The 57,671-nt window shown below is 66.0% G+C and carries 54 protein-coding genes (2 of these 54 cut by a window edge); 45 read left to right on the top strand and 9 right to left on the bottom strand.

Features of this window, described 5'->3' with window-relative positions:
* The 9 genes from argS to GD628_RS00480 all read left to right on the top strand — a co-directional run.
* Positions 1-1,152: the 3' portion of an arginine--tRNA ligase gene (gene argS / locus GD628_RS00520; protein ID WP_152273526.1), read on the top strand. It extends 498 nt beyond the left edge of the window; only the last 1,152 of its 1,650 coding nucleotides appear in the window; its start codon lies beyond the left edge, outside the window; the stop codon is at positions 1,150-1,152.
* Between the two features lie 6 nt (positions 1,153-1,158).
* On the top strand, positions 1,159-2,580 hold the full coding sequence (gene lysA, locus GD628_RS00515; RefSeq protein ID WP_152273525.1) for a diaminopimelate decarboxylase: 1,422 nt from the start codon (positions 1,159-1,161) through the stop codon (positions 2,578-2,580).
* Positions 2,581-2,603: 23 nt separating this feature from the next.
* Positions 2,604-3,902: a homoserine dehydrogenase gene (locus GD628_RS00510; RefSeq protein ID WP_152273524.1), complete on the top strand. Its 1,299-nt coding sequence runs from the start codon at positions 2,604-2,606 to the stop codon at positions 3,900-3,902.
* A gap of 4 nt (positions 3,903-3,906) precedes the next feature.
* Positions 3,907-5,031: a threonine synthase gene (gene thrC / locus GD628_RS00505; RefSeq protein WP_091603418.1), complete on the top strand. Its 1,125-nt coding sequence runs from the start codon at positions 3,907-3,909 to the stop codon at positions 5,029-5,031.
* Between the two features lie 12 nt (positions 5,032-5,043).
* A complete protein-coding gene (thrB, locus tag GD628_RS00500; RefSeq protein ID WP_226802279.1) occupies positions 5,044-6,015 on the top strand; it encodes a homoserine kinase in 972 nt (323 codons plus the stop codon).
* 439 nt (positions 6,016-6,454) lie between these two features.
* Complete coding sequence (rho, locus tag GD628_RS00495; RefSeq protein ID WP_091603424.1) at positions 6,455-8,545, top strand: transcription termination factor Rho; 2,091 nt, start codon at positions 6,455-6,457, stop codon at positions 8,543-8,545.
* A gap of 195 nt (positions 8,546-8,740) precedes the next feature.
* Positions 8,741-9,820 (top strand): peptide chain release factor 1, encoded by a 1,080-nt coding sequence (gene prfA, locus GD628_RS00490; protein WP_091603428.1) that lies wholly within the window; start codon positions 8,741-8,743, stop codon positions 9,818-9,820.
* 8 nt (positions 9,821-9,828) lie between these two features.
* Complete coding sequence (prmC, locus tag GD628_RS00485) at positions 9,829-10,704, top strand: peptide chain release factor N(5)-glutamine methyltransferase (protein WP_152273523.1); 876 nt, start codon at positions 9,829-9,831, stop codon at positions 10,702-10,704.
* 4 nt (positions 10,705-10,708) lie between these two features.
* Positions 10,709-11,446, top strand: coding sequence for an L-threonylcarbamoyladenylate synthase (locus tag GD628_RS00480; protein WP_152273522.1), 738 nt, complete (start codon positions 10,709-10,711; stop codon positions 11,444-11,446).
* 82 nt (positions 11,447-11,528) lie between these two features.
* On the opposite strand, the gene GD628_RS00475 is transcribed toward GD628_RS00480, so the two are convergent.
* The 3 genes from GD628_RS00475 to GD628_RS00465 are packed head-to-tail and all read right to left on the bottom strand — an operon-like array spanning position 11,529 to position 14,399.
* Entirely contained in the window at positions 11,529-12,494 is a 966-nt protein-coding gene (locus GD628_RS00475; protein ID WP_226802278.1) for an NAD-dependent epimerase/dehydratase family protein, read from the bottom strand.
* Positions 12,491-13,498: a glycosyltransferase gene (locus GD628_RS00470; protein WP_193313160.1), complete on the bottom strand. Its 1,008-nt coding sequence runs from the start codon at positions 13,496-13,498 to the stop codon at positions 12,491-12,493. Before GD628_RS00470 ends, GD628_RS00475 begins: the two co-directional genes overlap by 4 nt.
* Before the next feature lies 1 nt (position 13,499).
* Complete coding sequence (locus GD628_RS00465) at positions 13,500-14,399, bottom strand: glycosyltransferase (protein ID WP_091603440.1); 900 nt, start codon at positions 14,397-14,399, stop codon at positions 13,500-13,502.
* Positions 14,400-14,578: 179 nt separating this feature from the next.
* Between GD628_RS00465 and GD628_RS00460 the strand changes: the two genes are divergently transcribed.
* The 14 genes from GD628_RS00460 to murA all read left to right on the top strand — a co-directional run bounded on the left by GD628_RS00460 (position 14,579) and on the right by murA (position 27,389).
* Positions 14,579-16,498 carry a polysaccharide biosynthesis protein gene (locus tag GD628_RS00460; protein ID WP_152273519.1) on the top strand — a complete coding sequence of 640 codons (1,920 nt, stop codon included), beginning with the start codon at positions 14,579-14,581 and terminating at the stop codon, positions 16,496-16,498.
* Entirely contained in the window at positions 16,498-17,502 is a 1,005-nt protein-coding gene (locus GD628_RS00455; RefSeq protein ID WP_152273518.1) for an MraY family glycosyltransferase, read from the top strand. The genes GD628_RS00460 and GD628_RS00455 overlap by 1 nt, the downstream gene beginning before the upstream one ends.
* Positions 17,503-17,660: 158 nt before the next feature.
* The gene (locus GD628_RS00450) at positions 17,661-18,143 is read left to right on the top strand and encodes a hypothetical protein (RefSeq protein ID WP_152273517.1); all 483 of its coding nucleotides are present in this window, start codon (positions 17,661-17,663) and stop codon (positions 18,141-18,143) included.
* 1 nt (position 18,144) lies between these two features.
* Positions 18,145-18,423 carry an AtpZ/AtpI family protein gene (locus GD628_RS00445; RefSeq protein ID WP_091603453.1) on the top strand — a complete coding sequence of 93 codons (279 nt, stop codon included), beginning with the start codon at positions 18,145-18,147 and terminating at the stop codon, positions 18,421-18,423.
* Between the two features lie 94 nt (positions 18,424-18,517).
* Positions 18,518-19,324, top strand: a complete 807-nt coding sequence (gene atpB, locus GD628_RS00440) for a F0F1 ATP synthase subunit A (protein WP_152273516.1) — start codon at positions 18,518-18,520, stop codon at positions 19,322-19,324.
* A 69-nt stretch (positions 19,325-19,393) separates the two neighbouring features.
* Complete coding sequence (atpE, locus tag GD628_RS00435) at positions 19,394-19,609, top strand: ATP synthase F0 subunit C (protein WP_026555392.1); 216 nt, start codon at positions 19,394-19,396, stop codon at positions 19,607-19,609.
* Positions 19,610-19,654: 45 nt separating this feature from the next.
* On the top strand, positions 19,655-20,206 hold the full coding sequence (locus tag GD628_RS00430; protein ID WP_091603459.1) for a F0F1 ATP synthase subunit B: 552 nt from the start codon (positions 19,655-19,657) through the stop codon (positions 20,204-20,206).
* A complete protein-coding gene (locus GD628_RS00425; RefSeq protein ID WP_091603462.1) occupies positions 20,206-21,021 on the top strand; it encodes a F0F1 ATP synthase subunit delta in 816 nt (271 codons plus the stop codon). The genes GD628_RS00430 and GD628_RS00425 overlap by 1 nt, the downstream gene beginning before the upstream one ends.
* A gap of 101 nt (positions 21,022-21,122) precedes the next feature.
* Positions 21,123-22,760, top strand: a complete 1,638-nt coding sequence (gene atpA / locus GD628_RS00420; protein WP_091603469.1) for a F0F1 ATP synthase subunit alpha — start codon at positions 21,123-21,125, stop codon at positions 22,758-22,760.
* A gap of 93 nt (positions 22,761-22,853) precedes the next feature.
* Complete coding sequence (locus GD628_RS00415; RefSeq protein ID WP_091603472.1) at positions 22,854-23,747, top strand: F0F1 ATP synthase subunit gamma; 894 nt, start codon at positions 22,854-22,856, stop codon at positions 23,745-23,747.
* Between the two features lie 70 nt (positions 23,748-23,817).
* Positions 23,818-25,281 (top strand): F0F1 ATP synthase subunit beta, encoded by a 1,464-nt coding sequence (gene atpD, locus GD628_RS00410; protein ID WP_091603475.1) that lies wholly within the window; start codon positions 23,818-23,820, stop codon positions 25,279-25,281.
* Positions 25,282-25,286: 5 nt separating this feature from the next.
* Positions 25,287-25,580, top strand: a complete 294-nt coding sequence (locus GD628_RS00405; RefSeq protein ID WP_055239633.1) for a F0F1 ATP synthase subunit epsilon — start codon at positions 25,287-25,289, stop codon at positions 25,578-25,580.
* A gap of 9 nt (positions 25,581-25,589) precedes the next feature.
* On the top strand, positions 25,590-26,018 hold the full coding sequence (locus GD628_RS00400; protein WP_091603478.1) for a DUF2550 domain-containing protein: 429 nt from the start codon (positions 25,590-25,592) through the stop codon (positions 26,016-26,018).
* A 105-nt stretch (positions 26,019-26,123) separates the two neighbouring features.
* On the top strand, positions 26,124-27,389 hold the full coding sequence (murA, locus tag GD628_RS00395) for a UDP-N-acetylglucosamine 1-carboxyvinyltransferase (protein WP_091603481.1): 1,266 nt from the start codon (positions 26,124-26,126) through the stop codon (positions 27,387-27,389).
* Positions 27,390-27,542: 153 nt separating this feature from the next.
* Here the strand turns inward: murA and GD628_RS00390 are convergent, their stop codons facing one another.
* The gene (locus GD628_RS00390; RefSeq protein WP_055239636.1) at positions 27,543-27,746 is read right to left on the bottom strand and encodes a cold-shock protein; all 204 of its coding nucleotides are present in this window, start codon (positions 27,744-27,746) and stop codon (positions 27,543-27,545) included.
* 287 nt (positions 27,747-28,033) lie between these two features.
* A complete protein-coding gene (gene nucS / locus GD628_RS00385) occupies positions 28,034-28,729 on the bottom strand; it encodes an endonuclease NucS (protein ID WP_091603484.1) in 696 nt (231 codons plus the stop codon).
* A 39-nt stretch (positions 28,730-28,768) separates the two neighbouring features.
* Here nucS and GD628_RS00380 point away from each other — a divergent pair, with 39 nt between their 5' ends.
* Positions 28,769-29,128, top strand: coding sequence for a hypothetical protein (locus tag GD628_RS00380; protein WP_152273515.1), 360 nt, complete (start codon positions 28,769-28,771; stop codon positions 29,126-29,128).
* A gap of 15 nt (positions 29,129-29,143) precedes the next feature.
* Here the strand turns inward: GD628_RS00380 and GD628_RS00375 are convergent, their stop codons facing one another.
* Positions 29,144-30,451, bottom strand: coding sequence for an AI-2E family transporter (locus GD628_RS00375; RefSeq protein WP_091603490.1), 1,308 nt, complete (start codon positions 30,449-30,451; stop codon positions 29,144-29,146).
* Between the two features lie 259 nt (positions 30,452-30,710).
* On the opposite strand from GD628_RS00375, the gene GD628_RS00370 reads away from it, so the two are divergent.
* From GD628_RS00370 to GD628_RS00340, 7 genes are all read left to right on the top strand, one after another.
* The gene (locus tag GD628_RS00370) at positions 30,711-32,411 is read left to right on the top strand and encodes a DUF8094 domain-containing protein (RefSeq protein ID WP_152273514.1); all 1,701 of its coding nucleotides are present in this window, start codon (positions 30,711-30,713) and stop codon (positions 32,409-32,411) included.
* 111 nt (positions 32,412-32,522) lie between these two features.
* Positions 32,523-33,464 carry a tetratricopeptide repeat protein gene (locus GD628_RS00365; RefSeq protein WP_152273513.1) on the top strand — a complete coding sequence of 314 codons (942 nt, stop codon included), beginning with the start codon at positions 32,523-32,525 and terminating at the stop codon, positions 33,462-33,464.
* Between the two features lie 100 nt (positions 33,465-33,564).
* The gene (locus tag GD628_RS00360; protein ID WP_152273512.1) at positions 33,565-34,401 is read left to right on the top strand and encodes an ABC transporter ATP-binding protein; all 837 of its coding nucleotides are present in this window, start codon (positions 33,565-33,567) and stop codon (positions 34,399-34,401) included.
* A complete protein-coding gene (locus GD628_RS00355) occupies positions 34,383-35,954 on the top strand; it encodes a transporter (protein ID WP_152273511.1) in 1,572 nt (523 codons plus the stop codon). The genes GD628_RS00360 and GD628_RS00355 overlap by 19 nt, the downstream gene beginning before the upstream one ends.
* A 40-nt stretch (positions 35,955-35,994) precedes the next feature.
* Entirely contained in the window at positions 35,995-36,300 is a 306-nt protein-coding gene (locus GD628_RS00350) for a DUF3039 domain-containing protein (RefSeq protein ID WP_091603505.1), read from the top strand.
* A 67-nt stretch (positions 36,301-36,367) separates the two neighbouring features.
* Positions 36,368-37,786 carry an MFS transporter gene (locus GD628_RS00345; RefSeq protein WP_152273510.1) on the top strand — a complete coding sequence of 473 codons (1,419 nt, stop codon included), beginning with the start codon at positions 36,368-36,370 and terminating at the stop codon, positions 37,784-37,786.
* Positions 37,783-39,573, top strand: a complete 1,791-nt coding sequence (locus GD628_RS00340) for a DEAD/DEAH box helicase (RefSeq protein ID WP_152273509.1) — start codon at positions 37,783-37,785, stop codon at positions 39,571-39,573. The genes GD628_RS00345 and GD628_RS00340 overlap by 4 nt, the downstream gene beginning before the upstream one ends.
* 77 nt (positions 39,574-39,650) lie before the next feature.
* On the opposite strand, the gene GD628_RS00335 is transcribed toward GD628_RS00340, so the two are convergent.
* Complete coding sequence (locus GD628_RS00335; protein ID WP_091603514.1) at positions 39,651-40,268, bottom strand: nicotinamidase; 618 nt, start codon at positions 40,266-40,268, stop codon at positions 39,651-39,653.
* On the bottom strand, positions 40,265-41,599 hold the full coding sequence (locus tag GD628_RS00330) for a nicotinate phosphoribosyltransferase (protein ID WP_226802277.1): 1,335 nt from the start codon (positions 41,597-41,599) through the stop codon (positions 40,265-40,267). The genes GD628_RS00335 and GD628_RS00330 overlap by 4 nt, the downstream gene beginning before the upstream one ends.
* A gap of 96 nt (positions 41,600-41,695) precedes the next feature.
* On the opposite strand from GD628_RS00330, the gene clpS reads away from it, so the two are divergent.
* The 8 genes from clpS to GD628_RS00290 all read left to right on the top strand — a co-directional run bounded on the left by clpS (position 41,696) and on the right by GD628_RS00290 (position 47,751).
* Positions 41,696-42,004 carry an ATP-dependent Clp protease adapter ClpS gene (gene clpS, locus GD628_RS16585; RefSeq protein WP_218054929.1) on the top strand — a complete coding sequence of 103 codons (309 nt, stop codon included), beginning with the start codon at positions 41,696-41,698 and terminating at the stop codon, positions 42,002-42,004.
* A gap of 31 nt (positions 42,005-42,035) precedes the next feature.
* Positions 42,036-42,599, top strand: a complete 564-nt coding sequence (locus GD628_RS00320) for a DUF2017 domain-containing protein (RefSeq protein WP_226802276.1) — start codon at positions 42,036-42,038, stop codon at positions 42,597-42,599.
* Positions 42,600-42,687: 88 nt separating this feature from the next.
* Positions 42,688-43,662, top strand: coding sequence for a glutamate racemase (murI, locus tag GD628_RS00315; RefSeq protein ID WP_091603527.1), 975 nt, complete (start codon positions 42,688-42,690; stop codon positions 43,660-43,662).
* Positions 43,659-44,540 (top strand): MBL fold metallo-hydrolase, encoded by an 882-nt coding sequence (locus GD628_RS00310; protein ID WP_091603530.1) that lies wholly within the window; start codon positions 43,659-43,661, stop codon positions 44,538-44,540. The genes murI and GD628_RS00310 overlap by 4 nt, the downstream gene beginning before the upstream one ends.
* A 9-nt stretch (positions 44,541-44,549) precedes the next feature.
* A complete protein-coding gene (gene rph, locus GD628_RS00305; protein WP_091603533.1) occupies positions 44,550-45,305 on the top strand; it encodes a ribonuclease PH in 756 nt (251 codons plus the stop codon).
* Positions 45,302-45,949: an RdgB/HAM1 family non-canonical purine NTP pyrophosphatase gene (rdgB, locus tag GD628_RS00300; RefSeq protein ID WP_152273506.1), complete on the top strand. Its 648-nt coding sequence runs from the start codon at positions 45,302-45,304 to the stop codon at positions 45,947-45,949. Before rph ends, rdgB begins: the two co-directional genes overlap by 4 nt.
* A 100-nt stretch (positions 45,950-46,049) precedes the next feature.
* On the top strand, positions 46,050-46,736 hold the full coding sequence (locus GD628_RS00295) for a DedA family protein (protein ID WP_152273505.1): 687 nt from the start codon (positions 46,050-46,052) through the stop codon (positions 46,734-46,736).
* 1 nt (position 46,737) lies between these two features.
* The gene (locus GD628_RS00290) at positions 46,738-47,751 is read left to right on the top strand and encodes a 3'-5' exonuclease (RefSeq protein ID WP_152273504.1); all 1,014 of its coding nucleotides are present in this window, start codon (positions 46,738-46,740) and stop codon (positions 47,749-47,751) included.
* Between the two features lie 29 nt (positions 47,752-47,780).
* Here GD628_RS00290 and GD628_RS00285 read toward each other — a convergent pair whose 3' ends face one another.
* The gene (locus GD628_RS00285; RefSeq protein WP_226802275.1) at positions 47,781-48,869 is read right to left on the bottom strand and encodes an ADP-ribosylglycohydrolase family protein; all 1,089 of its coding nucleotides are present in this window, start codon (positions 48,867-48,869) and stop codon (positions 47,781-47,783) included.
* Between the two features lie 185 nt (positions 48,870-49,054).
* Between GD628_RS00285 and GD628_RS00280 the strand changes: the two genes are divergently transcribed.
* The 6 genes from GD628_RS00280 to GD628_RS00255 all read left to right on the top strand — a co-directional run.
* On the top strand, positions 49,055-50,077 hold the full coding sequence (locus GD628_RS00280; protein WP_152273503.1) for an MIP/aquaporin family protein: 1,023 nt from the start codon (positions 49,055-49,057) through the stop codon (positions 50,075-50,077).
* A gap of 110 nt (positions 50,078-50,187) precedes the next feature.
* Entirely contained in the window at positions 50,188-51,354 is a 1,167-nt protein-coding gene (locus tag GD628_RS00275) for an exonuclease SbcCD subunit D (protein ID WP_152273502.1), read from the top strand.
* The gene (locus tag GD628_RS00270; protein WP_152273501.1) at positions 51,351-54,476 is read left to right on the top strand and encodes an AAA family ATPase; all 3,126 of its coding nucleotides are present in this window, start codon (positions 51,351-51,353) and stop codon (positions 54,474-54,476) included. The genes GD628_RS00275 and GD628_RS00270 overlap by 4 nt, the downstream gene beginning before the upstream one ends.
* 185 nt (positions 54,477-54,661) lie before the next feature.
* Positions 54,662-55,972 carry an MFS transporter gene (locus GD628_RS00265; protein WP_226802274.1) on the top strand — a complete coding sequence of 437 codons (1,311 nt, stop codon included), beginning with the start codon at positions 54,662-54,664 and terminating at the stop codon, positions 55,970-55,972.
* A gap of 250 nt (positions 55,973-56,222) precedes the next feature.
* Positions 56,223-57,209: an ABC transporter substrate-binding protein gene (locus GD628_RS00260; protein WP_091603554.1), complete on the top strand. Its 987-nt coding sequence runs from the start codon at positions 56,223-56,225 to the stop codon at positions 57,207-57,209.
* 41 nt (positions 57,210-57,250) lie between these two features.
* Positions 57,251-57,671 carry the 5' portion of an ABC transporter permease gene (locus tag GD628_RS00255; RefSeq protein ID WP_091603557.1) on the top strand. It continues 368 nt past the right edge of the window, so 421 of the gene's 789 nt are visible here — the first part of the coding sequence; it begins with the start codon at positions 57,251-57,253; its stop codon lies beyond the right edge, outside the window.

Below are 57,671 nucleotides of genomic sequence, written 5' to 3'. Positions count from 1 at the left end.
AATGACCACGGTGCGCAGATCGACCGCTTCGCCCGCTCCCTGCTGGCCTCCGCCAAGGGCGAGCCGGCTCCCGAAGACGGCTACGCCGGTGCCTACATCGAGGACATCGCTTCGCGCGTGCTTGCCGTTGAACCGGACATCCTGGAACTCCCGGAAGCGGAGGCACAGGAACGCTTCCGTGCCGTTGGCGTGGACCTGATGTTCGGTGACATCAAGGAATCCCTGCACAACTTCGGCGTGGACTTCGATGTGTACTTCCACGAGGACTCCCTGCACGGAAACGGGCAGGTCGAAATGCTGCTCGAGAAGCTCAAGGGCTCCGGGAACCTGTACGAGAAGGACGGCGCCTGGTGGCTGAACTCCACCGAATTCGGTGATGACAAGGACCGCGTGGTGATCAAGTCGGACGGCAACGCCGCCTACATCGCCGGAGACATCGCCTACATCCAGAACAAGCGCGAGCGCGGTTTCGACCTCAACATCTACATGCTCGGGGCGGACCACCACGGTTACGTTGCCCGGCTGAAGGCCGCCGCGGCCGCCCTGGGCCACGATCCGGAGTGCGTCGAGGTGCTGATCGGCCAGATGGTGAACCTGGTCAAGGACGGCAAGCCGGTCCGTATGTCCAAGCGCGCCGGAACCGTGGTCACGCTCGAAGACCTGGTTGACGCCGTCGGTGTGGACGCCGCGCGCTACACCCTGGCCCGCTTCTCAGCGGACTCGAACATTGACATCGACCTGGACCTGCTGACCAAGCGCAGCAACGAGAACCCGGTGTTCTACGTCCAGTACGCCCACGCCCGGACCTACGCCTTGGCACGCAACGCCGAAGCCGCGGGCGTGGATGATTCCGCGTTCGACGCCGCGCTGCTCTCCCACCCGACCGAGAGCGCCCTGCTTGCTGCCCTGGGCCAGTACCCCGGCGTGGTGGCCCAGGCCAGCGCCTTCCGCGAACCGCACCGCGTGGCCCGGCACCTCGAAGTCATTGCCGGTACCTACCACCGCTGGTACGACGCCTGCCGCATCGCCCCGCAGAACGGCGAAGAGGTCACCGACGTCAACCGCACGCGGCTGTGGCTGAACACTGCCGCACGGCAGGTCCTGGCCAACGGACTGGACCTGCTGGGCGTCTCTGCACCGGAACGGATGTAGGTCTCCATGAGTATCTCCCCGCTGGCGCCGCAGTGGCTCAGCTTCCCCGAGGATTCAAACGCGCTCCGCCCCGGCATGTGGGCGCAGGACGTATTGCGCGGCGGGAACGGTGAGCTGGAGATTTCCGGCATCCCCGTCTCCGCCCTCGCCGCTGAATTCGGGACCCCGCTGTTCGTTGTATCCGAAGCCGACTTCCGTGCCCGGGCCCGCGACTTCAAGGACTCCTTCGACGCGGCGTTCGCGGACGCCTGCGGGGGAGTGGACGTCTACTACGCAGGCAAGGCCTTCCTCTGTACCGAAATCGCCCGCTGGGTGGCCTCTGAGGGGCTGCGCCTGGACACGTGTTCCGGCGGTGAGCTGGCCGTTGCCGCCCGTGCCGGAATTCCCGGAGCGAACCTGGGCCTGCACGGCAACAACAAGTCCGACGCCGAGCTGAACCGGGCGCTGGACATGGAGCTGGGCCGGATTGTGGTGGATTCCCTTCCGGAGCTCCACCGCCTCGGTGCCCTGGCACAGGAACGCGGGGTGCAGGCAAACGTGATGCTGCGCCTGACCCCCGGTGTCCATGCACATACCCACGAATTTATTGCCACGGCGCACGAGGACCAGAAGTTCGGCCTGTCCATGGCAGCGGACCGTGAATCCGGGATGTCCCCGGCCTCGGAAGCCGTGGCCGCGGCCCTGCAGAACCCGGGTATCCGGCTGCTGGGCCTGCACAGCCACATTGGCTCGCAGATCTTCGACCCGGCAGGATTCGAGGAAGCGGCCCGCCGCCTGCTCGGCTTCCTGGCCGAGGTCAAGCAGCTCCACGGCGTCGAGCTGCCCGAACTGGACCTGGGCGGCGGCTACGGAATCGCCTACACCGAGGCCGACACCCCGCGCCCGGCCGCGGAGATCGCCAAGGCCATGGCCGCCGTCGTCTCCGGCACCTGCGCCGCGCTTGGGCTCGCCGTGCCGCGAATCTCCATCGAACCGGGCCGCGCGATCGTGGGCCCGACCACCTTCACGCTGTACCGTGCAGGGACCGTCAAGACTGTCCGCGTGGATACGGCCGACGGCGGGTCCGCGGAACGCCGCTACGTTTCAGTCGACGGCGGCATGAGCGACAACGCCCGGCCCGTCCTGTATGACGCGGACTACTCCGCGGTACTGGCTTCCCGCGCCTCGGAACATGACGCGGTTATTTCGCGCGTGGTTGGCAAACACTGCGAAAGCGGGGACATAGTGGTGAGGGATGTTTATCTGCCCTCGGACGTTGACCACGGAGACCTGGTGGCCGTTCCCGGCACCGGCGCGTACTGCTGGGCGCTGGCGAGCAACTACAACTACATTGCCCGTCCGCCCGTCGTGGCTGTCCGGGACGGCGCAGCGCGGCTGATTATCCGCGGCGAAACCGAAGAAGACCTGCTGGCGCGGGACGTTTCATGACCGGTATTGGAGAACGCAAAGCAATGAAGACACTCAAGGTGGCCCTGCTGGGCTGCGGCAACGTGGGATCCCAGGTAGCCCGGATCCTCCTGAACGATGCCGCTGACCTCACGGCACGCACGGGTGCGCAGCTGGAGCTGGTTGGAATCGCCGTCCGCAACCTGGATGCTCCCCGCGACGTCGAGCTGCCCCGCGAACTGTTCACCACCGACGCCGACTCGCTGGTCGAGTCCGCGGACATTGTCATTGAGCTGATGGGCGGCCTTGAGCCTGCCCGCAGCCTGATCCTTCATACCATTGGCCACGGTGCCTCCGTAGTCACCGGCAACAAGGCGCTGCTGGCTGCCGACGGCGCCGCGCTGTATGAGAAGGCCGACGCCGCCGGTGTCCGCCTGGCCTATGAAGCGGCGGTTGCCGGAGCCATTCCCATCCTCGGCCCGATCCGTGACAGCCTCTCCGGTGACCGGATCACCCGGGTGCTGGGCATCGTCAACGGCACCACGAACTACATCCTGGATGCCATGGACTCAACCGGCGCTCAGTTCGCCGATGCGCTGGCCGAAGCACAGCGGCTGGGTTACGCCGAAGCGGACCCCACCGCCGACGTCGAAGGGCACGACGCCGCTGCCAAGGGCGCGATCCTGGCGTCCCTTGCCTTCCACACCACCTTCGAAATGGCCAACGTGTCCTGCGAAGGCATCACTGCCGTCACCGCGGCGGACATTGCCGCCGCCAAGGACGCCGGCTTTGTCATCAAGCTGCTGGCCATCGCGGAGAAGCTGGAGTCCGACGGCGCCGAGGGCGTCAGCGTCCGCGTGCACCCCACGCTCCTGCCGCGCACCCATCCGCTGGCCGCGGTGCACGGCGCGTTCAACGCCGTCTTCGTCGAGGCGGAGAACGCCGGTGAACTGATGTTCTACGGCCAGGGCGCCGGCGGTACCCCAACTGCCTCCGCGGTGATGGGTGATGTGGTCACCGTTGCGCGCCGGTTGGTGCTGGGCGGCCACATGGGCGTCGAAGCAGCCTCCGGACATGTTCCGGCCCTGCCGCTGGAGAAGGTCACCACCAGCTACAGCATCGGACTCGACGTTGCCGACGCACCGGGAGTCCTCTCCGCCGTCGCCCGCGTCTTTGCCGAAAACGGCGTCTCCATTGAGACCATGCGCCAAAAGAGCCACACCGACGCAGCCGGCGCCAGCGCCGAACTGCGCTTTGTCACCCACCGGGCGCCCGAGGCCGCACTGGCGGCCACCGTCGAGGCCATCAAGGGCCTGGACGTCATCAATTCAGTTACATCCGTCCTGCGGGTAGAAGGGGTCTAGAACCTTGGCTCATCAATGGCGCGGCGTTATCCGCGAATATGCCGACCGTCTCCCGGTTACCGAAAAGACCGAGGTCATCACCCTCGGTGAAGGCGGCACCCCGCTGGTCCACGCGAAGGCACTCTCCGAGCTGACCGGCAACGAGGTCTACCTCAAGGTCGAAGGAATGAACCCCACCGGTTCGTTCAAGGACCGCGGTATGACCATGGCCATGACCGCCGCAGTGGAAGCCGGCGCAAAGGCCGTGGTCTGTGCCTCCACCGGCAATACGAGTGCTTCCGCCGCCGCCTACGCCACCCAGGCCGGGCTTACCTGTGCCGTGCTGGTGCCGGACGGCAAGATTTCCATGGGTAAGCTGAGCCAGGCCATCGCGCACGGCGCGCAGCTGCTGCAGGTCAACGGCAACTTCGACAACTGCCTCGAAGTTGCCCGCAAGCTGGCCGAGGCCTACCCGGTGTTCCTGGTCAACTCCGTGAACCCGGCCCGCATCGAAGGCCAGAAGACCGCCTCCTTCGAGGTTGTGGACTACCTGGGCGACGCCCCGGACTACCACCTGCTGCCGGTGGGCAACGCAGGCAACATCACTGCCTATTGGCGCGGTTACCGGGAGTACGCCCAGCCGTGGACCAACCAGGCCGGTACCGAGCTGGCACCGGTTGCCACCAAGACCCCGGTTATGTGGGGCTTCCAGGCTGAAGGCGCTTCTCCGCTGGTCAAGGGCCACCCGGTCACGGACCCGGACACCATCGCTACCGCCATCCGCATTGGCAACCCGGCTTCCTGGGACCAGGCGATCGCTGCCCGCGACGAGTCCGGCGGGCTTATTGAAGCCGTCTCGGACACCGAGATCCTCGAAGCGCACCGCTGGCTCTCCTCCCGCGAGGGCGTCTTCGTGGAACCGGCCTCCGCAGCCGGCGTGGCAGGCCTGCTGAAGAAGCATGCCGCCGGCGAGGCCCCCACGGGCAAGAAGATCGTCATCACCGTCACCGGCCACGGCCTGAAGGACCCGCAGTGGGCCCTCCGCACCGCAGACGGGTCCGATGTTGAACCCACGAAGGTGGACTTCGACGTCGTCAGCGTTGCCGCTGCCCTGGGGCTCGAAGAGTCCGCCCCGGCTGAAGCCCGCTAGCCGGGCATGCAGGTGGAATTCCAGCACGCGGATACCCCTTCGGCTTCGCGGGTTGCCGCGGGACAGGACCTCAGCGTCCGGGTCCCGGCAACCAGCGCAAACCTGGGGCCGGGCTTCGACTCCCTGGGCCTCGCCGTCACCCTGTACGACACCGTGCGCGTGCGCACCACGGACTCGGACGGGATCCGGGTGCGCGTGAGCGGCGAGGGCGAAGCAGTGCTGCCCACGGATGGTACGCACCTTGTTGCCCGGACCATAGTGGACACGATCCGGAGCGCGGGATACGCCGCGGGCGGGTTCGAGCTCGAATGCGAGAACGTCATTCCGCACGGCCGTGGCCTCGGCTCTTCGGCGTCGGCGATCGTCTCCGGCGTCCTCGCCGGCAACGCACTGCTTCCGGCTTCCGCACGCCTGGACGCTGCCGGACTGCTGCATGCCTGTTCGGCGCTGGAAGGACACCCGGACAACGTGGCTCCCGCCCTCGCCGGTGCGCTGGCGGTCTCCTGGGAAGAGGACGGTGTCTTCCGGTCCGTCCGCGCGGACGTGCATCCGGACATCATCCCGGTAGCCGCCGTACCCGCCACGGAGCTGTCGACTGAGAGCGCGCGCGGGCTGCTGCCCGCCATGGTGCCGCACCGTGACGCGGCAGCGAACTCCGGACGGGCGGCGCTGCTGATGCAGGCCCTTACCGCGGACCCGTCGCTGCTGCGCGAAGGAACCGAGGACTTCCTGCACCAGGGGTACCGTGCGCCGGCCATGGCGCCCAGCGCCGAACTGATTGCGTCCCTCCGCACCGCCGGCTTTGCCGCCGTGGTATCCGGGGCGGGGCCCACCGTGATGGTCCTGGCTTCCGGAACGGAACAGGCGGATGCCGCCGAAGCGTTCCTTGCTGCCCGCCTGGGCGGGGAAAGCAGCGGGAATTGGCGTGTGCTTCGGCTTGGCGTGGACCGAGATGGTGCTAGAGTGGTACTGCACCAGCGGTAAATACCCGAAAATCGGTATGCAACCGTATTTGTGCTTCCACCGGCAGGTCGTCCCGTTCTGTGGACCACCGTGGCTTGCTCCTCATGACCGGATGAAATGACTGATCTGCAGTTTCCAGCCCACGTGCTGGCAGCTAAGCAGCCTTCATAACAATTCGGACGGCAGGGTAAAGTCCACCCGCGGAAATGCAAGCATCGGTGTAGCCTTCCGGAGACTGCCAAGAAACGGTCAGTCGAACGATTATCTGATCCACGCGTTTTCCGGCAGCCTGGCTGCCGTATCCCGTGGACTCTCCAAACAAGGCACCAGCAGATTTCACCGTTGCCGGGATTCCCCGCAGCAGGTGAACCCTGGACCGCATGTCAGATCATCGGTTCCAGGGCCATTCAACGCGGCCGGCATCCATGCCGGACCGCCCGACGAGGGGGAAGGATCCTTCGTGACAGATACCACCGACCTGACTGCAGGTGTGGACTCATCAGCATCCGCCGGTTCCAACGGTGAATCGAATTCCAAGAGCTCCGGCCTTGCCGGCCTGAAGCTTGCACAGCTGCAGGCACTGGCCGGACAGCTGGGAATCACCGGCGGATCCCGCATGCGCAAGGGCGACCTGGTTACCGCCATCTCGAACCACCAGCGCGGCGGAGCCGTAGCAGACCGTCCGGTCCGCGGTTCGAAGGCAGAGGCACCGCAGGCGGACAAGGCCGTGGCGGAGCGCCCGGCCCAGGAAGCCGCCGCCGCAGCCCCGGCTGAAGCCGAGGGCGAGAAGGCCGCTGAGCGTCCGTCCCGCACCCGCAACCGCAACCGCCGTGCAGCGAGCGACGGCGTCGTCTCTCCGGCCGGCAGCGAAACCGCTGAAGCAGCACCCGCCGAAGCCCCTGCAGCCGCTCCGGCACAGGAAAACGGCCGGGAAGAAGGCCAGCGCGAGCGCGGCCGGAACCGCCGCAACCGCCGCAGCGACAGCGAGAACACCGCCGAGGAAGGCTCGGCCGAGGCCGCTCCTTCCCAGGACAAGGCAGAGAAGGGCGAAGCCGGACGGGACTCCCGCGAATCCCGCGAGGATGACCGGAACGAGCGTTCGGGCCGCAGCCGCAACCGCGGCGACCGCGGCGAGAAGAACGACCGCGACGGTAACCGGAACGACCGCGAGAACAACCGGGACAACTCCCGCAACGACCGCGAGAGCAACCGGAACGACCGCAGCGACCGCGATGCCGACGGCGATGACAACAGCCGCAGCGGACGCAACCGCCGCAATCGCAACCGGAACGACCGCAATGACCGCGGTGACCGCAATGACAGGTTCCGCGACCGCAACGAGCGGCGCCGCAACCGCGACCGCAGCCCCGAGGTTGACGACGTCGAGGTCACCGAGGACGACGTCCTGCTGCCCGTCGCAGGCATCCTGGATGTCCTGGAGAACTACGCGTTCGTCCGCACCTCCGGTTACCTGCCCGGCCCGAATGACGTCTACGTTTCGCTCGCCCAGGTCAAGAAGTACAACCTGCGCAAGGGCGATGCGGTGGTTGGCGCCATCCGCGCCCCGCGCGAAGGCGAGAACCAGGGCAACTCGGCACGCCAGAAGTTCAACGCACTGGTCCGCCTGACCTCCGTCAACGGCAAGCCCGCCGAGGACAACAAGGACCGGGTCGAGTTCAACAAACTGGTTCCGCTCTACCCGTCCGAGCGCCTGCGCCTGGAGACCTCGCCCAAGGTCATCGGCCCCCGTGTCATTGACCTGGTGGCCCCGATCGGCAAGGGCCAGCGCGGTCTGATCGTCTCCCCGCCGAAGGCCGGCAAGACGCTCATCCTGCAGGCGATCGCCAACGCAATCTCCATCAATAACCCCGAAGTGCACCTGATGATGGTCCTCGTGGACGAACGTCCCGAAGAAGTCACCGACATGCAGCGCACGGTCAAGGGCGAGGTCATTGCCTCCACCTTCGACCGTCCGGCCGATGACCACACCACGGTTGCCGAACTCGCCATTGAGCGGGCCAAGCGCCTCGTGGAGATGGGCAACGACGTCGTGGTCCTGCTGGACTCGATGACCCGCCTGGGCCGTGCCTACAACCTGGCGGCTCCGGCGTCGGGGCGTATCCTCTCCGGCGGCGTGGATTCCTCCGCGCTGTACCCGCCGAAGCGTTTCTTTGGTGCTGCCCGGAACATCGAAAACGGCGGCTCACTGACCATCCTGGCCACCGCGCTCGTCGAGACCGGGTCCAAGATGGACGAGGTCATCTTCGAAGAGTTCAAGGGCACCGGCAACATGGAACTGCGCCTTTCCCGCAACCTCGCGGACAAGCGCATCTTCCCGGCCGTGGACGTCAACGCCTCGGGAACCCGGCGCGAAGAGAACCTGCTTTCGGCTGAAGAGGTCAAGATCATGTGGCGCCTGCGCCGCGTGCTTTCGGGCCTGGACACGCAGCAGGCACTTGAACTGCTCACCGGCAAGATCAAGGAAACCCAGTCCAACGTTGAGTTCCTGATGCAGGTGCAGAAGACCACCCTGGGCACTAAGAACGATTAGCTGCCCCACCGAGCCGCTCATGCCCCCGGCCCTCTCCAGGAGGACCCGGGGGCCTGGGCGGCTTGGCAGTTAACCGCAGCGAAGCGGCAGCCGATTATTTCCAGCTGCCGCCCGGGGCGAGAATGGTTCTAAGACAGCAGCGGGATCCGCGAACACAGGCGCGCATCCCACGGCGCGAAGAAGGAATGGAAAACAATGTTTGAGTCCATACAGGGACTGCTGGATGAGCACGCCGAACTCCAGATGCGGCTCTCCGACCCCGCCGTGCACGCGGACCAGGGGCTGGCACGCCGGCTGGGACGCCGCTACGCCGAGCTGAGCCGTATTGTCGATGCCTATAACTCCTGGCACGGACTGGAAGACGACCTCGCTGCCGCCCAGGAAATGGCAGCCGAGGACCCGGAATTCGCCGCCGAGGTGCCCGTGCTCAAGGACCAGCTGGCCGAAGCCCAGGAGAAGCTCCGCCGCCTGCTGATTCCGCGTGACCCCAACGACGGCCGCGATGTCATCATTGAGGTAAAGGGCGGTGAAGGCGGCGACGAAGCGGCCCTGTTCGCCGGAGACCTGCTGCGTATGTACACCCGCTACGCGGAGTCCCGCGGCTGGCGCACGGAGATCATCTCCGCCACCGAATCGGACCTTGGTGGCTTCAAGGACGTGTCAATGGCCATCAAGGGTTCCTCCAACGATCCGGCCGAGGGCGTCTACGCCCGCCTGAAGTATGAAGGCGGCGTGCACCGCGTGCAGCGCGTGCCCGTCACCGAGTCCCAGGGCCGCATCCACACGTCTGCCGCCGGCGTACTGGTGCTGCCCGAAGTGGATGAGCCCGAAGAAGTCGAGATCAACCAGAATGACCTGAAGATCGACGTCTACCGTTCCTCCGGCCCGGGCGGGCAGTCCGTGAACACCACCGACTCCGCCGTGCGCATCACCCACCTGCCGACCGGCATTGTGGTGGCCATGCAGAACGAGAAGTCCCAGCTGCAGAACCGTGAAGCGGCCATGCGAGTGCTGCGTTCCCGCATCCTGGCCCACGAGCAGGAAAAGATCGACGCCGCGAACTCGGATATCCGCAAATCCCAGATCCGCACGATGGACCGTTCCGAGCGCATCCGCACCTACAACTACCCGGAAAACCGGATTGTGGACCACCGCACCGGCTACAAGGCCTACAACCTGGACACCGTCATGAACGGTGACCTGGAAGCCGTTGTCCAGGCTGCCATCGAAATGGATGAGCAGGCCCGCCTGGACGCAATCGGCGACGAAGCCTAGGCAACGCAGTGCCCTCCCTGGAGACGGCCCTGCGCGACGCGGCCGCGGAACTGGCCGCTGCCGGCGTGCCAAGCCCCCGGGTGGACGCAGAGCTGCTGGCGGCGCACCTGCTCGGCGAGAGCGTGGGCAGGGTGAAGGCGCTTGCCTTCACGGATGCCGCGGCACCGGAAGGCTATGCAGAACTGGTTGCCGAACGCGCCCGCCGGATTCCGCTGCAGCACCTCACCGGCAAGGCATACTTCCGCCGCCTGGAACTTGCGGTGGGGCCCGGGGTTTTCGTGCCGCGGCCGGAAACCGAAACCGTGGCGCAGCTGGCCATCGACCATGCGCTCGTGGTGCCGGCTCCGGCCCGGGTCGCAGACCTCGGCACCGGGTCCGGCGCCATTGCCGGGTCCGTGGCGGCAGAGGTTCCGGGCGCACAGGTCGTCGCGGTGGAACTGAGTCCGCTGGCCCTCGCCTGGGCACGCAGGAACCTTGAACCCCTTGGCGTCCAGGTGCTTGAAGGTGACCTCCGGACAGCGCTGGCGGGGCAGGAAGGCACCTTCGACGTCGTCGCCTCCAACCCTCCCTACATTCCCGCCGGCGCCGTTCCCAACGAGCCGGAAGCCGCTGAACACGATCCGGCCATGGCCCTCTACGGTGGGGGAGAGGACGGGATGGAGCTTCCCGACGCCGCTGCCAGGACTGCGGCGCGGCTGCTCAAACCGGGCGGCTACTTCGTGATGGAACATGCCGAAGTGCAGGCCGGCACCATCGCCGAACGGCTCGCAGCGGATCCGGCGTGGCAGGACGTCGCTTCCCACAATGACCTGAATGACCGTCCCAGGGCCACCTCGGCAGTCCGGTCAGCAACCCCAACCACTCTTCCCGACGTGAAAGAATAGCCCCGTGACCACCAGCTTTGACTGCACAGATACTGATACCCGCAGTGCCGGACTAGCTGCCGCGCAGCAGGCCATCGCCAACCGGCAGTGCATCGTGCTCCCCACCGATACGGTGTACGGAATCGGCGCCGATGCCTTCTCACCGCAGGCGGTGGCTACGCTGCTGGCGGCGAAGGGCCGTGGACGGTCCATGCCGCCACCCGTCCTAGTGCCGCGGCTCCAGACGATGGACGGGCTGGCCGTGGATGTCCCGGACGAAGCCCGTGCCCTCGCCGAAGCCTTCTGGCCGGGCGGACTGACCCTCATTTTCCATGCCCAGCCTTCGCTGACGTGGGATCTGGGAGACACCAAGGGCACGGTTGCGCTGCGAATGCCCGACGACGAAATTGCGCTGGATCTCCTGGCGCTGACCGGCCCCATGGCTGTCTCGTCTGCCAACCGCACGGGTCAGCCCGCGGCGCAGACCGCGGCCGAGGCACAGGCCCAGCTGGCCGAATCCGTGGAAGTCTACCTGGAAGCAGGGCCGCGTCCCGCTGAAGGCAGCGAGGGAATTCCGTCGACGATCGTTGACGCCACCGGTCCCGTGCTGCGCGTAGTGCGCGACGGCGCTGTCAGCCTGGACGAGCTCCGGGCCGTAGTGCCGTCCGTGCTGGGGCTGGGCGAAGAGCCGGCCGCGCAGAACGCCGAGCCGGGCGTTCCGGCCGATGCCGGCAGCGAGGCGCCGGCGTCTCCGGAGTCCTAGGCCGTCCGCGGGAATCCCGGATACCCGTCCGCAGCAGCCTCCGGACCGCAGCTTCACGGCAGCGGTCCGGAGGCTGCTTCTTTTAAGAGAGTTTGCGAGCAGCCTCAAGGACCTGGTGGACGCGCGGCTCCGGTACGTTTCCGGTTGCCTCGGCCCAGCCCGGTGCCTGCCGCTGGCCGAACCACATCATTTCCACCCGGCGCAGTGTTCCGTGCAGGCGCTCACCGAACAGTCCCGATACCAGGTAGCCGGTCCGCAGTGCCGTGCGGCACAGCCATACCGGCAGGTGCAGGGGACTGCGTCCGCCGGCGGCGCTGAGCACGGAGGCCACGGTGGCACCCTCCCAGGGCTGCAGGATGACCGGCGGCACGGTGCCGGAATGCCGGCCCGCCGCCAGCACGAAACTGCACAGTGCGTCCACGGAGCTCACCGGACTGGGAGACTTCCCCCGGCCGGCAACGGAGGAGAGCGGGGTGGAGGCCACCCGGACAAGGGACGCCGTGGTTTGGCGCGACGCACCCTGCACAGACGTGGCGCGGAGGCTGGTTACCGGGCACCTTCCCGGTACCCGTGCTCCCAGTGCGGCCTCGCCGAGTGCCTTGGACCGGGAGTAGGCGGAGAACGGCTCCACCTGCGTGCTTTCATCCAGCAGCGGCCGGTGTCCCTGGACGGCGGCACTGCTGAGGTGGATAAAGCGCCGGGCGCCGGCATCGTCCGCGGCATCGGCGATGACTACGGGCAGCAGTGCGTTGGCGCCGCGCAGCTCGGGAGAGTCGGCTCCGGTGGGTGTGGCCAGGCCTGCCGCGTTGATCACGACGTCCGCTCCCGAAAGTGCGCCGGCGAGGTCCTGCCGGATGTCCCGGAGTGCGGCCGCCTCGGCGAGGATACCCGACACCTCGAAGGTCCGGGACGTGAGTCGGGGAGCCTTCACGAAACGCACCGTGATGCCGGCGCTGGTGAGGACTGCTTCGAGCGAACTGCCGATGAAGCCGCTGGCGCCGAGGACAGCCCAGACGGGTTCCTGCCCTGCGGGTGTACTGCTGCTCAAAGGACCATCCTGCCGGTTTCGGGGTCTCGTGGAACTGCTGGGCCCGAAGGCCCGGACAGTGGCGGCATGGGCTGCCAGGCGGCATCCCTGAGGATGGCCCGCGATTCCCGCCATCCCCGCCACAGGGCACCGGCTCCGCTGAACCGGTGCTCAACGGCTGCGAGCCGCAGGAGTTCCTTTGCTGCCGTGAGGAGGGTGCCGGCCGCGAACCCGGCCCGGTTGAAGCGGCCGTGGCTGCGAAGGTAGCCGGCAGTGTGTCCGCGGTTGCGCATGGCACAGAAGCGGCTCAGGTCGCTCGAATCATTGAGGTGCCGGATGCCCAGGTCAATCTGCTTCTGCGGGCGTACCTTGCGCAGCACGAAGTCGTCAACGTAGGCGACCTTGTGGTTCAGGGAAGCCAGCCAGCCGTAGATCTCGTCGTCACCGTTGATGAAGTACCGCGGATCCGGAAGCCCGATTGCGCGCACTGCCCCGGCACTGATGAGCATGCCCTCGAAGCAGCCCACATTGGTCTCGAATGCGGCGCTGTCCCGGAAAACGTTGCCTCGGACGGGCACGTGCACGCCCAGCAGCGGTATGAACCGGTGCTGCCAGAAGAACGGGTTCCCGGCTTCGTCATAGCGCCTGCCGTGAATGCAGTCGTAGGTTCCTGTCCACTTTCCCAGTGCGGCCACGGCACCCGGGAGGGCCTCGACGTCGTCGTCCATCAGCCACAGCCATTGCGCACCCAGTTCGAGCGCAGCCTGGATTCCGGCAGAGAATCCGCCGGAACCGCCGGTGTTCTCCGTGAGGGTGACCACTGTCAGCGGCACCGGGGACCCAGCCGCGGCGGAGTCGAGGTACGCAGCGGTGTCATCGGTGCTGGCGTTGTCCACCACCACCACGCGCTCCGGTGCGGGATCCAGTCCTGCCACGGATTCAAGCAGGCCGCGCAGGTAGCCGGACCTGTTGAAGGTCACGACTACCAGTGCCAGGCCGTCGATTCCCGCTGCCGTTGCTGACACGCTAAAAGCCCTGGTCCGACGGCGGCCCGAAGGTTTTGCCGCGGAATCCGCCGGCGTAGGCACGCAGCCAGGACCTGAACCCGCGCAGGTCACGGGTACGTGCGAAGTGGATGGGGTAGCCGGCAGCGTCCGCCGCGAGGGAACGGACCCGTCGGTACCTGCGCGTCAGGTGTCCGCGGTTGCGGTAGAAGAAGAAGCGCTTGAACTCAGTGTCAGGGACCAGGACGTGCAGGCGCCCGCCGAGGATTTCCTGGACCTCGGACCATGCGGCCGGGTGGCTCAGTGCCACCGAGGTCAGGGTGCCGAAGGGAATGCCTGCCTTGCGGAGCCGGATCATGAAGTCCGTCTCGTCGCCGCGGATGAAGAGCCTGAGGTCCGGCAGGCCAACGCGGAAGAAGACGTCGCGGCGGATCAGCGCGCCGTTGAAGAAGTGGCCCACCCCGGGAATGAACCCGGCCTTGGCGACCTCTGCCCGGTCATGGGTGAGGCGGCCGTCAACCCGGAAGTGGAAGGAGAGGGTGTCGGGTTTGCCGGGGGCAACCACGAGCGGAAGGATGACATCCAGCCCGCGTTCATTGGCGCCGTCGAGCAGTGCCTGCAGGCAGCCCGGGTCTTCCGGATGCGCATCGTCATCCATGATCCAGATCCAATCGGCGCCGGAAGCCATTGCGGTGAGGATCGCCAGGGAGAAGCCGCCCGCGCCGCCCAGGTTCGTCTCCGAACGGACGTAGTTCACGTTCGCGGCTGAAGACTCGGCGATGTCCTTGACCGGGCTCGTGCCGGAGTCCACCAAGGCCACCGTAGAGACGCCGGCCGACTGCGCGGCCAGGGCCCCGAGGAGGGTCTTGACGTCATCGGGGCGGTCGAATGTCACCGCTGCAACGGCCACTGATTCCGGCAAGACGTTCCTTTCACGGCTCCGCCCCGATACCCCGGCGGTGCCGGACGTTCAAGGGGGTGCAGTTAGTATGCTGAATAGAATTCAGTCTATTACACCGGATTGGACGCCCTGCCGTGCCTGCGGCATGGCAGGACCGCTTACAACCTAGACACGAACCGGGCGCAGGCCCGCTGAGGACTATGAACGATTCAAGCAGGGACAGAACCACCCCGGCCAGGGACGAGAAGCCGGCGCTCTGGCTCTGGTCTCAATATGTGCTGGACTCACTGGCCTGGGTGGTGGCCATTGTCCTGGCTCTGATCCTGCGTTACGAGCTGTCCGTGGACGAGATCAACGTGTCCGGCCTGGCCGCATTCTGCGGCGTGGCCGTGGTGACCCAGCTCGTGGTGGGGTACTCGTTCGCCCTGTACCGCGGGCGGTACAGCTTCGGCAGCTTCCATGAGATGCGCCTGCTGGCCGTGGTTACGATCGTGGTCTCGGCAATCCTGGTCCTCGTGAGTGCGCTCTTTGGCCTCGCGCTAGACATTCCCCGCAGCACCGGCGTCCTGGCGTTCCCGTTCGCCTGCCTGTTCATGGCTGCCATCCGCTATATGAAGCGGATGTACGTTGAAAGCAAGGCGCGTCCCGGCGAGGAAGCACACCGGGCCCTGATCTACGGCGCGGGCTTCCTGGGCAACTCACTTGTCACACGGATGATGAACGATCCGGAATCCCCGTATTACCCCGTAGGCCTGATCGACGACGATCCGGCCAAGAAACACCTGAGGCTTGGCACCGTTCCCGTGGTGGGGAGGCTCACCGACCTGCGCGAGGCAGCACAGCGGACCCGTGCCACAGTGCTCATCATCGCGATCGGTGACGCAGACGCGTCCCAGGTGCGCCAGGTCACGGACCAGGCAGAAGGCCTGAACCTCCGGGTGATGGTGCTTCCCCCGCTCCGGGACATGCTGGCAAAGGGCACAGGCGCCGGCCTGACCGATTTCCGGGAAGTCGCCGTCGAGGACCTCATTGGCCGTCGGCCCGTGGACATCCACGTGGATGAAGTGGCCGGCTACCTCAAGGGAAAGAAGGTCCTGGTCACCGGTGCCGGCGGATCCATCGGTTCGGAGCTGTGCCGCCAGATCACGGCTTTCGAGCCGAGCGAGCTGATCATGGTGGACCGTGACGAAACCGGGCTCCAGCTCACCCAGCTGTCCATAACCGGCCAGGGCCTGCTCAACGGCCGGGACACGGTCCTCGCGGACATCCGGGACGCGCGGGCACTGGACGAGGTTTTTGCCCAGCGCCGCCCCGACGTAGTTTTCCATGCTGCCGCGCTCAAGCATGTTTCACTGCTGGAGCAGTACCCGCTGGAAGCATGGAAGACCAACGTGCTTGGCACGGCGAACGTCCTGCGCTCGGCGCAGAAGGCCGGCGTCAGCCACTTCGTCAACATTTCAACGGACAAGGCAGCTAACCCAACCACAGTGCTGGGACATTCAAAGCGCGTGGCGGAGAAGCTCACCGCATGGATGGCTGGGCGCAGCGGACGGCGTTTTGTTTCGGTCCGGTTCGGAAACGTCATTGGCAGCCGGGGATCCATGCTGCCGCTGTTCACCGAACAGATCCGCCAGGGCGGACCGGTGACGGTGACGGACCCCGAGGTGACGCGGTTCTTCATGACCATCCCCGAGGCGTGCCAGCTGGTGATCCAGGCCGGCGCAATCGGGCGCGGGGGAGAGGTGCTCATCCTGGACATGGGCGAGCCGGTCAAGATCCTGGATGTTGCGCGACGCATGATCGCCATGTCCGGGAAGGACATAGACATTGTCTTTACCGGACTCCGGAAAGGCGAAAAGCTCCACGAAATCCTGGTGGGCACCGGCGAGGACGATTCCCGGCCGCTTCACCCGAAGATCTCCCATGCATCCGTGGATGTCCTGGACCCGGAGGAACTCGACGCCGAGGACTGGCTGCGGCGGTGCGGCTTCGGACCGGCGGCCGCCGCGGAGACTGCCGGGGGAGCGGCCACTGCGCTCTTCCCGCTTCCTGATACGGCAGCACTGCGACTGGCGGATATCCAGGACGGAACCGGGCAGGGCGATCGGCGGACCGGCTGATGGCCCTTGCCGCTTCAGCCGCAGCCGCGTTCCTGGCGAGCCTGCTGCTGCCCTTCGCGTTTATCCCGCTGCTGCGCCGGCTGGGGGTCGTGGATGTGCCCAATGAGCGTTCTTCCCACACGAAGACCGTCATCAGGGGAGTGGGTGCCACCATTGCAGCGGGTGTACTGGTTGGCCTCGCAACGGCCCTGCTGACCGGCTATGTGGCGGTCGACCGCTCACTGGTCCTCCTGCTGATCGGTATCATCGCCTCGGCGTCGCTGCTGGGCTGGGTGGAGGACTTCCGCGGCCTCTCCGTGCTGGTCCGGTTTGGACTGCAGCTGGCAATCGGCGCCGCCGGAACCACGGCCCTGGCCGCCGCGCTGGGCCAGAGCTTCTGGTGGGTCCCGGTGGGAACCCTCGTCATCGCCGGCTACATCAACGTGGCCAACTTCATGGATGGCGTCAACGGCATCTCCGGCCTGCACGGGCTGGCGGTCGGTGTCCTCTATGCCATGGCGGGCGTCCTCTCGGACCAGGTGTGGCTCATCGCCGCGGGGTCGGTGATCGCCGCGGCCTTCGCGGCCTTCCTGCCCTGGAACCTGGGCCGCGGATCGGTCTTTATGGGCGACGTCGGCAGCTACCTGCTCGGCGCAGCCATCGCGGGGACCGCTGTTGCCGCGTTCCTCGCCGGCGTCTACATCGAGTACCTGCTCTTCCCCATCCTGATCTACCTGCTGGATGCCTTCACCACGCTGGTGCGCAGGATCTGGCGCGGCGAGCGGTGGTATGCCGCCCACCGCCAGCATGTTTACCAGCGGCTCACCGACGAAGGTTTCAGCCACGTCCAGTCTGCGTCCCTGGTGACACTGTGCACCGTAGTCGTGGGCGGCACCGGCCTGGTTACCGGAGGGACCGGCTGGGGTACGACGGCGGCGGGCACCGTGTTAGTGATTGCCGTTTCCTGCCTGTACCTGGCCTCTCCAAGGATTGCCGCGCACTTCCGGCAGCGGGCACGCACGTGATGCCCTTCCGGACAGTACGAAGCGGACTGTCGCCCGCACGGATGTCACAGCGCAGTTCTATGTACTGTAGAATTCAAGCGGTGCGACGTACAGAGCTGCGTCGCCACTAGCTCTTCCCACAGCCGTTTTCCCCACATCGCAAGGATGATCCTTCAGCCATGAGCCAAGCCGACGGCGCACGCGCTAAGCGGATCAGTGCTTCCGGGCCCACAGACGCGCCCTGGCTCCGCATCCTGGGGACGTCCCTTGCCTGGACCGGCATCCCTGCCGCCGCCGCAGCAGCGGCCGCACTGATCGCTGGTCCGGGACCTGCCGGTGCCGCGAGCGTTGCCGCCGGCTGGGGCCTCATCGCCCTGTTCTTCGGGCTCAGCCTCGTAGTCGGACATGTAGTGGGACGGAAGAACCCGTCAGGCGCCATAGGAATGTTCGCCGTGACATATGCGGTCAAGGTTGTCGGTTTCGCGGTGGCCCTCTGGAGCGTGGGCGTGCCTGAATGGCTCGAGCGCCCGTGGTTCGCTTTTGCTGCCCTCGGCACCGTAGTGATCTGGCAGGTCGCCGAAATCCGTGCGTTTTCCCGCACGCGCCAGCTGATTTACAACGATGTGCCAGCGCCTACAGACAACGCCGCGAAAGGAGCCTGAGGTGGCAGCGAAATCAAAGAAGAATGCAGCCGGACAGGTTCCCGCTGCGTTTGAAGCCCCGCTGAGCAAGCGCCGCGCAATCCTCCAATATGTCCTGTCCGGAATCATTGCCCTTGGTTTGATAGGGTGGGGGCTGGACAGTCTTCTGGGGACCCGCTGGATTCTTTTTGCAGGTATCGCCCTGGGCGGGCTGAGCGGTTTTTACGTCGCCGCCGCCCACGGGCTCACTTCCACTAAGCCAAAACCGCCTACGGGCGGAGAACGGCCGGATGAGGGTTAGACGAAGCAATGTCACACAACTTAGTAAACGGATGCATGCCACATGCCCCCGCCAATGAAATGCCCAACGATGGACAAAGCAGAGAGGAAACGCGTTGATCGCGCTTGCGCTTCCCGCCGCCAATGAAGAGGGGTTTGTTGCACCAACCCTCGATGAAATGCACCTCCCTGAGATCCTTCCCTGGGGCGCCGAGTACGGCGAGGGCTTTGGAAAGCAGATGCTGCTTATCCTGCTGTCCGTTGCCCTGATCAGCTGGTTCTTTATTGCTGCCGCACGGAAGCGGCAGCTTGTACCGGGCCGTCTGCAGTTCCTGGGCGAGTTCAGCTACAACCTGGTCCGCAACTCGATCGGCCGCGACATCATCGGTGAAAAGGACTTCCGTCCCTTTGTTCCGCTGCTGTTCTCGCTGTTCTTCTTCATCCTGCTGAACAACCTGTGGGGCAGCATCCCGCTGGCCCAGCTGCCGACCACCTCCCACGTAGGCACCGCGTACGCACTGGCCGCCATCGTGTACTTCACCTGGATCATCCTGGGCATCAAGAAGCACGGCATCAAGTACTTCAAGTACGCCACCGTTCCTTCCGGTGTTCCGGTTGCAATCCTGCCGCTGGTGGTCCTGATCGAAATCATCTCGACCTTCCTGGTCCGCCCGATCACCCACAGCCTCCGACTCTTCGCCACGATGCTCTCAGGCCACCTGATCATCATGCTTGCTGCGTCGGGCACCGAGTTCCTCCTGCTGGAGGCCGAAGGCCTGCTCAAGCCGCTCGGCGCGCTGACCCTGGTCGGCGGCGTCGGAATGTTCTTGTTCGAAGTTTTGATCCAGTGCCTGCAGGCGTACGTCTTCACCCTGCTGACTGCGATCTACATCCAAGGCTCAGTAGCAGCCGCGGACCACTAAAACCTCCCCTTAGCGGGGAACCCCCTGAACCAAACAACCTGCCTGCGGGCATCTTGAAAGGAAATACCAATGACTGGTGAAATCTCCGGCTCCCTGAACCTCATCGGCTACGGCCTCTCCGCAATCGGCGGTGCAATCGGTGTGGGCCTCGTCTTCGCCGCTTACATCAACGGTGTTGCACGCCAGCCCGAAGCACAGCGCGTCCTGCAGCCGATCGCCTTCCTGGGCCTGGCCCTGACCGAAGCCCTCGCCATCCTTGGTCTGGTTTTCGCGTTCGTCCTCTAACGTCAGCGCGTATTTCCCACACCAAGTAGATAGGACGGATGAGAAATGAACGAGGCAGTAATCCTCGCCGCCGCTGAAGGCGCTAATCCTCTGATCCCAAACATCTGGGAGATCCTGGTAACACTGCTTGGCTTCGCCGTGCTGATGTTCATCGTCGTCAAGTTCGTCGTCCCGATGTTCGAGAAGACGTATGCAGAACGTACCGAGGCCATCGAAGGCGGACTTGCCAAGGCCGAGGCAGCACAGGCTGAAGCCAGCGCTGCCCTCGACGAGTACAAGCAGCAGCTGATCGACGCACGCACCGAAGCCAACCGGATCCGTGAGGAAGCGCGCGCTGAAGGCGCTCAGATTCTCGCCGACCTGAAGGCAAAGGCTGCTGCCGAATCGGCACGCATCATGGAACAGTCCCAGGTGACCATCGAAGCCGAGCGCCAGGCAGCAGTTGTCTCGCTCCGCGCCGAGGTAGGAACCCTGGCCACCGAGCTGGCAAGCAAGATCGTTGGCGAGTCCCTCGCCGACGACGCGCGCTCCGCCCGCGTGGTTGACCGTTTCCTGGATGAGCTGGAAACCTCGCAGAACGCAGGTGCGGTTCAGTAATGGCAGGTATATCGAGCGAGTCACTGGCAGCGGCCCAGGGTCAGTTGGAAGCACGCCTTCCCAACGCGACCCTCGGCCTCGCCGAGGAACTCTTTGGAATCCTGGGCCTCCTGGACGGCCAGACCGGCCTGCTGCGGGCCCTGACTGATCCGGCTCGTGATGGCCATGAGAAGGCAGCCCTGGTCTCCAAACTGGTTGGCGGCAAGGTTTCGGCCGACGCCGAGCAGATTGTTGCTTCTTTGGTTGAATCCCGGTGGCGCACACCGCGCGACCTCGGGGATGCTCTGGAAACCCTGGCTGCAACGGTTGTCTCCGCGGTCGCGGAAAACAAGGGTCCCGGTTCAGCCGGCCTTGAAGAACTTGAGAGCGAACTTTTCGCCTTCAACGAGACCGTGGCAGCCAGCCATGAGGTGCAGCGAGCACTGTCCAACCCGCAGGCAAGCCTGCAGGCACGGGCAGAGCTGGCAGAGAAACTGGTGCCGGGCAGCTCCGACGCTGCGAAGGTACTGATCCGTCAGGCTGTCACCGCTCCGCGTGGACTCCGCCCGACCGCCCTGGTCACCCGGTTCCTTGAACTGGTTGCCGGACGGCAGCAGCGGTGGATCGCCGAAGTGCGCACCAGCCGGCCACTCACCGATGAGCAGCGGGCACGCCTGCAGGCGTCTCTGAACGGTCTGTACGGGCGCGAGCTGAAGATCAACGCAACCGTTGATCCCTCGATCGTCGGGGGCATCCGGGTTACGGTGGGCGATGAAGTCGTCGATTCCACCGTGGTAACCCGTTTGTCGGAACTCCGCCGGAAGCTCGCGGTTTAGCCACCCTTTGTGGCTTACCGGGCCATGAGAAACATTTGAGAACCAATCGAAGGTCATCGGCACGAAGCGATGATCACAACATAGGAGAGCAGGGACTGCAGATGGCCGAATTGACCATCAACGCCGACGACGTCCGTAATGCGTTGAATGAATTTGCGGCGTCCTACGAACCCGGAAACGCAGAGCGCGTTGAAGTTGGCCGCGTAACCACCGCCAGCGACGGCATTGCCCGTGTGGAGGGCCTGCCCTCCGTTATGGCGAACGAGCTGCTTCGGTTTGAGGACGGCACGCTGGGCCTGGCCCAGAACCTCGACACCCGTGAAATCGGTGTCGTTGTCCTCGGCGACTTTGGCGGAATTGAAGAAGGCCAGGAAGTTCACCGCACCGGTGAAGTCCTGTCCGTCCCCGTTGGGGATGCCTTCCTCGGCCGCGTCGTCGATCCCCTGGGCGAGCCCCTGGACGACATGGGACCGATCCAGGCTGAGGCACGCCGCGCACTGGAACTGCAGGCACCGGGTGTTACCCAGCGTAAGTCGGTTCACGAACCGCTTCAGACCGGCCTGAAGGCCATCGACGCGATGATCCCGATCGGCCGCGGCCAGCGCCAGCTGATCATTGGTGACCGCAAGACCGGCAAGACCGCTATCGCCGTCGACACCATCCTGAACCAGAAGGCCAACTGGGCTTCGGGTGACGCGGAGAAGCAGGTGCGCTGCATCTACGTGGCCATCGGCCAGAAGGCGTCCACGATCGCCGAGATCAAGCGGACCCTCGAAGATGCAGGCGCCATGGAGTACACCACCATCGTGGCCTCCCCGGCATCTGACCCCGCAGGCTTCAAGTACCTGGCACCGTACGCCGGCTCGGCTATCGGCCAGCACTGGATGTACGGCGGCAAGCACGTGCTGATCATCTTTGATGACCTCTCGAAGCAGGCTGAAGCCTACCGTGCCGTGTCGCTGCTGCTGCGCCGCCCGCCGGGACGCGAAGCCTACCCGGGCGACGTCTTCTACCTGCACTCCCGCCTGCTGGAGCGTTGCGCAAAGCTCTCCGACGAGCTCGGCGCAGGTTCGATGACCGGCCTGCCGATCATCGAGACCAAGGCAAACGACGTCTCGGCCTACATCCCGACCAACGTCATCTCCATCACCGACGGCCAGATCTTCCTGCAGTCGGACCTCTTCAACGCCAACCAGCGCCCTGCCGTGGATGTTGGTATCTCCGTCTCCCGCGTTGGCGGTGCGGCACAGCAGAAGGCCATGAAGAAGGTTTCCGGTACGTTGAAGCTGGAACTGGCCCAGTACCGTGACATGCAGGCATTCGCCATGTTCGCCTCGGACCTGGATGCGGCTTCCCGCCAGCAGCTGACCCGCGGTGCACGCCTGATGGAACTGCTCAAGCAGGGCCAGTACGCGCCGTACCCCGTTGAAGACCAGGTTGTCTCCATCTGGGCCGGTACGAACGGCTTCCTCGATGACGTTCCGGTGGAAGATGTTCGCCGCTTCGAATCCGAGTTCCTTGACCACGTCCGCCACTCTTCGAAGGTCATGACCGTTCTGGCCGAGACCAACAAGCTCGAAGACTCAACGGTTGACGAACTCAAGACGCTCATCACCGACTTCAAGCAGGGCTTCTTCGGCGAGGGTGACAACCGCATGGTTGCTGCCGGCCACGAAGAAGCTTCGGCTCTGGACGAGGACGCCGTCGACCAGGAAAAGATCGTCAAGCAGAAGCGCTAGCGGCTTAGAGTTCCGCGGCCGGTGCAAGCCGGCCGCGGAACCCCTGGCCATTGCCTTAGCCCCTAGTCTCAACTAGGAACCGAAAGGAAAAGTATGGGAGCCCAAATTCGGGTCTACCGCCAGAAGATCGCCTCGACCACGTCGATGCAGAAGATCTTCAAGGCGATGGAGCTGATTGCTGCCTCTCGCATTGGAAAGGCCCGCACCCGCGTTGCCGCGGCGCTGCCTTATTCCAATGCGATCACCCGTGCCGTTTCTGCTGTGGCGTCCCAGTCGGAAATCGATCACCCGCTGACTACCGAGCCGGAGCAGATCCGCCGGGCCGCAGTAGTGATCATGACTTCTGACCGCGGTCTTGCCGGATCGTACTCCGCCGGAGTCCTGAAGCAGAGCGAATCGCTGAACGAATTGCTCCGTGAAGAGGGCAAAGAGGTCAAGACGTACCTGGTGGGACGCAAGGCCCAGGCGTACTACGACTTCCGCGACCGCGCTTACGAACGCGTGTGGACCGGCGGTACGGATGCGCCCGAGTTCGAGACCGCCCGTGAAATCGGCAAGACACTCCTCGATGACTTCAATACGGCCTACGAAGACGGCGGCGTGGACGAAATCCACATCGTATTCACGCGCTTCAAGTCCATGGTTGTCCAGGAACCTGCGGTAATCCGCCTGCTGCCGCTGGAAGTAGTCGAAGAGGAAGCACCGTCCGAATCGGACATCCTGCCCCTCTACGAGTACGAGCCCGAACCGGAACAGGTCCTTGACGCACTGCTGCCGCGCTACATCGAGTCGCGCATCTTCGCAGCTATGCTCCAGGCCGCCGCTTCCGAGCTCGCAGCCCGCCAGCGCGCCATGAAATCCGCAGGGGACAACGCCTCCGAACTTATTAAGAAGTACACGCGACTTCGCAATAACGCCCGTCAGGCTGAAATCACCCAGGAACTCTCCGAGATCGTGGCAGGTGCGGACGCGCTCAGCGCTTCCTAGCCCGCTTATCGAAGAGATCCACCAGAAAATACTTAGTCCACACGCCATCTAACTGAGTGAAGTGAGAGAGATGACTGCCCAAACTGCCGAGCACGGAGCAACCTCCGTAGCCCCGGGCGCCACAGGCCGTATCGCCCGTGTCATTGGCCCGGTTGTCGACGTCGAATTCCCGGCTGACGCAATCCCCACCATCTACAATGCACTCACCACCGAGCTGACGCTCAACGGTGAGACCAAGACCATCACGTTCGAGACCTCCCAGCACCTGGGTGACAACCTCGTACGCGCCATCTCCCTGCAGGCCACCGACGGCCTGGTCCGCGGCGCAGCCGTGGTGGACACCGGTGCTCCGATCTCCGTTCCCGTTGGTGACGGCGTCAAGGGCCACATCTTCAACGTGCTCGGTGAGCCGCTGGACGTTCCGGCCGAGCAGCTGGAAATCAACGAGCGCTGGCCGATCCACCGCAAGGCCCCGAACTTCGCGGACCTTGAGGGATCCACCGAGATGCTGGAAACCGGCATCAAGGTCATCGACCTTCTCACCCCGTACATCAAGGGTGGAAAGATCGGCCTGTTCGGCGGCGCCGGCGTTGGCAAGACCGTTCTGATCCAGGAAATGATCACCCGTGTTGCCCGCAACTTCGGTGGTACCTCGGTGTTCGCCGGTGTTGGCGAGCGTACCCGTGAAGGCAACGACCTCTGGGTTGAAATGGAAGAGGCAGGCGTCCTGAAGGACACCGCCCTTGTATTCGGCCAGATGGATGAGCCGCCGGGAACGCGTCTGCGCGTTGCACTGTCCGGCCTGACCATGGCGGAATACTTCCGCGATGTCCAGAACCAGGACGTGCTGCTCTTCATCGACAACATCTTCCGCTTCACCCAGGCCGGTTCCGAGGTGTCGACCCTGCTGGGACGCATGCCTTCGGCCGTGGGCTACCAGCCCAACCTGGCTGACGAGATGGGTCTGCTGCAGGAGCGCATCACCTCGACGAAGGGCCACTCCATCACCTCGATGCAGGCCATCTACGTCCCGGCTGATGACTACACCGACCCGGCTCCGGCCACCACCTTCGCGCACCTGGATGCCACCACGGAACTTTCCCGTGAAATCGCATCCCGTGGCCTGTACCCGGCCGTGGATCCGCTGACTTCAACCTCGCGTATCCTCGACCCGCAGTACGTTGGCCAGGAGCACTACGACACGGCTGTCCGCGTCAAGCAGATCCTGCAGAAGAACAAGGAACTGCAGGACATCATTGCCATCCTCGGCATTGACGAACTGGGCGAAGAAGACAAGATCGTCGTCGCCCGTGCACGCCGCATCCAGCAGTTCCTGTCGCAGAACACCTACACCGCCAAGCAGTTCACCGGCGTTGAGGGCTCGACCGTATCCGTCAAGGACACCATCGAAGGCTTCAAGGCTATCTGCGACGGCGACGTGGACCACATTGCCGAGCAGGCCTTCTTCAACGTTGGCGGCATGGACGATGTTGAGCGTCAGTGGGCGAAGATCCAAGAGCAGACCGGGAAGTAAGCCCCATGGCTGACACTGCTGAACTCGAAGTCGAGATTGTCGCGGCCGACCACTTTGTGTGGTCAGGTCCGGCAAAGATGGTCAAGGCACGCACTGCCGACGGTGAAATCGGGATCCTTCCCGGCCACGCGCCGGTGCTGGCGATCCTGGCCGAGGGCGAGCTGGCCATCGAACCGGTGTCCGGCAGCCGCATCACCGTTGGCGTTGACGGCGGGTTCTTCTCCGTCGACTCCAACCGTGTGGTCATCGTCGCGGACAACGCCCAGCTGAACGACGCAGCCAACGCTGGGACCCGCTGACCCTCTCCAATGGACAGTACCTACGTGTTCATTGCGCTGGCAGCCTTCTTCGGGCTGCTGGTACTTGCAACGGCGCTTTTCTGGGTGCGCCGCACGCAGCTGCGGCGCACCCTGGGTACCTTCGACGCCTCCATCTGCTTCCCGCCCGGCGGGTGGCGGATGGGGGTTTGTCGTTATACGGACACCCATCTTGAATGGCTCCGTCTGTTCTCTCTCAGCCCGCGGCCTCCGCACAGGTTCCTGCGCAGCTCCCTGGAGGTGAAGGGGTGGCGCCAGCCCACCGAGGCTGAGCGCGCCCGCATTCAGCCCGGAGCGCTGGTAGTGACCCTGGAGTACGAGGGGCGCGAGCTGCTCATGGCAATGAAGTATGACGTCTACACCGGACTGTCTTCCTGGCTGGAAGCCGGTCCGGTGATAGGCATCGGCACCTGGCGCTAAGGCCCGGGACTAAGTGCGCGCAAAGGCGCAGGGAATCTTCCCTGCGCCTTTGCCGTATCCAGCCGGCGGCACGCGGCAGCGCCCCGCGGCCCCTAGTATGGAGGCATGGAAGACGTCATTGTTGTCACCGGCCCCTCCACGCTCAACGGCTCGGTGACCGTCCCCGGGGCCAAGAACTCGGTACTGAAGCTCATGGCAGCCACGCTGCTGGCGCAGGGACGTTCCACCATCACCAACGTGCCCAACATCCAGGACGTCTGGATTATGGCCGAGCTGCTGCGCCGGCTGGGCTGCACCGTGGATTACGACGCCGACGCCGCCGAGGTGCGGATCGACGTCCCGGCCGTTCCCGGCCACCAGGCGGACTACGACCTTGTCCGGGCCATGCGCGCCTCGATTTCCGTGCTCGGCCCGCTGGTGGCCCGATGCCGCCGCGCGGAGGTTGCCCTGCCCGGCGGAGACGCCATCGGCTCGCGCGGACTGGATATGCACCGGGCCGGGCTGGAAGCGATGGGCACCTCCATTTCCATCGACCACGGCTACCTGATCGCTTCCGTACCTGACGGACTCGTTGGTGCCCGGCATGTCCTCGACTTTCCCTCGGTGGGGGCTACCGAGAACATCATGATGGCGGCCACCCTGGCCCGCGGCACCACCATCATCGACAATGCGGCCCGTGAACCCGAGATCACCGACATCGCACGGATGCTTTGTGCAATGGGCGCCCAGATCAGCGGAATCGGAACCAACACCCTGGTGATCGAGGGAGTCCAGACGCTCTCTCCCGTGACGCACCGTGTGGTGCCGGACCGCATCGTCGCCGGTACGTGGGCGTTTGCTGCGGCCATCACCGGAGGCAACATCGAGGTGCGCAATGCCGACCCCCGCGCGCTCACGGTGGTGCTGGACAAGCTTGCCCAGGCGGGCTGCGCGGTGGAGACCCGGCAGGATGGGTTCACCGTCAAGGGACCCTCCCGTCCGGAGCCGATCAACGTGTCCACCCTCCCGTACCCGGGCTTTCCTACGGACCTGCAGCCTTTCGTGGTGGCGTTGAACGCCGTTTCCACCGGCTCCGGCATGGTCACGGAGAACGTGTTTGAAGCGCGCTGGGGGTTCACCTCGGAACTGGCCCGGCTGGGTGCCGTGGTGCGCCTGGACGGACACCATGCCCTGATCCAGGGAGTATCGCGGCTTTCCGGGGCGCCGGTGGAGGCGAACGACATTCGGGCGGGTGCCGCACTGGTGATCGCCGGGCTGGCGGCGGAAGGGACCACGGAAGTGCGGGGAGTGGACCACATTGACCGCGGCTACGAGCGGTTCATGGAGTCGCTGCGCGGCCTTGGCGCCAACGTGCTGCGCCGCCGCAGCTAAATCCCGGCCACCCTTCTTCCGCCGAGAGGCCAGTTACGGCCCCTTTCAGCCCTGGGAAGAGCCGTAACTGGCCTCTCGATGGGGGCGGGGGACGTCGGCCGTACGCAAAAACAGCGGGGACCACGAAGGTCCCCGCTGCTGCTCTGCTGAGAACTAGAGGGCGGTTACGCCGGTAGCCTGGGGGCCCTTGGCGCCCTGGCCGATCTCGAACTGAACGCGCTGGTTCTCATCCAGGGTCTTGAACCCGTTGGACTGGATTTCCGAGTAGTGGACGAAAACGTCTCCGTCGGAATCATCCGGGGTAATGAAGCCAAAACCCTTTTCCGCGTTAAACCATTTGACGGTTCCCTGTGCCATTTGTCTATCTCCTTTAGTGCTGAAACTGTACCGGCACACCTCGTGCCTGTGGTTGTTACCGAAGCGGGAAGTCCAGGTTCCCTGCCGGTAAGGCAGTTCCTACAGGAGCAACACGCTCGCAACCGTCTTGCGAGCATGAAAAACACCTACACAAAGACTGGTTATAGCGTTACATACCACTAAAGAGCCGTCAACGGATTCGATGGAAAATTTTCGCAGATTTCCGGCTGCTTGTTTTGCGCTGATAAAGGGCTTGGTTAACGCGGCGGTTAACCGCAGGGAAATGGTCAGAAGAGACGCGACTCGACGTCGTCAACACCGCGCATTTCGTCATAGTCCAGGGTGAGGCAATCAATGCCGCGGTCTGTTGCGAGGACCCTTGCCTGCGGCTTGATCTGCTGGGCCGCAAACACTCCGCGCACCGGTGCAAGCAGGGGATCGCGGTTCAGCAGCTCAAGGTACCGGGTGAGCTGCTCCACGCCGTCAATGTCGCCGCGGCGCTTGAGCTCCACAGCGACCGTGCCGCCGTCGGCGTCGCGGGCGAGAATGTCCACCGGACCAATCGCTGTCATGTATTCGCGGCGGATCAGCGTGTAGCCCTCGCCCAGCTTGGTGATCTGCTCGGCCAGGAGCCGCTGGAGATCAGCCTCCACTCCGTCCTTGATCAGCCCGGGGTCTGTGCCGAGCTCATGGGCAACGTCGGAGATGTGCTCGAAGACGCTGATGACCAGTTTGTCATCCGTCTTGGCGCTCTGGACGTTCCAGACCTCCACGACTCCCGCTTCGGCGTCATCCTCACCCGGTTCGGTAATCCGGAGCGTGGCCGGCGGGCTCATCCAGTTCAGCGGCTTATAGGAACCGCCGTCGGAATGGATCAGCACGGAACCGTCCGCCTTCACCATCAGCAGGCGGGTAGCGAGGGGCAGATGGGCACGGAGGCGGCCGACGTAGTCAACGGAGCAGCGGGCTATCACTAAACGCACAGTTGCACTTTACCGGTTCGGCTGCGGCAAGATGGTTTTATGCCCCGCTCCAACCGTCCCCGCCGGCAGCTGCCGGCCTCCAGCACCGCAGCCGGGCGCAACGCGCGCCGCAAGTGGGCCGCGCCGGTTCCGGAGATTGACCTGGAGCGCTCCCGGGCAGGGCTGCCGCAGCATGAGTCGGCGTCCGACGGCGAATGGTCGGTCCGGCGTATCACCGCCCGCAACGCAGCCAAGGACTACCGCTGCCCGGGCTGCGGGCAGGTCATTCCGCCCGGGACCGAGCATCTGGTGGTCTGGCAGGAAGATTCCCTTTTTGGCCGGCAAAGCGCGGTCGAAGACCGTCGCCACTGGCACGCCCGGTGCTGGCGCACGCGTCCGGGTTCAGCTCCCCGCCGCTAGTTCTGCCCGCCCCGGCTAGAGCCGGTCCTGGCGGGCGATAACTACTTCCTTCATCAGCAGCAGCACGGCAGCCGCCGTCGGAATGGCGATCAGGGCACCGAGGACACCCAGCAGCGTGCCGCCGGCAATGACGGCGATCACCGCGACGGCGCCTGGCACCGCCACCGCCCGCTGCATCACGCGCGGCGAGACGAAGTACGCCTCGAACTGGAGGTAGGCCATGTAGAGGATGGCAAAGACCACGGCAGTCTGCCAGCTCGAGGTCAGGGCAATAAGGGACACGAGCACCAGGGCGATCGGCGGGCCTACCAGCGGAATGAAAGCCAGGAGGGCCACGACGAAGGCCAGCAGCACAGAGAACGGAACGCCGGTGATGGTCATGATGATGAAGGCGTAGAGCGCATCCAGCAGGGCGACGAACCCCTGGCCGATCACGTAGTTTCCTACGCTGCCGGTGATTTCCTCCGAGAGCGCCTCTACCCGCCGGCGCCGGCTGCGCGGAGCCAGCCGGTAGGCCCATTTTTTCATGGAGGGCAGCGACGCGAGGAAATAGAGCGTCAGGACAAGGATGATCAGCGCGCCGAACAGCCCGTTGGCAATGACCGTGCCCACACTGAGCACACCGCCGAAGATCCCGCCGACAGCGTCCGCGTTGGAGAAGAACTTCTGCACCTCTTCATCCACGCGTTCGCGGATCTTGAATTGGGCCTCGATCGTCACGAAGAAATCGGAGGAGAGGAACCGGTCCACATAGCTTGGTGCGTTGTTGACCACTTCAGTGGTCTGGCTGACGATCGTCGGAATCAGGGTGGCGAAGAAGGCAGTCACGGCACCGGCCAGGATGACCACCACTATGGCGATGCCGGCCGGCCGCGGGACGCCGCGGGCACTGAGCCAGCGGACCACCGGATCCAGCCCGAGGGCAATGAACAGTGCAGCGCCGATCCAGACCAGCAGCTCGCCCACGTTGGTGATGATGAAGAACAGCAGCAGGGCGAAACCTACGCCCACGGTGAACATGAACCCGAAGCGGATCGGGTGCTTGTCCGGACCCGCGCCCGTGGAAAGCGGCGGGGGAGGGCCGCCGAACCGGCGTCGTTCATCAGAGAGCTTTGCGTCCGGATCAACCTCCGGCTCGGGAAGGACCTCCAGGTCCTGCTCCTCCGGCGGGAAATCGAACTGCGGCCGCGGACGTGCCCCGGGAATACGGGAAATCAGCCGCCAGGCGCGTGAGCCGGCGGAGGCAAGGCGCTCACGGCGGGTGGGCGGCGTGCCCGGAGCGGGGAGTGGTTCGTCGACGGGAAGGTCCCGGTCCTCGCTCATCTGCCCTGCTCTCCCTCGGTGCCTGCACTGGTGCGCGGGGTGTACCGTGCCGCGTCAGATTATCAGCCGCAGACCGGCTGCGCGGGTAGGCCCGCTGCACGCGGCGGTTGAGGGGCCGGCCGCCGAAATGTGCTCACGCGGGGCCGTTCGTTACCATAGGGTTATAAAGCAACCGCCAACCACGATGACCATAGGGGCATCAGTCCCGTTCCCGCTGCCTACAGGCGCGCGGAGGACCGTGACCAACGATAGGTAAGCTGTGCGAAACAAAATTGCAGTTCCGCTCATAGTGCTCGGAATCCTGATGATGCTCGTCGGGATTGGCCAGCGCACTATCTGGGCGCCGCCCCAGACCGTAACGGCCCAGGCCCCCGACGCCGGCGCCGCGCCAGTGGCCGTCCTTGAGCCAGACCTGCTGGACTCCCGCCCGGACGGCGCTGAGATCACGGTCCGTTCCGATGACGGCGTCTTCCTCGCCGTGGGGCGTTCAGCCGACGTCGATGCGTGGGTGGACGGCGCAGCCGTGACGCGGATTGGTTCCGGTGCCGACGATTCCCTCAGCGCCGAAACCAGCGAAGGTGATTCCACCGTCCCCAGCCCCGCCGGATCCGATCTTTGGGTCAGCGAGGAAAGCGTGGACGGCGAGCTCTCCTACACCTGGACCGCACCCGCCGCCGGGGACTGGTCGGTGCTGATTGCCTCTGACGGAACCGCGCCCGCGCCTACTGACATCACCATCAGCTGGCCCAATGACCAGGGCACGCCGCTGGCCGTTCCGCTGATCATCGCCGGTGCTCTCGCAGCCGTGCTCGGCCTGGCACTGGCCTTCCTGGCGCGCGGCAGGAAGACGGGTCCGCCGACGCCCGGCAGCCGCCGCGCAGTGCGCGAAACGGATACCGCTGCGCAGCGCATCGTTGCCCGCCGCGGACAGAAGACATCCGAGGAATCGTCCTCCTCTTCGGCCCTGCGGACAGCAGCCGGTTTCTCGGCCGCTGCACTCGCCGGCAGCCTGGCAGTGGGGCTGGTGCCCGGGGCAGCAAACGCGGCGGACGCTCCGGCCCAGGAAGAGAACTACCCCGTTGTCCTGGACGGGCAGCTGTCCCGGATCCTCAGTTCGGTGGCCGGAACAGTGCAGGAGGCCGACGCCGCCAAGGACGCCTCGCTGCTTCCTGAGCGCACGGCGTCCACGGCACTGGAACTGCGCAAGGCCAACTACGCTACGGCTGCGAAGGTCCCGGATACGAAGGCTCCGCCCGCCGTGGCTGCCTCGCCGCTGCTCACCGACCTCATTTCCAGCGACACCTCGTTCCCGCGTACGGTCGTAGCCGTGACGCAGGGCGGTGACAACACGGTCCCGCAGGCGCTGGTACTGGTCCAGGCCTCCGCACGGGAAAACTACAAGCTGGTCTCCGCGATCCAGATGCTGCCCGGAACAACCTTCCCGCAGCCGCCCGCGGACGGCACCGGCGTTGAAACCGTCGCCGCGGACTCCGGTGAGGACCTGGCGATGGCACCGCAGGCAGCCGTGGATGCCCTTGCCGATGCCCTGACCAAGCCGGACGGCGGAAACAAGGAGACCTTCGCTCCGAACAGCTTCGCCGAGGCCGTGACCACGTTCCAGGCCGAAGTGACCGGCAACCCGGCAAACGAGTTCGCTACCATTACCTTCAGCCACACCCCGGTGCCGTCCGACACCCGGGCACTGCGGACCGCTGACGGAGGCGCGATCGTGTTCGGCTACATGTCCCACAGCTACTCCAGCGTCCCGCGCGAAGCCGGGGACTCGATCAACCTTGAGGGCACCATCTATGAGACCCTCACCGGTGAGAAGAACACCGAAGCGGGCATTGACGTGGCGTACGGCGAAGCCGTCATGCTCTACGTTCCGCCGGCAGGAGCAGACGAAAAGGTGGAGGTCATTGGAGCGGCGCAGCAGTTGCTCTCCGCCACCCTCAAGTAAAACTCCCTAACCCACCGGAGAGCGGCGCCGCGGCATGAGATGCCTGCGGCGCCGCTGTGCCGTCCACGGACACTTGCCCGGGAGTGCGGCAGCCGTATTAGGGTTGAAGCCATGAGCACACCGAACCACCGACCCGCGCCCGCTCCGTCCATGAACCTTCGGGGAGCGGTGGACCTCTCCGCGCTGAAGAACCGCGCGAGCACGCCACCCTCTGCGGCGGCCGGTGCCCCGGGAGAGGGGCCCTCCTCCTACGTGGTGGAAGTTTCGGAACAGACGTTCCCGCAGGTGGTGCAGCTTTCGTCCACAGTGCCCGTGATCGTGAACCTCTATTCCCCGCGCAGCCCCGAGTCGGCGGAGATCACCGCGGTGCTGGAACAGGAAGCCGCCGGCCGGCAGGGACGCCTGCTGCTGGCCAACGTCGACGTAGACGCCCATCCGCAGATTGCCCAGGCCTTCCAGGCCGTTGCGGTACCGACCGTCGCCGCTGTCATTAAGGGCCAGCCTGTGCCGCTGCTGGACCGCCCGGTTCCGGCGGAGCAGATCCGGGCCCTGGTCACTGAACTGATGCAGGTGGCCGAGGCCAACGGCGTCAGCGGTTCCCTGGGCGAGGCAGGTGAGGGTGCCGCAGAGGAAAAGCCCCTTCCGCCGCTGCACCAGGAGGCATACGACGCGATCGTGGCAGGGGACTATGACGGCGCGGCCGCCGCCTACCGCAAGGCCCTGGCCGAACAGCCGGCAGACGCGGACGCAAAGGCCGGGCTCGCCCAGGTTGAGCTGATGCAGCGGCTCAGGGACGCGGACGCAGAGGCGCTGCGGACCGCGGCAGCCGAGCACCCGGACGACGTCGATGCCCAGCTGGCGGTGGCGGACCTGGACATTTCCGGGGGCCACGTCGAGGACGCCTTCAACCGGCTGATCCGGCTGATTTCCCGCACCGGAGGGGAGGACCGCGAACGGGTCCGCCTGCGCCTGCTGGACCTGTTCGAAATTGCCGGTCCGTCAGATCCGCGCGTCACCAAGGCCCGCTCCGCACTGGCCCGGGCGCTTTTCTAGGATTCCTAGTCCGCGCGGCGGGGTGCCGGCGCTGGTTTTGCGCGCGGATTTCCTTCGTAAGGCGGAGGTCGAACGAGGGCCTGCTTGCTAGATTTTCGGTATGAGCCAAAATCCTGATCCTGCCGCCGTGCCCGGCGGGGAACCGCAGAACGTCCAGCCGGCCCCGAACGGATCAAGCCAGCCGGCACCTGCCCTGGCCATCCGCGGGCTGGCCAAGCGGTTCGGCCAGAAGATTGCCGTCAACGGCATCAACCTCGACGTGCCGGCAGGGTCCTTCTACGGCCTGGTTGGCCCCAACGGCGCGGGCAAGACCACGGCGCTGTCCATGGCCACCGGACTCATGCGCCCGGACTACGGCAAGGTATGGGTACACGGCGTTGACGTCTGGGAGAAGCCGCTCGAAGCCAAGCGCCTGATGGGCGTCCTGCCGGACGGGGTGCGGCTCTTTGACCGGCTCACCGGTGAACAGCTGGTCACATACGCCGGCCTGCTGCGCGGAATGGACCGGGAAACCGTGGCGGAACGCACCGCAGACCTGCTCAAGGCCCTGGACCTCGCCGCCGACGCCGGCACCCTGGTGGTGGATTACTCCGCCGGTATGACCAAGAAGATTGCGCTGGCGTCTGCGCTGATCCATGCCCCGCGGCTCCTGGTCCTCGATGAGCCGTTCGAAGCGGTGGATCCCGTGTCCGCCGCCAATATCCGGGACATCCTGGCGGACTACGTCTCGTCCGGCGGCACCGTGATCGTCTCCAGCCACGTGATGGACCTGGTGCAGCGCATGTGCGACCACGTTGCCGTGGTGGCCGCAGGCAATGTCCTGGCGGCCGGAACCGTGGACGAAGTCCGCGGCGGGCAGAGCCTGGAAGACACCTTCGTGAACCTGGTGGGCGGACGCAGCACCTCGGAGGGGCTCTCATGGTTGCGCACCTCCTAAAACTCAAGCTGATCCTGCTGCGCAACTCGATTAAGCGCAGTCCCTGGCAGATCGTCGGTATCGCCTTTGGCGCGCTCTATGGCCTGGGCATTCTCGGGCTCATGCTCGCCGGGCTGTTTTTCCTCACTTTCAACGACCCCGAGCTGGCACGGACCCTGGTGGTCCTGGGCGGCTCCGCTGCGGTCCTGGGCTGGGCCGTGATCCCGGTGGTGGCCACCGGCGTCGATATGACGCTGGACCCGGCCCGCTTCGTGACCTTTGCGATTCCCATGCGCCAGATGATCCTCGGCCTGGCGCTTGCGTCCCTCATCGGCATCCCCGGCATCATCACCCTGGGTGCCGCACTGATCCAGGCCGTGGCCTGGTGGCAGTATCCCGCCGCCGTGCTGGCCGGAATTCCGGCTGCCCTGGTAGCGGTCCTGACCTGCGTTGTCATGGCCAGGCTCGGGGTAGCGGCGACGACGTCGCTGGCCTCCAGCCGCCGCTTCAAGGACGTTTCGGGGCTCGTGCTGATTGTCCCGCTGATGTTCATCGGCCCGGTTATCGGCTTCACCGCCACTGCGATCACCGTCGAGGGGGACTTCCTCGCCCGGATGGCCGGGATCCTGGCCTGGACTCCGCTGGGCGTGGCCTGGGCGGTCCCGGGCGACGTCGCCCTGGGCAATGCCGGCACGGGTCTGCTCCGCCTTCTGATCTCCGTCCTGTTCCTTGCCCTGATCTCATGGGCCTGGAAGGCGCTGCTGGCCAGGGCCCTGGTTACCCCGGCCCACAACGCCACCGCGAGCCGCAGCGCCGGGAAACTCGGATTCTTCGCCCGCTTCCCGGCTACGCCCACGGGCGCCGTGGCGGCCCGGGCACTGACGTACTGGGTCCGGGACCCGCGCTACAGCGCCTCGCTGATCATCGTTCCGGTGCTCGCCGTTGTCCTGATCTTCGCTGTGCAGACTGAGGGGCTGCCTCCGGTGGTCCTGGGTATCGGCCCGCTGGTGGCCTTCCTGCTCGCGTTCGGCATTTCGGCGGATATCTCCTACGACAACACCGCGTTTGCCCTGCACCTCTCCACCGGGCTCTCCGGGACGGCGGACCGGGCGGGCCGCGCGCTGGCCTGTCTGGTGTTCGCGCTGCCGGCGACGCTCGCCGCGGCAGTCGTCCCGCCGATCGTCCTGGGCAGGCCGGAGGACATTCCCGTCCTGCTCGGACTCTGCCTTGGGCTGCTGCTGAGCGGGCTGGGACTCTCCAGCGTCTTCTCCGCCCGGTACACCTACAACGTGCCGCTGCCGGGGGAGAACGCCTTCAAGACCCCTCCGGGTTCGACCGGACGGACCATGCTGGTCCAGTTCCTCTGGATGGGAATGCAGTTCGTGATCACCCTGCCGCTGCTGGTTCCCGCGGGGCTGTACGTCTTTGGCCTGGGCAGTGCCTGGGGCTGGGTGAGCCTGGCGGTGGGCGTGGTCTACGGGGCAGCAGCAATGGTGGCAGGCATCCGGATAGGCGGAAGCTGGCTGGACAAGCGCGGCCCCGAGGTCCTCCAGGCCGTATCCGTGAACAAGTAGGAGCCGGGTTTCGTAATGCTGCGGGTACTAAGATGGGGACATGACTCTGCCTCCTGATCCCTTCGAATCCGACCCCATGCGCCGGGCTGACAGCGGTTCTTCGACCGCCGTCATCGAGCGCGAAGAGCAGCGCGAGCTGGTTGAGCCGGGTGACGCCGAGCGTTTCTCGCACTACGTCCGCAAGGAAAAGATCATGGAATCGGCCCTCTCGGGCGAGCCCGTGATCGCCCTGTGCGGGAAGGTCTGGACCCCGGGCCGGGACCCCAAGAAGTTCCCGGTCTGCCCCGCCTGCAAGGAGATCTACGAAGGGCTGCGCCCGGGCAAGGATGACGGCGGGAAGAAGTAACCCCCGTTCCTGCCCCGGCCCTTCGTCGCCGTCGCACTCCGCGCGGCAGTAAAGTCCTGATGCCCTTATGAGTGAGCCCCTGCCCGCGGACAGGCGTGACGGCGCAATGTCCGCTGCCTTCCGGCCGCTGACCCTCGGCGTCGTGGCGATAGTCACCTCTGTGGCTTTCGAAGCGATGGCGGTGACGACGGCGATGCCCGTGATCGGAGACGATCTGGGCGCCGGCGCAGGGTACGGACTTGCCTTCTCGATGTTCCTGACGGCGTCGCTCCTTGGCTCGGTGCTGGCCGGCTCGCGCTGCGACGCCGAGGGACCCCGCCAGTCGCTGATTACCGGCATGGCCCTCCTCGTTGCAGGGCTGGTTCTTTCGGCCGCGGCGGGCGAATTCTGGCTGGTTACCGCCGGCCGGGCGGTCTCCGGCCTGGGCAGCGGTGCCATGGTGGTGGCGCTGTACGTGATCATTGGCCAGGTGTATCCCTCGCGGCTGCAGCCTGTGGTTTTCGGATGGGTGGCGACGGCCTGGATCCTGCCGTCTATGGTGGGTCCGCTGGCAGCCGGGCTCCTGGCCCAGTACGCGAGCTGGCGGTGGGTCTTTGCCGTCGCCATTCCCATCGTGGCCGTGGCCGCCGCGCTTGTGTGGCCGCGCGTCCGGCATCTGGGCGCCCCGGAGAACCCCGAGCTTGATCCCGCACTGGCACGGCGACGCGCGGTGTGGGGCGTCTTCCTGGCCGGCGGCGTGTTTGCTGCGCAGTGGGCCGCCAATGAGGCTGCGGCCAGGGGATCGGTGGTGTTGGGCCTGCTGGCGGCCGCCGGTGTCCTGGCAGCCGTGGCGGCGCTCGCCGTGCTGCTTCCGCGCGGCACGCTCTGGCTGCGGCGCGGACTGCCTTCGGTCGTGGCGACACGCGGACTGATCAACGCCGCTTTCGTCTCCGCGGAAGCCTTTATGCCCGTGCTGCTGCTGGCCGTCTACGGGGTGAGCCCGGCCACGGCCGGAATCGCGCTGACCGCGGGCGCGGTAGGCTGGGCCATTGGATCCTTCCTGCAGGCACGGGTCCCGGGACCCCGGCGATACCTGCTTCTGGCGGGAGGTTCGGGACTGCTGACGCTCTCAATCGGCGGCACCGGTTTGCTGGCCGGAGCCCAGGCCCCGTTCTGGCTCCTGGTGGCGGTCTGGTCACTGGCCGGGGTAGCCATGGACGCGGCGCTTTCCAGCACTTCGGTCCTGGTTCTCGATGCGTCCACGGCAGCTGACCGGGGAAAGAATTCCGCGTCGCTCCAGCTCTCCGACCAGGTGGGCGCGGTAGCGGGCACCGCGGCAGGCGGGGTCCTGCTGGCAGTCCTGGTGCAGCAGCAGCCTGTGGACCAGCAGTCCGGGTATTCCGTGATGTGGCTGGTCCTGGCGGTTTTCGCCGTGATTGGAACAGCGGCGGGTATCCGCAGTGCAAGTGTTAGACCAAGTACCGGAAAGGTGCATTCCCAAGCGTGAGTCCCGATACCCTGTTCGGCGGCGGACCGGCATTGCCCCCTGCCTACCCTGAGCGAGCGGCCTGGGGAACAGCCCCTAAGCTGCGCCAGTGGCAGGCCGAAGCCCTGGAGCGATACTTCACGAAGAATGACAGCGATTTCCTCGCCGTCGCGACGCCCGGGGCAGGTAAGACCACCTTCGCGCTTCGAGTGGCCACCGAACTGGTGGACCGGGGGATCGTCAACCGGATTACCGTGGTGGCGCCCACGGACCACCTGAAACGGCAGTGGGCGGATGCCGCCGCCCGCGTCGGCCTGGCACTGGACCCGAATTTCAAGAACGCTGACGGCCGGCACGGCCACGGTTTCATCGGCGTCGCGGTCACCTATGCCCAGGTGGCCAGCAAGCCCATGCTGCACCGCGCCAAGACGGAAGCCGCGCGCACCCTCGTGATCCTGGACGAGATCCACCACGGCGGTGATGCCCTGTCCTGGGGCGACGGCATCCGGGAGGCCTTTGAACCGGCCACGAAGCGCCTCGCCCTGACCGGTACGCCGTTCCGCTCCGACACGGCGCCGATTCCCTTCGTGGAGTACATCGAGGACGGCGCGGGGATCCGGCGTTCCAAGGCCGACTACACCTATGGCTACGGCCAGGCCCTGAAAGACCACGTTGTCCGTCCGGTGATCTTCATGGCCTATTCCGGCCAGATGCGCTGGCGCAACAGTGCCGGAGAGGAAATGGCTGCGTCGCTCGGCGAGGCCGCCGTCACCAAGGACATCACTGCGCATGCCTGGCGCACCGCGCTCAACCCGACGGGCGAGTGGATCCCGGCGGTCCTGGCAGCCGCGGACCGCCGCCTGAGCGAGGTTCGCCGTACCGTGCCCGACGCCGGCGGCCTGGTGATCGCGACCGACCATGAGGACGCCCGGGCCTATGCCGGCCAGCTGAAGAGAATCACCGGGGAGTCACCCACGGTGATCCTCTCCGATGACGCCAAGGCATCTGAAAAAATCGATGACTTCTCCGCCGGGGACACCCGGTGGATGGTGGCCGTGCGCATGGTGTCCGAAGGCGTGGACGTGCCTCGCCTCGCCGTCGGCGTCTATGCGACGTCCACGGCAACGCCGCTGTTCTTCGCCCAGGCCGTGGGGCGTTTTGTGTGTGCCCGCAAACGCGGCGAGACGGCGTCGGTCTTCCTGCCCTCGGTGCCGCACCTGATGCTCCTGGCCAATGAGATGGAAGTTGAGCGGGACCACGCCCTGGACCGGCCGGAGAATCATGCGGAGGAAGAGGGATTCGGCCTGGACGACTCCCTGATGGAGGCCGCGAACCGGGAAGAGAAGGCCTCCGGAGAGCTGCAGAAGCAGAAGTTCGAGGCGCTTGAATCGCAGGCGTCCTTTGACCGTGTGCTTTTCGACGGCGGCGAGTTCGGTACCGGCGGCGAGCTGGGCAGCGAGGATGAGCAGGACTTCCTGGGCATCCCCGGCCTCCTGGACCCGGATCAGGTGACCATGCTGCTGCGCCAGCGCCAGCAGGAACAGCTCTCCCGCCGCGGCCGGAAAAAGCCGGAGGAAGCCGTCCCGGAACAGCTGCCCTCGGTGGCCGACCACCGGCACCTGACCGAGCTGCGCGCCCAGCTGGCGAAGAATGTGTCCGCGTGGTCCGCCCGCTCGGGAATGCCCCACGGCGTGGTCCATTCCGAACTGCGCCGGATCTGCGGCGGACCGGCCGTTGCACAGGCCAACGAGGAACAGCTCCAGAAGCGGCTGGCCAAACTGCAGGACTGGTTCATCGGCCGCAAGTAATCCGCCCCCCCTTATCGAGATGACAGAAACTGCCCGTATCGAAGCCGATACGGGCAGTTTCTGTCATGTCGATGGGGTTAGAGGTCCAGCAGCTCGACGCCGGCGTCCTCCAGCTCGTCCAGGGCGGCGCGGACATCGACCCGGTCCAGGCCGCGGCACAGCTCCGGGATGACGGCCGTGTTGTAACCGGCCGCGATGGCGTCCAGTGCAGTGGCCTTGACACAGTATTCGGTGGCCAGGCCAACGATCACAACCTCGTCCACGCCGTTGTCCCGCAGCCAGTCGTCAAGGCTGACGGCGTCCTCGTCCGGCGCCGGTTCAGCGTCCGGATCGCCCAGCGGCACTTCAACGTCCGGGGCCAGGAGCCCCTCGAAGCCGGAGTAGGCGGCCTCATACTGTCCCTTGCGGAAGTAGGCGTCTATGAACTCCGTGTCCAGGTCCGGGTTCAGTGCCGCCCCGTGGGTGCCTGCAACGCAGTGGACCGGCCACGTGTCGCGGAAGTTTGGATTGTCGGAAAAGTGGCTGCCCGGTTCAATGTGCCAGTCCTGGGTGGCCACGACGGCCGCGTACCTGTCCCGGGACGTTTCGATGTAGTCGCTGATTTCCGCCGCGGCATCGTTTCCGCCGGGCACGGCCAGGGAGCCGCCTTCGCAGAAGTCGTTCTGGACGTCAACCACAATCAGTGCACGGGTCATCGGGTTTCCTCCTCAAATTCGGTGGGGATCACGGGCTCTCCGCGCTGCAGGCGGTAAGCCGCCGCCGGCAGCTCAAGCAGCGAAGCTTCATGGCGGGCACGGGCGCGGTCAACGGCGTCCGGTCCGGTCCAGCCGGGCTGCACGACGCCGTCAGCGACGAAGGTCTCAAGCAGCTCACGGTCATTGCCGTCATTGAGCGGGAGGGCGCCAACGCCCACCACCTCGGCGACGGCGCGGCCGCGCTGGTTGATCCGGCGCAGCGCGTACTTGTGTCCGCCCAGGGATGCTTTGTTCTTAGCAGCCTTGGCCACTGAAACGAAGTTCCCGTCCGTGCCCTCCCGGCTGACGAGCTTGTAGACCAGCCCGGCAGTGGGAGCCCCGGAACCGGTTACCAGGGAGGTGCCCACACCGTAAGCATCTACGGGAGCGGATCCCAGCGCGGCGATGGCGTACTCATCCAGGTCCGAGGTCACCATGATCCGGGTGGACGTATTGCCGAGGTCATCGAGCAGCTCGCGGACCCACTGGGCCTGGGCAACCAGATCGCCGGAGTCGAGCCGCACGCCGCCCAGCTGCTGGCCCGCGACGGCGACGGCGTTGCGGACGCCCTGTTCGACGTCGTACGTGTCCACGAGCAGCGAGGTGTTGACGCCGAGCGAGGCCGTCTGCGCGGTGAAGGCGTCCACCTCCGAATCGTGCAGGAGGGTGAAGGAGTGCGCGGCAGTGCCCACCGTCTTGATGCCGTACCGGAGCCCGGCCTCAAGGTTGGAGGTGCTGTCGAAACCGGCGATGACGGCGGCCCGAGCCGCGGCCACGGCTGCTTCTTCATGGGTACGGCGTGAACCCATCTCGATGCATGGACGACCGCCGGCGGCACTGGTCATCCGCGAGGCAGCCGATGCGATGGCGCAGTCGTGGTTCAGCACCGAAAGGATCAGTGTTTCCAGGATGCAGGCTTCACCGAAACTCGATTCAACCTGCAGGATGGGGGAGCCGGGGAAATAGACGTCGCCTTCGGCATAGCCGGTGATCGTGCCGGAGAAGCGGAAGTTCGCGAGCCAGGCCAGCGTCCGGTCATCAACGACGCCGTTGGCGGCCAGGAAATCCAGCTGCGCTTCCTCGAAGCGGAAGTTTTCCAGTGCCTCCAGGAGCCGGCCGGTTCCGGCGACGATGCCGTAGCGCCTGCCGTCGGGAAGCTTACGGGCAAAGGCCTCGAACACTGAGCGACGTTCGGCCGTGCCTGAGTGCAGGGCAGCCTGCAGCATGGTCAGTTCGTAGTGGTCGGTGTACAGGGCAGCATTTGGCTGCTGCCACGCGGTGGGAGCGTTCACATCCAAAACTCTAACCCGCCGCCCCCGGCGCGCGCCGCACCCGCCGGCAGCGGAGCGCGGGCTGCAAGGGGTGTTGGCCAAACTACAATTGGCTGCATGAGCGTTGCCACCCTCCCGGACACCGGGACCCAGACCGACTCCCTGGCCAGCGAGGAAACCGCCACGGATGTGCCATGGGTAGTGATTGTCTGGAATGACCCGGTGAACCTGATGAGCTACGTCAGCTACGTCTTCCAGAGCTACTTCGGCTATTCCGAGTCCAAGGCGAACCAGCTGATGATGCAGGTCCACCATGACGGAAAATCGGTGGTGGCCACCGGTCCGCGCGAGGAGGCCGAACGGCACACCCTCGCCATGCACTCCTACGGTCTCTGGGCTACGTTCCAGAAAGCCGACCAGGCCTAAGCACGGCCGAACACCACAGGAAAGGTCCTTCTTGGCTACCGGATTCAAGCTCACCCGCAAAGGCATCACTGCCCAGCTGGAGCCCGGCGAACGCTCGCTGCTGCGCGGGCTTTTCGCCGACATCATCACCATGCTCGAGCCGCGGACCCCTGCGTCGGAAGATCCGCTGGCCGCCATGGTCGGGCTGGACACGAGCGCTGAGGCACCCGATGACCCCGCCCTGCTTCGGCTGCTGCCGAACGCCGTGGCAGGTAACGACGACGACTCCCTTGAATTCCGCCGGCTCACCGAACGCTCCCTGCGCGAATCAAAGACCGGCTCACTGCGTGCCGCATCGCTGGCGCTGGAGTCCAGTCCGCTGCACCTGGACAACGAGCAGGCCAGGCACTTCGCCCAGGCCCTGAATGACGTACGGCTTGTCCTCGGCTCCAGGCTCGGGCTGAAGACGGATGCGGACGCCGAAGCGCTGCATGACATCACCGAGCCCGGGGACGCGCAGGACGTGGACCAGTACCTCGCACTCGTCTACAACTTCGTCACCTGGCTGCAGGAAACCCTGATGAAGGCGCTGCTGGACAGCCTTCCGCGCCGCTGAACTCCGGGCGGGAAGTCCCGTTCCTGTGACTAAGACCACTGGCAGCTGAGTGCACGCTGGGTGGCCCGGGGACTATTGTCGATACATCATGAGCTCTGACCACCCGGGTACTTCACTGCTGAAGGACGACCTGCCGAAGACCACTGACGCGCCGATTGGAATTTTCGATTCGGGAGTCGGTGGCCTCACGGTTGCCCGCGCCGTGATCGACCAGCTGCCCAACGAATCGATCCTCTACGTCGGAGACACCGCCCACGGCCCCTACGGTCCGCTGCCAATCGCCGATGTCAGGGCGTACGCCCTGGGCGTCATGGATGAGCTCGTGGATGCCGGCGTCAAGCTCCTGGTGATTGCCTGCAACTCCGCCTCCGCCGCCGTCCTGCGCGATGCCAGGGAACGGTACACCGGACGCTACGGCATTCCCGTGGTGGAAGTCATCCAGCCCGCCGTGCGCCGGGCGGTCGCGGCCACGCGTACCGGGCGCATCGGCGTGATCGGCACGGCTGCCACGGTTGGGTCCCGCGCCTATGACGACACTTTCGCCGCCGCCCCGCACCTGAGTGTCTCCTCGGTCGCCTGCCCTGCCTTCGTGGAGTACGTAGAGGCCGGAGTCACTGCCGGCAAGGAAGTGCTGGAGGCCGCCGTCGGCTACCTCACGCCCCTGAAGGAACGCGGCGTGGACACCCTGGTCCTGGGCTGCACACACTACCCGCTGCTGACCGGCGTGATTTCCTACGTGATGGGCGAGGACGTGACGCTCGTTTCAAGCGCCGAAGAGACCGCCAAGGACGTGTACAAGGCGCTGATCACCCACGGCCTGGCCCGCACTGCCGAGACCGCGCCCAAACACCGGTTCGTAGCCACCGGAGACGCGGAATCGTTCGAGCTGCTTGCCCGGCGCTTCCTCGGCCCCGAAGTCCTGCGAGTGGAGCACGCGGACTCCGTCGCCGCGCGCTATCCAACCGGAGTCCTTGCCCGGATCACGCCTGAAATGATTGCCGCTGCACGCGCCTCCGCCGGACTGCCGGCTGCGGACGCTGCCCTGGGGAACGGTGCCCGATGAAACTGACGATCGTAGGGTGTTCCGGGTCCTTCCCCGGCCCCGCTTCGCCCGCCTCCTGCTACCTGGTGACCGCCAATGACGGAGTCCGCGACTGGCGCATCCTGCTGGACCTGGGCAACGGCTCACTGGGAACCCTGCAGCGTTACATGGATTTGAAGGACATCGACGCCGTCCTTATTACGCACCTGCACCCGGACCACTTCATGGACCTGTGCGGACTGCACGTGGCGGTCCACTGGGATCCCGCCGGCTGGGGACGTGACCGGGTCAAGGTCTACGGTCCCGCCGCGACCGCAGACCGGATTGCCGTCGCCTACGGCCTGGAACCGGATCCGGGCATGCACGAGGATTTCGAGTTCATGCAGTGGGAAGCCCGCGAACCGGTCCGGATTGGCCCGTTCACGGTGACTCCCTACCCGGTGTCCCACCCGGCGGAAGAGGCGTACGCGCTGCGTGTTGAGGCTGTAGAGCCGGCCGGGGACGGAACCCAGCGGGTCCGGACCCTGGCCTACTCGGGAGATACCGATTCATGCCCCGGCCTGGTGGAGGCCGCACGGAACACCGATGTTTTCCTCTGTGAAGCTGCCTTCCACGAAGGGCGCGACGACGCGATCACCGGCGTCCACCTGACCGGCAAGCGGGCCGGCGCGGCAGCAACGGAGGCCGGGGCACGCCGCCTGCTGCTCACCCACCTGCCGGTCTGGAACGATGCCAACACTGCTGTTTCCGAGGCCCGTGAGACCTACGACGGCGGCCTGGCCGTCGCCGTCGCCGGCGTTTCCTACGACGTCGGTACGGACTTCGCGCCGCCGCTGGCCGTGAACGGGAGCGAAGTGCTGGAACACCCGGCCTCGGGACGGCCGGTACACGGCCGATAGACTGGCCGCATGACTACAGTTCCGAATTCTTCGCCTGCCCTGCGTGCCGACGGCCGCACCCCTGACCAGCTCCGCACCATCAGCATCACCCGCGGCTGGTCCAGCCAGGCCGAAGGATCAGCGCTGATCGAATTCGGCAACACCCGCGTGCTGTGCACGGCTTCCCTGACGGCGGGCGTGCCCCGCTGGCTGAAGGGCGAAGGCAAGGGCTGGGTCACGGCTGAATACGCCATGCTTCCGCGCGCCACGAACACCCGCAATGACCGCGAGTCGGTCAAGGGCAAGATTGGCGGCCGCACCCATGAGATCTCCCGCCTGATCGGCCGTTCACTGCGCTCGGTGATCGACACCCGCGCCCTCGGCGAAAATACCGTGGTCCTGGACTGCGACGTCCTGCAGGCCGACGGAGGCACCCGGACGGCCGCGATCACCGGCGCCTACGTGGCACTGGCGGACGCGCTCGCCTGGGCCAAGGAGAACAAGCTGGTGGCGCGCAATGCCAGCCCGCTGCTGGACACCGTTGCGGCCGTGAGCGTGGGAATCATCGACGGCGTCCCCATGCTTGACCTGCCCTACGTAGAAGATGTCCGCGCCGAAACGGACATGAACGTGGTGGTCACCGGAAGCGGAAAGTTCGTGGAAGTCCAGGGCACTGCCGAGGGTGCACCCTTCGACCGCGCTGAGCTGGATGCCCTGCTGGACCTGGCGCTGCTGGGCACTTCCCAGCTTGCCGAGATCCAGCGCGAGACCCTGGCCGCCTCGTGAACGCGGCGGCACCCCGGCTGGTGCTGGCCACGCGCAACGCCGGAAAACTGAAGGAACTGCGAGACCTGCTGCGCGGGCGGATCGACGGGCTCGACGTCGATACCCAGGTCATCGACGCCGAGACAGCCGGCGTCCCGGACGTGCCCGAAACCGGGGTCACGTTCGAAGCGAACTCGCTCCTGAAGGCACGCGCAGTCGCCGAAGCATCCGGACTCCCGGCCATAGCGGACGACTCAGGCCTGGCCGTGGACGTTCTTGGCGGGGCGCCGGGCATCTTCTCCGCCCGCTGGTCCGGCCTGCACGGCAATGACCAGGCCAACCTGGACCTGCTGCTGGCGCAGCTCTCCGACATCAGCGCCGAGCACCGCGGGGCGGCGTTTATCTGTGCGGCCGCCCTCGCTGTGCCCGGCGGAGAGGACGTCGTGGAACGCGGGGAACTGCGCGGCACCCTGCTCTCCGAACCCCGGGGTGCCGGCGGCTTTGGCTATGATCCCGTGCTCCAGCCGGAGGGAGAGACGCGCAGCTGTGCCGAGCTCTCCCGCGCCGAGAAGAATGCCATCAGCCACCGCGGCCAGGCGTTCCGGGCACTGCTTCCCGCCATCATCCGTGTGCTGGCGGCCCCGCCGGCCGGCAGCGACGCGTGATTTAGGCCACCGGACGGCGCCGCGGATCGGTGCGGCGCCGCTCCGGGGCCGCCGGGTTCGTTCTTGCCGGGCGGGGGAGTAGGGCACAATTGGTTCCGATATGAGTATCCTGATCAGCGCCGCAAGCGACCCCGCCAGTTCCCAATCGGCCCTGGGAGGGGTAGCCCAGTGGGCCGTGGACATCATGGAGGCCATCGGCGCTCCGGGTGCCGGCCTGGCGATCGCCCTGGAGAATCTCTTCCCGCCGCTGCCCAGCGAGGTCATCCTCCCGCTGGCCGGATTCGCCGCCAGCCAGGGAAACTTTTCCCTTGTCGAGGCCCTGATCTGGACGACGCTGGGCTCCGTCCTCGGTGCCTGGGCGCTGTACGGGCTGGGTGCCTGGCTCGGCCGGAACCGCATGCGCGCCATTGTCGAGAAGGTGCCGCTGGTTGATATCGAGGACGTGGACAAGGTTGAGGCCTGGTTCCTGAAACACGGCTACAAGGCCGTCTTCTTCGGCCGGATGATTCCCATTTTCAGGTCGCTGATCTCAATCCCCGCCGGCATCGAAAGGATGCCGCTGCTCAAGTTCCTTGGCCTCACCACCGCCGGCAGCCTGATCTGGAACAGCATCTTCGTGTTCTCCGGCTATTTCCTGGGCGAGAGCTGGCACATCGTCGAAGAGTATGCCGGCATTTTCCAGAAGATTGTCATAGCCGCCGTCCTCATCGCGGGCATCTGGTACGTCACGTCCAAGATCCGTTCCTACCGTCGGAGAAAGGCCCAGCGCGCGGCCGAAGAGTCCTGACGTGGGCGTCGATTTCACCGCCATTGATTTTGAAACAGCCAATGGTTTCCGGGGGTCGCCCTGTTCCGTTGGCCTGAGCAAGGTGCGCGGCGGCCGGATCGTGGAAGAGGCATCCTGGCTGATGCGCCCGCCGGCCGGGCACGACTTCTTTGACCGGCGGAACATCCGCATCCATGGCATCGAAGCCCACGAGGTCGCTGGAAAACCCCGGTTCGGCGAGCTGTTCCCGGAAATCGGAGCCTTCATTGGCGAGGACCTGCTGGTGGCCCATAACGCGGCCTTTGACCTGGGTGTCATCCGGTCCGCCCTGGAAGTCTCCGGCCTGCCCGCACCGTCATATGACTATGCCTGCACTGTGGTCCTGTCCCGGCGGACCTATTCGCTGCCTTCGCACTCGCTGCCTTTTGTAGCCGAGGCAGCGGGCGTTGCGCTGGAGAACCACCACGACGCCACGGCGGACGCCCGGGCGTGCGCCGGAATCCTCATCGACATCGTGGCGCGGTCAGGGGCCGGGAGCCTGTCGGAGTACTTCCTCCTGCAGGGCCTGCGGCCCAACCATGCACCGGCTTACCGGCCCGGAATCGACCCGCTCTCCAAGGCCACCCGGGACGCCCTGGAACGGGGAACCGGAACGGCGGCCGCGGCAGCAGCGTCGTCGTCCTTCAGCGGCTGGCCGTCCGAGGGAGTCAACCCGCCGCCGAACCCGGACGCCCGGCCGGGGCACCCGCTGTACGGGCAGACGGTGGTCTTTACCGGAAATCTGGGCATGCCCCGGCAGAGTGCCAAGGAACGGGCGGCCGAGCTGGGCGCACGTACCGCCAGCAACGTCACCCGGTCCACTACCGTCCTGGTGGTCGGCGACGGTTTCGAGGCAGGGGACCTGCGCAGCGGGCGGGTTACGGGCAAGGCGCGCCGTGTGCTGGAGCTGCATGACCGCGGACAGGACATCGAGGTGCTCTCAGAGGCCGAGTTCCTGCAAATGCTCGGCGGAACCTGGCCTGCCGGCAGCCAGTAAGCCACCGGGCAGGCCTGCCAGGGGGCCCGTCAGCCCGCGGTGACGCCGATGAAGGCGTCGGCCATCGAGGCCACCGTTTCTCCGGCGTCGATGGCCTGCAGCCAGTCCGCCGGGAGTGCGTCCATCCCGTACAGGACGCCGAGGATGTTTCCCGCCACCGAGGCAGTTGAGTCGCTGTCGCCGTCGTGGTTTACGGCCACAGCGACGGCGCGGCGGAAGTGTTCCTGCGGGGTGTCCGCGTCCGCTGCTGCCAATGCGGCATAAAGGCCGATGGCCAGCGCTTCCTCGGCAACCCAGCCTTCGCCCAGGGCCTGCTTCATTCGTTCCGGGGAAGGATGTGCCTCTCCGGCGCGCTCTTCGGCTGCCAGCCGGACGGCAGCTGCGACCCGTTCGGCGAGCTCGGGGACCCCGGAGGCCGTGGCCCGTTCCACGGCTGCCGCAGCGGCATCCCCAAGTGCTGCTCCTGAGGGAAGCAGGTCGTGGACCAGCGTGCTGAAGACCGCAGCGCTGTGCAGGGCCGAGGGATGGCCGTGGGTCAGGGCAGCGCCGTCGGCGCTGAACTTGTAGACGGTTTCGTCCGAAACGTAGGGGAGCAGGCCAAAGGGTGCTGAGCGCATCACGGTGCCGCACCCCTTGGACTCCGCGTTGACGGGCCTCTGCTTCGTGCCCATCTCGCCGGTCAGCAGACCGGACAGGCAGGCGTTGCCGGGGGCACGGCGGTGACGGAGCACCTCCTGCCCGTCGATCCAGCGGTCGGGCTGGTCCGGGGCGTTCGCGGGCAGGGCCTCGCCCTGCGTTTTGAGCCAGCGGAGGTAGGCAAGCCAGAGGCAGGCGGTCTCGTCGGCGCCTACTCCGTCATTGGCCCACTGCAGGACTTCCACCAAACCGTCAACGGTGTACAGGGTCATTTGGGTGTCGTCGGAAACCGGCGCCGGGGCATCCAGCTGGCTGAAGTCCGTCAGGCCGCCGGAGCCGAAGCGGGCGCGGATGCCGTTCAGGGAGTCGAATTCGACCGCGTATCCCAGGGCATCACCGAGGGCGCCTCCGAGCAGGCACGCACGGACCTTGGAACGGAAAAGGTCAGGATCTGCCTGCGGCAGGGGCACGGAATTGTTCACCTATCCAGCATAGGTCTCCGCCGGGGCCCATCCCTCGGGACGGCGCGCGTGTATGCTCAGTGCGCACCCAGCAGCCTCACAGGAAGCGGTGGAAGGCTGGGGTGTTTGCGCGGCCGGGGACCTGTCCACATACGGCGCGCGCACGGAACCACGTACTTCACCGACTGATAGGAATACTTCCCCCCATGACTGCAGAGCCACATATCCCAGCCGGTGCAAGCGCCGCAGCGGCCGAAGGCACCACCATCACGTCCCTGCGCTCCTACGGGATCCTGGGCCGCAGCATCGCGGAGGCGGCGGGTTCCTTCCTGCTGGTGCTCGCGGGTCTGGGCGTTTCCTTCTTCAACCCCTCCGGAGGACTGTCTGCTCCGCTCGCCTTCGGGCTGGTCCTTGCGGCCGCCATGGTCGCCTTCGGCTACATCTCAGGCGGGCATTTCCTGCCCACCATCACGCTTGGCTCTGCACTGGCCGGCCGCACGTCATGGAAGGCAGTGCTGCCGTACATCGTGGCGCAGCTGGTTGGTGCACTCTTTGCTGCCCTGATCCTCTGGGTCTCGATGACCGGACACCCGCAGATCCCGGAGACGCAGCCGTTCTTTGCCGCCGTTGCGAACGGTTTCGCCGAGAACTCTGCCACGCAGTTCCCGCTGGCCGGCGCGCTGCTGACCGAGGTCATCGCGGCCGCGCTCCTGACAGCGGTCTTCCTCGGCGCCGGAACGCGCCTTTCCAGCGCTGCCAGTGCCTTCGCCGTCGGCGTCACCTACGCCGCGCTCCTGACCTTCCTGGTCCCCATCACCGGCGGATCCATCAACCCCGCCCGCTCCACGGCGGTGGCAGTCTTCGCTGAGCCCTGGGCCATCCAGCAGCTCTGGCTTTTCTGGGTTGCACCGCTGCTGGGCGCGGCCATCACCGGCCTGATCTACCGCAGCCTTGATTTCGCCGTGCCCGCCGCAGCGGTAGTCGTCGAGGAAGAGATCGTCGAGGACGAGTTCCTTGAAGATGACGGCGAGCTCCCCTCCGAGGCCGCTGATAGCACCGCGGCTCCCGCGGCCGGCACTGCCCGGACCGAGGCAGACGACGCCGCTGCCCGCGGTTTCTTCGAAGCGGACGCACCCGGAAACTCCTCCGCTGAAGCCGGCTCCACCGAAGCTACCCGAGAAGACGGAGAGCAGGACGGCGGCAACGCCCCGGGCACACCCCGCTCCTAACTCCGTGCGGGTGCAACCGCACGTATTGCCGCCCGCAGGCGGCACAGCAGATCCGGCCGGTCAGTGCCCGCGAATCTGCTGTGTCACCGGCGGGCGGTAGTTTTATGGGTATGCGATTCCTGCACACTTCCGACTGGCACCTGGGCCGTTCATTCCACGGCGTGGGGATGCTCCACGCGCAGCACGCCTTCCTAGATCAGCTCCTGGAAACCGTCCGCAGCGAGGATGTTGATGCGGTCCTGATCTCCGGGGACGTCTATGACCGTGCCCTTCCCGGAGTGGACGTTGTGCGGCTGCTCGATGAAGCGCTTGCAGGCATCACCGCGGCCGGGGCAAAGGTAATCCTCACCAGCGGCAACCACGATTCCGCTGCCCGCCTGGGTTTCGGCGGCCGCATCTTCGAGCAGGGCGGAGTGCACCTCAGGACGGGCATCGACGCGATCACCTCCCCGGTGCTGCTGCGTGAAGGCACGGCCACAGTGGCGGTGTACGGCATCCCCTATCTTGAACCGCGGCTCGCAGCCCCTGAACTTGGCACCGATGTGCCGCCCAGCCATGCCGGTGTGCTTGGCGAGGCTGTTCGCAGGATCCGGATGGACGTCCAGGAGCGGCGGGAAGCCGGCGAGCCGGTCCTGCCGCTCGTCATGGCACACACCTTCGCCTCAGGCGGCATCACCTCGGACAGCGAGCGGGACCTGTCCGTCGGCGGTGTGGGAGCCGTACCCCTGGACCTGTTCAGCTCCTTCACCTACACCGCGCTGGGCCACCTGCACGGGCGGCAGGAGCTGGCCCCGAATGTCTGGTACAGCGGATCCCCGCTGCCGTACTCCTTCTCCGAAGCGCGTCAGGCAAAGGGGGGACTGCTCGTGGATACTGATGCGGCAGGACTGACGCAGGTCACACCCGTTCCGTGGAAGGCGCCGAAACGGCTGGCCGTACTCCGGGGAACACTCCAGGAACTGCTGGAAGACCCGGCACATGCCCATGCCGAGGACGCCTGGTGCCAGGTCACCCTGACCGATGACCAGCGCCCGGCCAAGGCCATGGAGCAGATCCGCACGCGGTTCCCTGACACCCTCGTGCTCTCCTTCGAACCCGCCTCCGGTCCGCGGGGCAGCAACGAGAGCTATAGCCGGAGGCTGGCCCGGGCAACGGACGACCTTGATGTCTGCTGCGGGTTCCTGGACCACGTGCGCTCACGGGAAGCCTCGGCCGAAGAGAAGGCTGTGTTCACCGAGGTACTGCAGAAAGTCAACGCAGTGGAGGCATCCAAATGAGGATCCACCGGCTTGAAATGCAGGCTTTCGGCCCATTCGCCAGCCGCCAGGTAATCGACTTCGACGAACTCGGCACGCAGGGACTCTTCCTGCTGAACGGGCCTACCGGCGCAGGCAAAACGAGTGTGCTGGACGCCGTCTGCTTCGCCCTCTACGGAGCGGTTCCGGGCGCGCGCCAGGAGGCACGGAAACTCCGCAGCGACCACGCCGCCCCCGGCGTCGCACCTGAAGTCCTCCTGGATTTCAGTGCCGGGGACCGTAGGTTCAAAGTGATCCGCAGCCCCCAGTGGGAGCGTCCGGCTAAGCGGGCCGGCAGCGCTACCGGAACAGTCACCGAACAAGCCCGCACCCTGCTCAGCGAACTGGTCCACGGGGAATGGGTGCAGAAAACCGCCCGCAATGATGAGGCCGCCACTGAGATTCAGGACCTGCTGGGCATGAGCCGCGAGCAGTTCACCCGTGTGGTCATGCTTCCGCAGGGGGACTTCGCAGCGTTCCTGCGCGCCGACGCGACCTCCCGTGCGGAGCTGCTGCAGAGGCTATTCGGGACCTGGCGCTATGAGGAGATCGAACAGCAGCTCAAGTCCGAGGCTGACGCCGCGAAGGCAGAGCTGTCCAAGTCGCAGGCCGACGCCGATCTCCTGCGCGCCCAGGCACAGAGCGAGGCTGAACGCTGCACCCGTCTGCTGGGGAGCCTGGAAGATGGCTCCGCCGTCGCGGCAGAACCTGGCACCGCGGATCAGGACCCTGCACAAGCGGGCTCAGGATGGATCAGTGCCGTACGCGCGGCAGTGACTGGCCGGCTTTGCTCCCTCCGGGTTGACCAGGCCGGAAAGATCTTCGGCTCCAAAGCGGCCGAGGACCTCCTGCACAGGCTTGAAGCGCGCCGTGCGCGGGGACTGGCCAGGCTCCAGCTCGAGGCCGAAGAACGCGAACATGCGGCGCGTCAGGCCGCCAGCGTCCCCAGACGGGCCCAGCTAGAGTCCCATCTGCTAGCGGAAGGCCTCAAAGGCTACCTGGACGCCCTCGGCTCCGCGGACCAGGGACTCCGGCGCGCGGAAGCCGCAGCCCAGAGTGCCATCACTGCCCTGGCGGCCGCCGCTGCTCCGGCGGGCCTGGGGGACCTCATCCCGGAATCCGCTGCCGCCCTGCCGGCACCGGGACCGCAGCTGCCGGACGCAGAGGCCTTAACCGAACTGGAGGAGCGCACCGCCAAGGAACTCTCCGCTGCGGAGAACGCACTGGCCGATGCTCAGCGGACTGCGGAACTCGCCGCGCTGAAAACCCGGGAAGCAGCACGGGAAACCCAGCTCCGTGCAGAAGCCGCAGAAGCGGAAGACACCGCTGCGGCGCTGCGGGAAGAACAAACGTCCCTGCGGTCGGCGTTGCCCGGACTGCGCTCCGGTGCCGCGCAGGCCGAGGCAGCCCGGCGACGGATCCAGGATGCGGACGGCACGCTGGAGGTGATCCGGAACTTCAAGGCCGCCAACACCGCTGCCCTACAATCAGCGGAGCGCGCGGCCGAGGCCCGCCAGGAGTACCAGGATGCGCGGGGGAGATGGCAGGACCTGCTCCAGCTGCGGCTGGACCAGGCAGCCGCGGAGCTGGCAGCGTCCCTCGAACCCGGACGGGATTGTCCCGTATGCGGAAGTGCCACCCACCCTGCGCCGGCGCCGCTGCCGGAGGGCGGGCAGTTCGTCTCCCGCGAGGAAGAGGCAGCAGCCCGGGTGGCCAGCAGCGCCGCAGAGAAGGATTGGGAGGAGGCACGTGCCGCGGCCGAGGCAGATGCATCGGCCGTAGCAGCCCTGCGTGCCCAGGGCGGGGAATCCGATCCGGACGAAGCGCGGACGGCACGTGAGCGGGCAGAGGAAGAGCTCCGCGCGGCGGAGGATGCGGCGGCCGGGCTCAGCGAGGCCGAAAAACGGCTTCAGGGAATCGAAACCGAACTCAGCCGGCTGGAGAAGACCCTGTCCGGCCTGCTCCAGGAAGCAGCCCAGGCACAAGCACGCGCCGACGCCGCCGAGGAAGAAACTGCCGAATTGGGCCGGCGGGGCTCGGGGGACCTCTCAGACCAGGAAGCACTCTCTGCCCGGCTCAGGCAGCTGGAGAACGTGCGCCGTCTCACCGCCGCAGCCAGGACTGCCCTCCAGGCCGCCGGGCAGGCCGGCGTCTTCCAGGCCGAAGCCGTCCGCACGCTGCAGAATGCGCTTGCCGGAACCGGTTTCCCGGATGCGGGCGCAGTCCGTGCCGCGCTGCTGCCGGTGGCCGAGGCCGAAGAACTGCGCGCCGAATTCGATACCCTCGACGCACAGGCTGCACGCCTGGCCATGCGCCGCGAAGATGAGGATGCGCTGGCACAGCTGGACAGTGACGGCGTTCCCGAACCCATGCCCGACGAAGAAGACGTCGCCGAGGCAGCCGAAGCTGCTGACGCGGCCCGCCAGGCAGTGTCGGACGGAGCAGTGCAGATCGGGCTGCTCGAAGGTTCGGCAGGGACCCTCGATGACCTCGCCGCCCGGCTGGCCGAGGCCGAGGCAGAAATGGAGCCGCTTCAGCGGCGCTGCAGCCTCCTCGCTTCCCTGAGCGATACCGCGCGCGGCAACGGGGAAAACAACTACCGGATGGCGTTGAGCACCTACGTCCTCGCGGCCCGTCTGGAGCAGGTGGCCGCCGCCGCCACAGAGCGGCTCGCGGCGATGACCGGGGGACGGTATTCGCTGGTGCATGACGACTCGAAATCCGGAAACCGGAAGGCAGGACTCGGCCTGCATGTCATCGACGACTGGACGGGCGTGCGCAGGGACACGTCGACCCTATCCGGCGGCGAGTCCTTTATGGCCTCCCTGGCCCTTGCGCTGGGCCTGGCGGACGTCGTCCAGCAGGAATCGGGCGGGACGAGCATGGAAACCCTCTTCGTTGACGAGGGATTCGGCAGCCTCGACGAGGAGGCACTGGAACAGGTGATGGACGCACTCGAAGGGCTGCGCGACGGCGGACGCATGGTTGGTCTGGTGAGCCACGTCAGCGAAATGAAGCAGCGGATCAGCGCACAGCTGCAGATCACCCGCGGCCGCAACGGATCAACCGTGAGCTACCGGACGGTGGATGCACTGCCCGTCTAACGCCCGGGGCTCACGCCGCCGACGAGACGTACGGATATGTCCAGCGTGGTGCACGCCCCGGGCTGTACGCCAGGAGCGAGCAGGCACCACACACGCATGCCCGGCGGGGTAGGATCGGCATGTATCCGGGTCGGGCGCATCGGGAGGAGGGACGATGCGCGCTTTTTGCCTGAACTGAGTACCGCATGAAACCCTTTACGTCTGATCAGCACTCCGGCGCCGACACCCCGCCATCCGCGGCCGCTGATGTGCCGGCCAAGGGGCGTTACGCCCGCATTCTGGAACTGGCCGGGCCCGCGTTCTTCTCCATTGCCTTCCTGGCCCGCCTTCCGCTGGCGATGATCACCATCGGCGGCCTGACTTTGGTCACCAGCATTTCCGGATCCTATGCCCAGGGCGGTTTCACCGCAGGGGCCGTTGGAGTTGGATCCGCCCTCGGCGGTCCGGCCCTTGGCTACCTCGCGGACCGCATTGGCCAGCGCAAGGTGCTGCTGGCTGCCGCCGTCGCCAATCCGCTGCTCATCACTGCCGTGATACTGGCTGCCCTGCAGCTTCCCGACGGCGGCCCGTTTGCTGCCGTCCTTGCCGCGGCGTTCGGCATGGGAGCCACCGGTCCGCAGGTGGGACCGCTGGCAAGGGTCCGCTGGATGGCGCTCACCTCCCGGGACCGGACCGGACGGGAAATGGGCACTGCCCTGTCCTACGAAAGCATGGCTGATGAACTCAGCTTCGTGCTTGGCCCTGCACTCGTGGGCCTGCTGGCCGCCGCAGTTGCCCCCTGGCTTCCCCTCGCGCTGGCGGCTGTGCTTTCCGCCTCGATGGTAAGTGCGTTCGCCTTCCACCGCTCGGCAGCCGTCGTTGTCCCCGCCCCCCGGCGCATCAGGGAGAAGACGCCGGTACCGAGGGGGCGGGCCGCCCGCGGCAGCACCTCCTGGGGCCTGCTGATGCTGCCGATCCTGGGCATGGTGGCCATGGGCACCTTCTTCGGGTCAGCCCAGGCTTCACTGGCTGCCTTTGGCGGAACGTTTGGCGCCGCGGACGCCGCAGGCCTGCTCTACTCGATCATGGGGATCAGCTCTGCCGCAGCCGCACTGTCCGTGGCGTTCTGGCCCCAGCGGTTCAGCCAGTCCGCCCGCTGGGTGGTAGCGGCCGCAGCCATGACCGCTGCGGCGCTGCTCCTGCTGGTGCCCTCGGGCATCCCCGGAATGCTTGCCGTCCTGTTCATTCTGGGCATCCCCGTGGGCCCCACCATGGTCAGCATCTTCGGCATCGGAGCGGAGCTGGCACCACGTCATTTGATGGGCACCTTCATGACGCTGCTGGCCAGCGGCACGGTTGCCGGCACCGCAGTGGGTTCGGGGCTGGCCGGACCGCTGGCAGAAGCTTTCGGCCATCCGGCAGCGTTTCTGGTCACTGCAGGTGCAGCGGCATCGCTGCTCATCCTGGGTCTGGCTTCTGCCCTGGCCGTCAGGCGGGCAAGGAACCAAACAGCATAGCCCGGTGCGGGCAGGAAGAACGGCTCTGCAGGCACCGCCCGGGTAACATTACGCGGCCGGTCTCGATTGTGTTTCCAATCACATAAATTCCTTGACGGAGGGTGACGCATTTCATAGCGTTTACCTGTAGAACTTTTGTTCAACATGCGAACAACTCAGTAAAACCACGGGTTTGAGGGATGGCAGTTGAACCGGGGTTTTCGCCCTGCGGCCGTCTTCGCGGGGTTCCACCGTACAAGGAGCGCTTTAAGTGAAACGCAATGCCCCCGTCCTCCTGGCCGCAGCGGCCGCTTTGACCCTCAGTGCCTGTGGAGGCGGATCCCTTTCCGGAGACGAAAGCACGTCCGATGCAGGAGGCGCCTCCGGTCTCACCACCCTCTCGGTGGGAATTATGCCAATCGTGGATACCGCCCCTATTTGGCTGGGCAAGGAGCAGGGATTCTTTGAGGCCGAAGGCCTGGACCTGGATATCCAGACCACCACCGGCGGGGCGGCTGCCGTGCCGGGCGTGGTGAGCGGAGACTTCGACTTTGCCTTTGGCAACGTCGTTTCCGTCATGGTCGCCAATGACAAGGGTCTGGACATCGAGCTGGTCTCGAACGGTAATTCAACCACCGGGGACACTTCTTCGGACTTCGGGGCCGTCGTCGTCCCCGCCGGATCGGATATCCAAACTGCGGCAGACCTGGCCGGCAAGACGGTTTCCGTCAATAACCTTTCAAACATCGGTGATACCACCATCCGGAAGCTCGTGGAGAACGCGGGCGGGGACCAGGAAAGCATCAAGTTCGTCGAGGTGGCTTTCCCCGACGCGCCCGCCGCCATTGAGTCCGGCCAGGTTGACGCCGCCTGGATCCTGGATCCCTTCCTGACCCAGACCGTCGAGAATGGCGCCCGGGTCATTGCCTACAACTTCGCGGAAACGCACCCGAGCCTGGACATCAGCGGCTACTTCACCACCTCCGCGTACATCCAGGAGAATCCGGAGACTGTCGAAAAGTTCACCCGCGCCATGAAGAAGTCGCTGGAGTACGCACAGGAAAACCCTGACGCGGTCCGGGAAATCGTAGGGACCTACACCAAGATCGACGAAGAAATGCGCGCCAAGATGGTCCTGCCTGCCTTCCACGCAGACTTCGACCGAGAAGGCCTGACGATTCTCGGAGAAGCAGCAGCCAGCTACGGCACGCTGTCCAAGGCACCGGACCTGGACGCCATGCTGCCGGCACAGGACTAGCAGCGAGCCCCCTCCGCCCGGTTCGAGAAGAACGAGAGCATATGAAATCCGCAAAACGTCTCCCCACGGGGCCGTTGCTGGGGCTGGCCGGAATCCTCGGGTTCCTGCTGACCTGGGAACTGATTCCCCGGCTTGGAGTGGTCAACCCCCGATTCCTGCCTCCGGCCAGTGAGGTGCTGGGAGTCTTCATCAACAACCTCGGCCTTGGTGCGTTCTGGGCCGCCGTGGTTGACACCATGACGGGCTGGTTCCTTGGGCTGTTGATTGCCACCGTTGCTGCGGTGGTCCTGGGCCTGGTGATCGGTTCCAGCAACTTCCTCCGCAAGGCAACCAACTCCACCATCGAATTCCTCCGCCCCATCCCGTCGGTGGCCCTGATTCCGCTGGCCGTCCTGCTGTTCGGCTTCCGCATCGAATCGACGCTGCTGCTGGTGGTGTACGCATCCTTCTGGCAGGTCCTGA

The organism is Arthrobacter koreensis, from assembly GCF_009193255.1.
In the GTDB taxonomy this organism is placed as follows: Bacteria; Actinomycetota; Actinomycetes; order Actinomycetales; family Micrococcaceae; genus Arthrobacter_B; species Arthrobacter_B koreensis.
Note: the sequence above shows the minus strand (reverse complement) of the source record. Positions and strands in the feature narration are given on the sequence as shown.

What these genes read in the sequence shown, in the direction of transcription:
- GD628_RS00360 (WP_152273512.1), top strand. Translation starts at nt 33,565, where the DNA reads ATGAGCCAAAATCCTGATCCTGCCGCCGTGCCCGGCGGGGAACCGCAG.
- GD628_RS00345 (WP_152273510.1), top strand. Translation starts at nt 36,368, where the DNA reads ATGAGTGAGCCCCTGCCCGCGGACAGGCGTGACGGCGCAATGTCCGCT.
- atpE (WP_026555392.1), top strand. Translation starts at nt 19,394, where the DNA reads ATGACTGGTGAAATCTCCGGCTCCCTGAACCTCATCGGCTACGGCCTC.
- GD628_RS00335 (WP_091603514.1), bottom strand. Translation starts at nt 40,268, where the DNA reads ATGACCCGTGCACTGATTGTGGTTGACGTCCAGAACGACTTCTGCGAA.
- atpA (WP_091603469.1), top strand. Translation starts at nt 21,123, where the DNA reads ATGGCCGAATTGACCATCAACGCCGACGACGTCCGTAATGCGTTGAAT.
- GD628_RS00425 (WP_091603462.1), top strand. Translation starts at nt 20,206, where the DNA reads ATGGCAGGTATATCGAGCGAGTCACTGGCAGCGGCCCAGGGTCAGTTG.
- GD628_RS00350 (WP_091603505.1), top strand. Translation starts at nt 35,995, where the DNA reads ATGACTCTGCCTCCTGATCCCTTCGAATCCGACCCCATGCGCCGGGCT.
- atpD (WP_091603475.1), top strand. Translation starts at nt 23,818, where the DNA reads ATGACTGCCCAAACTGCCGAGCACGGAGCAACCTCCGTAGCCCCGGGC.
- GD628_RS00365 (WP_152273513.1), top strand. Translation starts at nt 32,523, where the DNA reads ATGAGCACACCGAACCACCGACCCGCGCCCGCTCCGTCCATGAACCTT.
- GD628_RS00415 (WP_091603472.1), top strand. Translation starts at nt 22,854, where the DNA reads ATGGGAGCCCAAATTCGGGTCTACCGCCAGAAGATCGCCTCGACCACG.
- GD628_RS00310 (WP_091603530.1), top strand. Translation starts at nt 43,659, where the DNA reads ATGAAACTGACGATCGTAGGGTGTTCCGGGTCCTTCCCCGGCCCCGCT.
- prfA (WP_091603428.1), top strand. Translation starts at nt 8,741, where the DNA reads ATGTTTGAGTCCATACAGGGACTGCTGGATGAGCACGCCGAACTCCAG.
- GD628_RS00390 (WP_055239636.1), bottom strand. Translation starts at nt 27,746, where the DNA reads ATGGCACAGGGAACCGTCAAATGGTTTAACGCGGAAAAGGGTTTTGGC.
- GD628_RS00460 (WP_152273519.1), top strand. Translation starts at nt 14,579, where the DNA reads ATGAACGATTCAAGCAGGGACAGAACCACCCCGGCCAGGGACGAGAAG.
- GD628_RS00400 (WP_091603478.1), top strand. Translation starts at nt 25,590, where the DNA reads ATGGACAGTACCTACGTGTTCATTGCGCTGGCAGCCTTCTTCGGGCTG.
- GD628_RS00430 (WP_091603459.1), top strand. Translation starts at nt 19,655, where the DNA reads ATGAACGAGGCAGTAATCCTCGCCGCCGCTGAAGGCGCTAATCCTCTG.
- GD628_RS00450 (WP_152273517.1), top strand. Translation starts at nt 17,661, where the DNA reads ATGAGCCAAGCCGACGGCGCACGCGCTAAGCGGATCAGTGCTTCCGGG.
- GD628_RS00295 (WP_152273505.1), top strand. Translation starts at nt 46,050, where the DNA reads ATGAGTATCCTGATCAGCGCCGCAAGCGACCCCGCCAGTTCCCAATCG.
- rph (WP_091603533.1), top strand. Translation starts at nt 44,550, where the DNA reads ATGACTACAGTTCCGAATTCTTCGCCTGCCCTGCGTGCCGACGGCCGC.
- GD628_RS00275 (WP_152273502.1), top strand. Translation starts at nt 50,188, where the DNA reads ATGCGATTCCTGCACACTTCCGACTGGCACCTGGGCCGTTCATTCCAC.
- GD628_RS00265 (WP_226802274.1), top strand. Translation starts at nt 54,662, where the DNA reads ATGAAACCCTTTACGTCTGATCAGCACTCCGGCGCCGACACCCCGCCA.
- GD628_RS00510 (WP_152273524.1), top strand. Translation starts at nt 2,604, where the DNA reads ATGAAGACACTCAAGGTGGCCCTGCTGGGCTGCGGCAACGTGGGATCC.
- GD628_RS00270 (WP_152273501.1), top strand. Translation starts at nt 51,351, where the DNA reads ATGAGGATCCACCGGCTTGAAATGCAGGCTTTCGGCCCATTCGCCAGC.
- murI (WP_091603527.1), top strand. Translation starts at nt 42,688, where the DNA reads ATGAGCTCTGACCACCCGGGTACTTCACTGCTGAAGGACGACCTGCCG.
- lysA (WP_152273525.1), top strand. Translation starts at nt 1,159, where the DNA reads ATGAGTATCTCCCCGCTGGCGCCGCAGTGGCTCAGCTTCCCCGAGGAT.
- GD628_RS00380 (WP_152273515.1), top strand. Translation starts at nt 28,769, where the DNA reads ATGCCCCGCTCCAACCGTCCCCGCCGGCAGCTGCCGGCCTCCAGCACC.
- GD628_RS00355 (WP_152273511.1), top strand. Translation starts at nt 34,383, where the DNA reads ATGGTTGCGCACCTCCTAAAACTCAAGCTGATCCTGCTGCGCAACTCG.
- GD628_RS00375 (WP_091603490.1), bottom strand. Translation starts at nt 30,451, where the DNA reads ATGAGCGAGGACCGGGACCTTCCCGTCGACGAACCACTCCCCGCTCCG.
- GD628_RS00455 (WP_152273518.1), top strand. Translation starts at nt 16,498, where the DNA reads ATGGCCCTTGCCGCTTCAGCCGCAGCCGCGTTCCTGGCGAGCCTGCTG.
- GD628_RS00405 (WP_055239633.1), top strand. Translation starts at nt 25,287, where the DNA reads ATGGCTGACACTGCTGAACTCGAAGTCGAGATTGTCGCGGCCGACCAC.
- murA (WP_091603481.1), top strand. Translation starts at nt 26,124, where the DNA reads ATGGAAGACGTCATTGTTGTCACCGGCCCCTCCACGCTCAACGGCTCG.
- GD628_RS00280 (WP_152273503.1), top strand. Translation starts at nt 49,055, where the DNA reads ATGACTGCAGAGCCACATATCCCAGCCGGTGCAAGCGCCGCAGCGGCC.
- clpS (WP_218054929.1), top strand. Translation starts at nt 41,696, where the DNA reads ATGAGCGTTGCCACCCTCCCGGACACCGGGACCCAGACCGACTCCCTG.